A 57,139-nucleotide genomic window follows, 5' to 3' on the forward strand; every position below is an offset into this window, starting at 1 on the left:
CGCACGTCCCGCCGGGTGCGGCTCACTCCGGCGGGAGCGCGGGTACTCGCCGCCGCCCGGGAGACCCTCGCCGCGGCCGCCCGGGTACGGGTGGTGGCGGGCGAGCCGGCGGCCGCGCTGCGCATCGGCGTGGCCTCCTGCGTCACCGGGCGCCTCGATCGCGCGCTCGCCCGTCTCCACGAGGCCGAGCGCCCCGCGGAGCCCGAGCTGGTCGACCTCCCGGTGGCCGCCCGCCTCGACGCGGTGCGCGGCGGCGACCTGGACCTGGCGCTGGTCCGCGGCACGCTCAGCGCTCCGTCGCTGACGGTCGTACGGGCCTGGTCGGAGCCCCTGCACGTGGTGATGGGACGCACGCACCCCGCGGCCGGCCGGGACGCGGTCCCCCTCGCCGATCTCGCCCCTGAGGGATTGCGGCTGCCCGCCCGCGACAGCGAGCCGCCCCTGCACGACGCCATCCTCGCCGCGCTGCCCCTCGCCCCCGTACGACCGCCCGCCGGGGACATGCTGCACGTGCTGTTCGAGGTGGGCCGCGAGCCCGGGGCGTGGACGCTGATGCCGGCGGAGCAGCTCGCCACCACCCGGTCCGAGCGGCTGCTCCAGGTGCCCCTCACCCCGACACTGACCGTCGACGGGCACGTCGTCACCTCGCGCGCGACACCGGAGGCCTGCGTGGCCTCGTACGTGGCCGCGTTCGCGGACTGACCCGCCGGGGCCTGCGCGGCACGCACGGCTTGCCGGCGTCACACGCGTCCGCCCGGGCGTCGGGCGTTCGGCGTTCGGCGTCGGGCGTTCGGCGTCGGGCGTCGGGCGTCGGGCGTCAGGCGTCAGGCGTCAGGCGTCAGGGCACCGAACCCGCCGAGGCACCGAGCCACCGACCGCCAAACCTCCGGGCTACCGGACCACCGATCGACTGGCCCACCGGGCGTCCGGGGCTCCCGGGGGGCTCCGGCCCACCGGCCCACCGGAAGCAGACTCGCGTCGCCGGGATCAGACCCGCGTCGCCGCGGCCTCCCCCGTCCGCTTCCCTGCCAACCCCTCGGGGCTCACTCCCCGGACCGTCAGTTCGAGCAGCCGGCGTGCCTCGACGGCGGCCTCGGGGCGGCCCTCCGTGGCCAGGGCGATACCCGTGACCAGGGCGAGCAGATCTCCGGCGGTGACGTCCCGTGCCACCGCGCCCGCCTCGGCCGCGCGCCGCAGCAGCGGTTCCAGCCCGCGCGTGAGCACCACCGCACAGGCGCTCTCGTGGGACGGATCGTCCAGCCCGTCCTGGGCCAGGGCCTCGGCCATACCGCGCGCGGAGGCGCTGTAGTCGGTGAGCGCGCCCAGCCATTCGAGCAGCGCGGCACGGGGCTCGGGGGCCTCCGTCAACGACTCGGCGTGGGCGCACAGGGACTCGATCCGCTCGCTGAACACGGCCTGCAGCAGCGCGCGCCGGCCGGGAAAGTGCCGGCGCACCGTGGCGGAACCGACCCCCGCGAGACGGGCGATGCGTTCGAGCGAGGCGTCCGCGCCGTGGGCGGCGACCTCCTGCTCGGCGACGGCCAGGATGCGCGCGTAGTTGCGCCGGGCGTCCGCACGCTGACGGTCGGGCATGGCGTCCTCTCGTGGTTGCCAAGTGGCGGGGGCCTCCGTATCGTACCCGGAACGTAAACGGCGGGGCCCGCCACTTACGGCGCACCCCGCGCCGTCCGCCCTTCGCCGCTCCCTTTCACGCCCGGAGAACCGAGGAACGCCATGACCACATCGTCCACCCCCTCCCCCGCTCCCGTCCTGGTCACCGGTGCCACCGGGCACCAGGGCGGCGCCACCGCCCGCGCCCTGCGCGCCTCGGGCGTGCCCGTCCGGGCCCTGGTGCGCGATGCGCGCACCGACCGGGCCCGGGCGGTCGAGGCGCTCGGCGCCGAACTCGTCACCGGAGACCTCTACGACCGCGACTCCCTGATCGCGGCCGCCGAAGGGGCACGCGCGGTCTTCTCGGTCCAGCTCCCCGACATCGGCGGACGCGGCTTCGAGGGTGAACTGGCCCAGGCCGTCAACCTCATCGAGGCCGCGCGGACCGCCGAGGTGCCGCAGTTCGTACAGACCACGACCTCGGGCACGGGGCAGCACGGCACATGGGTGAAGGGCCGCTGGGCCTTCCTGGCGGACTACTACGCCACGAAGGCGGAGATACAGGACCGCGTCCGGGAGGCGGGGTTCGCGCACTGGACGCTGCTCAAGCCGTGCTACTCGATGGAGAACTTCCTGCCCTCGGAACGCGACGTGTTCCCGCGCGGTCTCGAGGGCGGGCTGGTGAGCCTGCTCAGGCCCGCGACGCGGCTGGCGCTGGTCGCACTCGACGACATCGGCAGCGCCGCGGCCGCGGCGATCGCCGAGCCGGAGCGGTTCGACGGCGTCGAGCTGGAACTGGCGGGCGACCGGCGCACGATGGCGGAGATCGCGGACATCCTCTCGCGCGTCTGCGGCACCGAACTGACCGCCCCCGACATGACGGAGGAGGAGGCGGTCACGGCCGGCATGTCCCTCGCGGGCCACGGACAGGCGTCCCTCAACGACCACCCCCAGCCGGCCGATCCGGCGTACGCCCGCGCGCTCGGCCTGCCCACGACCGACTTCGAGACCTGGGCACGTACACGGTTCCCCGTGGCCGCCTGAGCCGGGTCAGCGCCGCAGCCACTCGTCGAGCAGGGCCGCCTCGGCCTGGCTCAGAGTGCCCAGCCGGGGCAGCAGCGTGCGGAAGGCGGCGACGACGGCCGCCGGGTCCCGGGTCGTCACGACGGATTCGCCGACGAGGACGGCGTGGGCGACCGCGTCGAAGGCGGCCTCGGCCAACTGCGGATCCCTCTGCTCCGGCGGCAGGCTCAGCAGGGTGTGGACGGTGCCGATCCCGGCCGCGCGGATGAGGTGGACGGCACGCTCCTCGCTCACCCGAAGCAGCCCTGCGGCGGCGATCCGGTGCACCCGCTCGGCCAGGATCCGTACGCCCTCGGCCTCCGTCGGGGTCAGGCGCGCGCGGGCCGGGTCGAGCAGGAGCATGAACACATGCGGGTTGGACAGCCCGAAGTCGATCTGCGAGCGCCAGCCGGCACGGAGATCCTCGACGGGGTCGCCCGAGGACGCCACGGTCTGCTTGCGGGCCACGTGCTCCGCGAAGACGTGGTCGGCGGCGGCGTCCACCAGGTCGTCCTTGCCCTGGAAGAAGCGGTACAGAGCGGGTGGCTGCAGCCCGGCCTCCTGCGCCACGCGACGCGTGGTCACCGCGGCGGGCCCCTGCTCGCGCAGCAGGTCCGCCGCGACCTTCACGATGCGCTCGCGGGTGGTGTCTCGCCGCTCCGTGTTCGAAACCATGAACACGATGATATCGCCCGGGTGCGACCGATGATGTTTCCAGCGATACTACCGAGCGATGTCACCCGAGTCGACCCAAAGACACAGCTCACAGCCCTTAGAGGCACCCGACGCCCGCCATTGAGAACGTTGGAATTATCAGTGATATCGTTGACTCCGTCGTCATCCGCACAACGAACGGGAGTCCCCCATGCTGATCGTCACCGGAGCCACCGGCCGCCTCGGAGCGCTGATCGTCGACCGCCTGCTCGCGCGGGTCCCGGCCGACCGGATCGGGGTCAGCGTGCGCGACGTGGACAAGGCCGCGGGTCTCGCCGCGCGCGGAGTCCGGGTGCGCGCGGGCGACTTCACCGAGCCCGGCGGGCTGAAGCACGCCTTCGAGGACGCCGAGCGCGTCCTCGTCGTCTCCGCCTCCATCCGGGGCGAGGGCGCGGTCGCCGCGAACACCGCCGCGATCGACGCGGCGAAGGAGGCGGGCGCCCGGCGCATCCTCTACACCAGCCACCAGGCCGCCTCCGCCACGTCCCGCTTCCTGCCGCAGCCGGTCCACGCGGCCGCCGAGGAGCACCTGCGGCGACTGGGCGTTCCCTACACCGCGCTGCGCAACGGCTTCTACACCGCCACCCTGGAGCACTACATCGGTGCGGCGCTCGCGACCGGCACGCTCGCCGTGCCGCAGGACGGCCCGTTCTCCTGGACGGCCCACGAGGATCTCGCGAAGGTCGCGGCCGCCGCCCTGGCCGACGACGCGGGCGGGACGCTCGACGGCGTCACCCCGCCCCTGACGGCACCCGGCACGCTGGACTTCGCCGGGGTCGCGGAGGTCCTCGGCCGCCTCACGGGCCGCACCCTCCGCCATGTCGTCATGGGCGACGAGGAGTGGATCGCGGCGGTGGTCGCCGCCGGCATGCCGCGTCCGCTCGCGGAGTTCACCCTGACGATGTTCACCGCCGCCCGCGCGGGCGAGTTCGACGTCACCGGCCCCACGCTGGAATCCGTCATCGGCCGCCCCGCCCGTACCGTCGAGCAGGTCCTGGCCCCCCTCGTCGGCACCCGGTGAGCCGCCGCGGTCCCGCCTAGTGATCCCGGCGCCCTCGATGGACGCCGACGCTCACGGAGGCCGACGCTCACAAAATCGTGTGCCGCGGCGGCCCCGGCGATGCAGACTCGCCGCATGGTGGACATGGGCGCGTTCCGGGACGCGGTGGGCCGCTGGGCGGCCGGAGGTCCCGCCGGACCGGCGGAGGAACTGGCCGGACGGACGGGGGTGCGGGCGGCCGTCCTCGTGGAGGGGGCCAGTGATCTCGCCGCCGTGGAGGCGCTGGCCGAGCGCCGCGGCCGGGATCTGGCCGCCGAGGGGGTGTGCGTGGTCCCGATGGGCGGAGCGATGAGCGTCGGACGGTACGCCGGGCTCCTCGGCCCGGACGGCCTCGGGCTGCGCCTGTCGGGTCTGTGCGATGTACGCGAGCGGCCCTTCTTCGACCGCGGGCTGCGAAGGGCCGGCGCCCCGGCCGAGGGAGTGTTCGTGTGCGTGCGCGACCTGGAGGAGGAACTCGTCCGGTCGCTGGGGGCCGAGCGGGTCGAGGAGATCGTCCGCGACGAGGGCGAACTGCGCCCCTGGCAGACGTTCCTGCGCCAGCCGGCTCAGCACGGGCGGCCCCGGGAGCAGTTGCTGCGGCGCTTTCTCGGCACGAAGAAGGGCCGCAAGATCCGCTACGGGCGGCTTCTCGTGGAGGCCCTGGACGAGCGGCGGGTACCGGGGCCGCTCGAGGGACTGCTCCGGAGCCTGTGAGCGGCGCGCGGGGCGCGCACTCGCGCGCCCCGTGGACTCTCCCGCTACCTGCCCAGAACCTCCGTCGGAACGAGGGTCCGCAGGGAGGTGACGGGGTGTCCGATCGCCAGGGAACCGAGGAGTCCGCCGACCAGGGGCGCCCCCGGTGCCCCCGCGGACGGGGCGGGCAGCGGGGCGGCGGTCCCGGCGTGGGCCGGGGCGGCCTGCGCGGGGGCGGACGCCAGGAGCGCGGCGGTCAGGACGGGGAGGCAGGAGACGCGGGCGATTTTCTTGATCATGCCGACCTCAACGACCGTCCCCCCGCCGGGAAACGCCCGCCGGTCCCGCGTTGCTCCGGACCGGTTACACCGGGGGGACACCGCTCAGCCCGTCGCCTTCCGGATGCGCCCCAGGAGCGTGCGCAACTGGTCGCGCTCGGCGTCGGTGAGGCCGGCCGTCGCCTCGGCGAGAGCGTCGCGGTCGATCTCCTCGGCCTCGCGGTGGCACCGTCGGCCCTCGTCGGTGAGGCTGAGCAGGAACGCCCGCCGGTCCTCGGGGTGACGCACCCGCTCGACCAGTCCGTCCCGCTCCAGGCTGTCGACGATGGTGGTCGCGGTCCGGGCCGCGATGCCCGCGCGTTCACTCAGGTCCCGCATCCGCAGGGGTCGCTCGGCGTGGGCCAGCATGCGCAGCGCCCGCAGCCGGGCGACCGACGCCCCGCCCGCGCGCAACCGCACCTCCACGAACTGCCGCAGCCCGTGCGTCGTCTCGTAGAGCTCGTCCACCAGGACGTCGCTGCTGCCCTGCACTGCCATGGTGCCCACCTCGTGCCCGTCCGGTTCCTCACGTCGGGACCATTCTATGAGCACGCACATAGTGTGTATGCTCAGCAAGTGCTTTCACGTCGTCCCGGACAGCTCGTTCCGCGCCCGCGCAAGGGGCCGCACAAGAGTCCGCGCCCGAGCTCGCGCGAGACCCCGCGCACCCGTCTGCGCGCCGTCCTGAGCCAACGCTTCGTCGTCCCCGCCATGTGCGTCAGCGTGACCTTCATCGCGATCGTGGACGGCGCCATCACGACCGTGGCGCTGCCCTCGATCGCCCGTCAGTTCCATCTGACGACGGCCGCGCTGGACGGCGTCGTGGTCATCTATCCGGTCTGCCTGGCCATGGCCATCCCCGCCTCCGCCTGGCTGGTCGAGCGGTTCGGCGGCAAGCGGGTGCTGCTGACCGCGCTGGCCGGCTTCCTCCTCTCCTCGCTGCTGTGCGGCATCGCCGCCACGCTCGGTCAACTGGTCGCCTACCGGGCGGTGCAGGGGCTGTCGGCCGGTGTGCTGTTCCCGGCTTCCGCCGCCCTGCTGTTCAGCACGTTCAACACCGAGGAGCAGGTCCGCATCTCGCGGTACATGATCATCCCGCAGCAGATCGCCCCGGCCGCGGCACCCGTGCTCGGCGGACTCCTCGTGGACCGCCTGAGCTGGCGGTGGGTCTTCTACGTCAACATCCCGGTGGGGCTGCCCGCCCTCCTGTTCGGCGCGGTGTTCCTGGCCGCCCACCGGGGCAGCCGGCCGGGCCGCTTCGACCTGCCGGGACTGCTGCTCAGCGCCTCCGCGCTGGGCACCCTGATGTTCGGCGTGTCGGAGGGGCCCAACCGCGGCTGGTCCTCGGCGGCCGTCCTCGTCTCGCTCGTGCTCGGCACGGTACTGCTGGCCGCCACGGCCGTGTTCGAACTGCGCGTGCGGCACCCGCTGCTGAAGCTGCGTCTGTTCGCGAACCGGCTCTTCCGGGACACCAACCTGCTGAACCTGGTCGGTCTGATACCCATCATGGGCGCCATGTACATCGGCCCGCTCTTCCTCCAGCAGGCCCAGCACCGCTCCGCCCTGGAGTCCGGGCTGACCACCTTCCCCGAGGCGTTCGGGGTGCTGCTGACCGTCCAGCTCGTGGGCGTCCTGTACGCGAGGATCGGGCCCCGCCTCATCGTCGGGTGCGGCACCGCCGGGGTGTCCGCGGTGCTGCTGCTCTTCGCGACCTGCGACGCGGGCACCGGCCTGTGGACCTTCCGCGCCTACATGTTCCTCCTCGGTGTCGCCATGGGCTGCTTCTTCGTCCCGACGACGGTGGCCTCGATCGCCACGATCGACCGGCGGGACCTGGCCCACGCCTCCACCCTGAACACCGTCGTCCGCCAGACGGGCGGCGCGCTCGCACCGGCCGCGGTCACCACGGCGCTCGTGCTCGGCACCCCGTCGGCGGCAGCCGCGAACCCTCCCGTCGCCGCCTACCAGCACACCTATCTCGTGCTCGCGGCGATCGCCGCGCTGACCGCGCTGTTCGCCCTCGCCCTTCCCGACGGTCCCGCCCGGGCCGCGGCCCGCGCCACCTCCGGCACCTCCGCCGGCAGCCCCGTGCCCCCGGAGCAGGGCCAGGAACCGTGCGAGGCCCGAGGCGGCGGCGCACCGGACCGGCCGGGGGCGCGTACGGGTGATTGGGTAGGATGACGTGACCCTCGAACACCACCCGGCGGAGGCTCCCGTGACCAGATCGACGCGGTCGTCGGACGCCGTTCGCACCGACCGTGGCGACCAGGCCGACATCCAGGCGGTCAGCCGGGTCAGCCAGATCCTCTCCCTGTTCGACACGGCTCTCGGTGCTCGCCCGCTTCGCCGTCGCCACCGAGCGGGACTGTCTGGACGCCGTCGACGCGGCGGCCGCCGCGCAGGAGTCGTGGGCGGCGAGCGTGCCCCGCGAACGCGGTGAACTGCTGCGCACCGCCTACGACATCCTCACCGCCGAGGTGGAGGAGTTCGCCTCGCTCATGGTGCGCGAGAACGGCAAGTCCTGGGCGGACGCGCTCGGCGAGGCGCACTACGCCAAGGAGTTCTTCCGCTGGTTCGCCGAGGAGGCGGTCCGGGTCCCGGGCGACTACCGCCTCTCCCCCGCCGGCGACAAGCGGATCGTCGTCGACCGGCAGCCGATCGGGGTGTCGCTGCTGATCACCCCCTGGAATTTCCCGGCCGCGATGGCGACGCGCAAGCTGGCACCCGCGCTCGCCGCGGGCTGCGCCACCGTCCTCAAACCCGCCGCGGAGACGCCGCTCACCGCGGCCTACCTGGTGGAGGTGCTGCGCCGTGCCGGGGTGCCGGACGGTGTGGTCAACCTGGTCACCCCGGTGCCGCCGGGCCCGGCCGTGCGCAGGATGCTGGACCGTCCCGAGGTGCGCAAACTGTCCTTCACGGGGTCCACGGAGGTCGGCCGGGAACTGCTGCGCGGCTGCGCGGACACGGTCGTGCACGCCTCCATGGAGCTGGGCGGCAACGCACCCCTGCTGGTGCTGCCGGGCGCCGATCTGGAACTGACGGTCCGCGAGGCACTGCTCGCCAAGCTGCGCAACGGAGGTGCGGCCTGCACGGCGGCGAACCGTTTCTACGTCCACGCCTCCCTGCACGAGGAGTTCGTGGCCCGGATGGACGCCGCGCTCGCCGAGGTGACGGTCGGCCCCGGTACGGACCGGAGGCACACGCTCGGGGCGCTGGTCTCCCTCGCCGAACGGGACAAGGTGGCCGCCCTCGTCGACGCCGCCGTCGCACAGGGGGCGACGCTGGTAAGGGGCGGACACGCCCGCCCGGACGGCGCGTTCTACGAGGCGACGCTGCTCACCGGGGTGACGCACGGTTCCCCGCTCACGCGTACGGAGATCTTCGGCCCGGTGACGGCGGTCGTCCGGTACGAGGACGTCGACGAGGCGGTCCGGATGGCCAACGACACGGTGCACGGGCTGATGGCGTACGTGTTCGGCGAGGAACGGGAGGCGGTGGCCGTGGCCCGCCGTCTGGAGGCCGGGATGGTCGCGGTCAACCGGGGCGTGGTCAGCGATCCGGCCGCGCCCTTCGGCGGCGTCAAGCAGAGCGGTCTGGGCCGGGAGGGCGGTTCGGAGGGCATCCTGGAGTTCCTCGAGGAGAAGTACCTGGCACTGACGGCGTGACCGGCTGAACACCTGAGGGCAGGGCCGGCGGCCCGGCACGGAGCACCCGTGCCGGGCCGCCGTGCTGTGCGCCCACGGAGGCGGTCCGGTGGCCGTTCGAAACCTTTCCCGTCCCGCTCACGCCGCCTGCCCCCGCGTCCACGGACACCTCCTTGTCCACCGTGGCCGTTTCCGCATCGTGTCCGAACGGTGCGAACAGAGGTGCGCACATGCCTTGACCCTGGCGATCCGGCGACCTTACATTCCCCGAGTCATTCGTCATCGTGATGCATGTTCACATATGTAGTCAGCCAGTGGATGAGGTCCTCGTGCTCCAGGGCATCCTGTTCTTCCCGGTCACCCCGTTCGGGGCCGACGGGTCGGTCGACGTCGCGAAACTTTCGGATCATCTCAAGACGGGGATCGAGGCCGGTCCCGGAGGGGTTTTCGTGGCCTGCGGCACCGGCGAGTTCCACGCCCTCGGCGTGGAGGAGTACGCCGAGGTGGTGCGCACCGCGGTGCGGATGGCGGACGGCCGGGTGCCCGTCTTCGCCGGCGCCGGCGGCGCCCTCCCCCTGGCCCGGCAGTACGCGCGGGCTGCCGAGGAGGCCGGCGCGGACGGTCTGCTGCTGATGCCCCCGTACCTGGTCGCGGGTCCGCCGGCCGGACTGGTCGCCTACGTCCGCGAGGTCGTGTCGGCCACCTCCCTCGACGTGATCGTCTACCAGCGGGCCAATGCCCGCCTGGACGTGACTTCCGCCCTGGAGGTGGCCCGCATGCCGCGGGTCGTCGGCCTCAAGGACGGCACCGGCGACCTCGACCTGCTCTCGCGGATCGTGACGGCGGTCCGGGCGGACCCCGCCACCGGCGGCCCCGCCTTCCAGTTCTTCAACGGCATGCCGACCGCCGAGGGCACCCAGCTCGCCTACCGAGGCATCGGCGTGGACCTGTACTCCTCCGCCGTCTTCTGCTTCGCCCCCGAGATCGCCCTCGCCTTCCACCGGGCGGTGACGACCGGGGACGCGGACACGGTCCAGCGGCTGCTGGCCGGCTTCTACCATCCGCTGATCGCCCTGCGCGAGCGTGTGCCCGGCTACTCGGTGTCCCTGGTCAAGGCGGCCGTCCGGCTGCGCGGGCTGGACGTCGGCGGCGTACGGCCGCCCCTCGTCGACCCGGCCCCCGAGGACCTCGCCGAGCTGGAGCGGATCATCGCGCGCGGGGAGGCCCTGCGATGAGCGAGGCACTGCGGATCACCCGCGTCGACATCACCCCCGTGGCGTTCAAGGACCCGGCCCTGCTCAACGCCGTCGGCGTCCACGAGCCCTACGCGCTGCGCGCGGTCCTCGAGGTGCACACGGACCAGGGCCTGACCGGCCTGGGCGAGACCTACGCCGACGAGGGACACCTGCGCCGGCTGCGCACGGCCGCCGACGCGCTGATCGGCATGGACGTGCACGACCTCGGTCCGATGCGCCGGCGCGTCGCCGAGGTGCTCGGCGGTGACAGCGGCAGCGACGGCCACGGCCTCACCGGCATGATCACCACCAGCAGCACGGTCGACCGGGTCTTCTCCCCCTTCGAGGTGGCCTGCCTGGACATCCGGGGGCACGCCACCGGCCGCCCCGTCAGCGACCTGCTCGGCGGCGCCGTGCGCGACCGGGTGCCCTTCAGCGCCTACCTCTTCTACAAGTGGGCCGCTCACCCCGGGCACGAGCCCGACGGCTGGGGTCCCGCGCTGGACCCGGAGGGCATCGTCGCGCAGGCCCGGCGCATGGTGACGGAGTACGGCTTCACGGCCATCAAGCTCAAGGGCGGCGTGTTCCGTCCCGAGCAGGAGGTGGAGGCGGTCCTCGCCCTGCGCGAGGCGTTCCCCGGACTGCCGCTGCGCCTGGACCCCAACGCCGCCTGGACGGTGGAGACCTCGCTGAAGGTGGCCCGGGACCTGGACGGCGTCCTGGAGTACCTGGAGGACCCGACGCCCGGCCAGGAGGGCATGGCACGGGTGGCCCGCGAGGCCTCGATGCCGCTGGCCACCAACATGTGCGTGGTCGCCTTCGACGAGCTGCCCGCCGCGGTGTGCGGCGAGGCCGTGCAGGTGGTGCTCTCCGACCACCACTACTGGGGCGGCCTGCAGCGCTCCAAGCTGCTCGCGGGGATCTGCGACACCTTCGGTCTCGGGCTGTCCATGCACTCCAACTCCCATCTCGGCATCAGCCTCGCGGCCATGACGCACCTGGGGGCCGCCACCGAGAACCTCACCTACGCGTGCGACACCCACTGGCCGTGGAAGGACCCCGCGGAGGACGTGATCGCGCCCGGCGCGCTCGGCTTCCGCGACGGTTCCGTCGCCGTGCCCCGCGCCCCGGGCCTCGGCGTGGAGCTGGACCGCGACGCGCTGGCCGTGCTGCACGAGCAGTACCTGCGCTGCGGGCTGCGCAACCGCGACGACACCGGATACATGCGCCGGCTCGACCCGACGTACGAGAAGAAGTCGCCGCGCTGGTGACACCGGGCGGCAGCCGCCCTCAAGGACCCACCCCCCTCAGGCATTTCGCACCCTGCCCCTCTCCCCGCTCCCTCACGACAAGAAGGTCCTCTTATGCATTGGCTGGACTGGGCCACCCTCGGCGCCTACTTCGTGGTGATGCTCCTCATCGGTGTGTGGTCGCACCGGCGCGTCAGCGACGTCTCCGACTACTTCACCGGCGGCGGCCGGATGCCCTGGTGGCTGACCGGCATCTCGCACCACATGTCCGGTTACAGCGCCGCCGTGTTCGTCGCCTACGCCGCGGTCGCCTACAACTACGGCATCACCGTCTACGTCTGGGCCTTCCTGCCGCTCGCCCTCGGCACCGGCGTCGGCGCCTTCCTCTTCGCACCCCGCTGGAACCGGCTGCAGAAGCGCTTCAAGGTGGCCTCGCCGCTTGAGTACCTCAAGCGCCGCTACAACGTGCCCACCCAGCAGGCGCTGGCCTGGAGCGGTGCCGCGCTCAAGGTGTTCGACGTGGCCGCCAAGTGGGCCTCGGTGGCGGTGCTGCTGAAGGTCTTCACCGGTATGTCCATGACCAACGGCATCCTGCTGACCGGCATCATCACGCTGCTGTACTGCACGGTCGGCGGGTTGTGGGCCGACGCCCTCACCGAGTTCGGCCAGTTCATCATCCAGGGTGTGGCCGCGCTGTCCATGATGTGGGTGGTCCTCGACCGGCTCGGCGGCATCTCGGGGCTCGGCACCCTGTGGCACCGGCTGCCCGAGGGGCACACCGACCCGCTCGTCGGCCCCTACACGGCCGGCTTCCTCACCGCGTACGTCGTCGTGAAGCTCTTCGAGTACAACGGCGGCATGTGGAACCTGGCCCAGCGGTACATGGCCACCGACTCGCCCAGGTCCGCCCGGCGTTCGGCCGGTCTCTCGGCGGCGCTGTACCTGGTCTGGCCGGCGATCCTGCTGCTGCCCGCGGTGGCCGCGCCGGTGCTCATGCCGCACGTCGCCGACCCGCAGCAGACCTACGCGCTGATGGCGCAGTCCTACCTTCCGATGGGCCTGGTGGGTCTGACTCTGGCCGGCATGTTCTCGCACACCATGGCCATGGCCTCCTCCGACGCCAACGCCGTCTCCGCGGTGGTCACCCGGGACATCCTGCCCGCCCTCTTCCCGAGCTTCCGCAACGCGAGCGGCGAGCGCGGCCTGCTCGCGGGCCGGGTGTTCACGGTGGTCTTCATCGCCGGTTCCATGATCGTGGCCATCGAGGCCGACCACTTCGGCGGCGTCCTCGGCATCATCGTGGGCATGGTCGCGGCCGTCATGGGCCCGATCTCCATCCCGATGCTGCTCGGTCTGCTGCCCGCCTTCCGCCGCTGCGGACCGCGCGCGGCCCTCGCGTCCTGGGCACTCGGGCTCGGCGGGTACTTCTTCGTCAAGTACGGCCTGGACGGGGCCTCGCAGACCACGGTCGTCGTCACCCCCCTGGTGACCTCGCTCCTCGTCTACACGGTGCTCGGCCTGATCATGCCGGAGCCCAACGCCGAGGCGGACGCCGTCGTCGCCGCGGTCTCCGGTCCGGACGACGACCTCGCACCGAGCCCGGCCGTCGCACAGCAGCCGGTGGTGGAGCAGGCCTGACACACGGTTCCGCCGAAGGCCGTAGTCCCTTCTGGGGCCGCGGGCGGTGCAACGGGGGGTACGCGGGAGTGAGACGCCCGCGTACCCGGTCCGGTGCGCCGCCCGCGGCCCGCTGCCCGTCGAGGGCACGGTCACCGCGCGCGGGCACGGTCACCGCGCGCGGGCCGCGATGTTCAAAGGGCGGGTGAGGGTGCTCAGGGGGCGCAGGTGCGGGTGACGGTGTCGCCGCGCGCGAGGCGTTCCACCGTCACCCGCACCCGCGGCAGCGGGGTGCCGTCCGCGGTGCCCGCCGCGTCGGCGGCTGTGCACACCAGTTGGCGCAGCGCGCCGCGCGACTCCCAGCCCCCAAAGGCGCGCAGTCGCACGGTGCCGGTCCCCTCGGGGGCGCCGACGGGGGCGGGCGGCGGCCCGGTGTGGCCGACGAGACCGCGGGCCCGTTCGGCGGCGTCGGGTCCCTCGGCCAGGTCGCGCAGGGCGGTGCCGAGCGGGTCGGGGCCGCGGGAGGCGCGGGAGACGCGTTCGAGGCCCCGCGCGGAGTAGAAGTAGACGTGCACGGCGGCCGCGGGGCCGAAGGCCCGCGCGGGCGGGCCCGCGGCGGGGGATCCGGCCGGTACGGGGGCGGTGTCCCCGATGCCGCACCCGGCCGGCGCCAGCAGGAGGGGGAGGAGGAGCGGCAGTGCGCGGCGCCGGCTCATGCGGGCTCGCGCGGCAGGGTGAGGGTGAACACCGCTCCTCCCTCGGGTGAGTTGGCGGCGGCGAGGGTACCTCCGTGCAGCCGGGCGTTCTCGGCGGCGATGGCCAGGCCCAGGCCGCTGCCCTCGCTGCGGGTGCGGGCGGTGTCCCCCTTGGTGAAGCGGTCGAAGACGTGCGGGAGCATGTCCTCGGCGATGCCGGGCCCGTTGTCGTGCACGGTGAGGACGAGCCGTTCGGCCTCTGTGCGGGCCCGGATGCGTACCCGAGCCCCCGGTCCGCCGTGGCGCAGGGCGTTGCCGGTGAGGTTGGCCAGGACGACGTCGATGCGGCGCGGGTCGAGGCGGGCGCGCAGACCGCCGGGCACCTCGACCGTGACCCGGTCCTGCCAGTGGCGCAACGCGAGTGTCTTGTGCAGGAGTTCGCCGAGGTCGATCTCGTCGAGGTCGAGCCGGGCGGCGCCGGCGTCGAACCGTGAGATCTCCATCAGGTCCTCCACGAGGTGGGCGAGTTTGCGGGTCTCGTCGGCGACGAGGGTGATGGCCTCGGAGGTCTCGGGGCCGAGGTGGCCCGCCGCCGCGTCGTCGTCGAGGAGTCCGGTGACGGCGGTCATCGCGGCGAGCGGGGTGCGCAGTTCGTGGGAGACGTCGGCGGCGAACCGGCGCGCTCTGGCCTCCATGGCGCGCAGGGTGGCGGCGTCCTCCTGGAGGGTGGCGGCCATGGTGTTGAACGCGCCCCCGAGATCCGCGAGTTCGTCGTGCCCGGTGACCTCGATACGGGTGTCGAGGTCACCGGTGGCCATGGACTCGGCGGCGGACCGCAGCCGTCGTACCGGGCGCAGCACCCGGCGGGCGGCGAGCAGCGCGGGGATCAGCGAGGCGAGCACGACGGGCAGTGCCCCGGCGCGGGCGGCGCGGACCAGGGAGGTGACGTCCTGTTCCTGGGCGGTGAGGGAGAAGGTCGCGTAGACGACGAGTCCGGAGGGCCGGCCGGGGTGGTCGGCGGGGACGACGGGCAGGGCCACGGCGAGCCGGGGCCGCCCGTCCCGGTGGTAGCGCTGCACCAGGGCAGTGGTGGCCCGGGCGGCGCGGTCCTCCAGTCCGGCGGGGAGGCCGGGTCCGGGGCCGCGCGCGGAGACGGGGGTGCCGTGGCGGTAGGCGGCGGCGACCCGCCAGTCGCGTGCCCCGCCGGCGCGGTCGAGTTGCAGGGCCAGGCCGCGCAGGTCCGCCTCGGTGGGGCGAGCGGGCAGATCGGGGGCGAGGGAGGCGACCTGGGCGCGCAGGTCGCGCACCGCGTTGTCCTGGGCGCGCGCGAGGATCGCGGTGCGCGCCTGCTGGAAGGTGAGCGCGGCGGTGGTGAGCGCGCTGAGCGCGGCGACCAGGACGAAGGTGACGACGAGCCGGGTGCGCAGGCCGCTGGGGAGAAGGCGGCGCCGCATCGCGGGCCGCCCGGCCACGGGTGACCCGGCCGCGGGTGACCCGGCCGCGGGTGACCCGGCCGCGGCCCGGCGCCTCACAGCGGGCCGAACCGGTAGCCGAAGCCGCGCACGGTCTGGATGTGGCGGGGGTGACGGGGGTCCTCCTCGATCTTGGACCGCACCCGCATCACACACGCGTCCACCAGCCGCGCGTCGCCGTAGTAGCTGTGCTCCCACACCTGCTCCAGCAACTGTTGGCGGCTGAAGGTCCGTTCCGGCCACGCGGAGAGGAACAGCAGCAGCTTGAGCTCCGAGGGCGCGAGCGTCACCTCCGTGCCGCTCCGGCACACCCGCAGGGCGAGCCGGTCGATCTCCAGGTCCCCGTGCACGGTGGGCTCGGCGCCCGCCGCGGGGCCCGGCTGGGAGGGGGCGAGGCGGCGCATCACCGCGCGCATCCGCGCCTCGATCACCTCGTCGCTGGAGGGCTTGACGATGTAGTCGTCGGCGCCCGCCTCCAGGCCCACGACCACGTCGATGTCGTCGCCGCGGGCGGAGAGGATGACGACGGGCACCTGGCTGGTCTCCCGGATGCGCCGGCACACCTCGAGACCGCTCATGCCGGGCAGCATGAGATCCAGCAGGACGAGATCCGGAGGGGAGGCGGCCAGCGCCTCCAGACCGTCCTCGCCGGTGGCGACCGCCTCGGTCTCGTGGCCGCGGCGCCGCAGGCCCAGGGTGACCCCGCGCCGCACGGCCGGGTCGTCCTCGATGAGCAGGACTCGTGTCATGGGCCGCGCCTCTCCGTTCGCCTCGGCATCGTGCCGTCTTCGTGTCGTCCGTCGTGCCGTCGTGCCGTCGTGTGGTCGTACCGTCGTGTGGTCGCGTGGCAGTGCCGTCGCACTCGCCCCGGGACCGGCGCGGTGGTCAGCCGGCGCCGTCCGCCGTCTCGGCGGGAGCCGCCGCGCCGTTCTCGTCGCACCGGACGGACCAGGCCTCGCCGCTGATCCCCGACTCGTGGACACGCACGGTCACGTCCGCCGGTTCCCGTCCGCCCGGGACGCCCGGCGCGGCGGCGGCCGTGCACACCAGCTGGTTCACCGCCGCCCGGTCCAGCTCCGCGACCACCCACGGCAGGTTCAGGTCCACGGTTCCGGCCGAGGCCCGCGCGCGGACCACGTGCGCGCCCCGCGGCACGGCGGTGCGCAGCCCGCGCCCGCGCTCGGCACGGGTGGGGCCGTCCAGCAGGGCGTCGAGCGCGGCCTGCGGCCCGGCCGTCCCCTTCGGCGCCGGGCGGGTGACGGGCCAACTGCCGTGCCGGGTGAGGAAGTACACCCGGAGCCGCCCCTCCCCGTCGGTCGTCCGCCGGCCCTTGGCGGGTGCGCCCGCCGCGAGCGGACCGGTGTCCCCGACACCGCATCCGGTGAGCAGGGCCGCCGCCAGCAGCAGTCCGGCCGCGGCGCGCCCACGAGGGCCCGGCCGGTACCGCGCCCGTGGGCGCCCGTCCCCGAGTGTCCGCTCGCTCCGCATCGCCGCGTCTCCCTCCCCGCATCCGTCCCTCGTGTCCCGTCCCCGTGTCCCGGGGGCGCCTACGGTGCCACCGGGAGGTACAGGCGGTCCACGTCCACCGTCCCGGCGCCCGGGTGCGGGCGGGGGATCGCCGCCCACACACCGGCCGCGAGGACGGCCGCGACCGCGAGCACCACCACGCCACGGCGCCCGGTGGCCCAGCGGGCCCGGAACCGTACCGGATCCTCCACGAGGTGTTTCGACAGGACGGCCGCCGCCAGCGACAGGCCGATCAGCACGGCGGTGCGGGACCAGCCGTCGAAGCCGAGCACACTCGCGGGCAGCAGCAGGTACACCGGCCAGTGCCACAGGTACAGACTGTAGGAGAGTTCGCCGAGCCGGACCGGTGCCGTGCCGCCCACCAGCCGCCCGGTGCGGCCGCCCGGCGCGGCGGCGAGCAGCGCGAGGAGGAGTGCCGCGCCGAGCGAGTGCAGGAACATGCCGCCCCGGAAGAGCGCGGGGGCCTGCTGCCCGTCGGTCAGCGCCCAGGAGGCCACCAGCCCGCACAGCAGCAGCGCGGACAGCGCGTCCGGCACCGCCGACGGGAGGCGGTCGACCAGCGAGGACACCGGCAGGGCGGCGGCCGCGGCGCCCAGCAGCAGGGCGAACGCCCGGGTGTCGGTGCCCTCGTAGGCGCGTGTGGTGTCCACCGCCTGCCCGAGGTGGAACATCAGGACGAGGGAGAGGAGGGCCCCCGCGAGCGCCGTGCCCGCCACCCGCCACCGTCCCGCCCGGCCGCGTCCGGCGATCGCGACCACGAGCGGCCAGACGAGGTAGAACTGCCACTCCACTGCGATGCTCCACAAATGGGAGTAGAGCCGGGTGTCGGAGGCGTCCCAGTAGCCGACCTGCTCGGTGATGAAGTGCCAGTTCACCGCCTGGGCCGCCGCCCAGGGCGCGTCGTCGAGGGCGAGGGCGAGCTGGGCGGGCGTACCGAAGGCGTCGGCCAGCAGCAGCACGGCCACGCCCATGACCAGCAGCGCGGGCAGCAGACGCCGTGCCCGCCGCCCCCAGAAGGCGAGCAGCCGGACGCGGCCGTGCCGTCCGGTCTCCTCCAGCAGCAGCCCGGTGATCAGGAAGCCGGAGAGGACGAAGAACAGGTCGACACCGAGGAATCCGCCGCGCAGCCGTCCGGCGTGGAAGAGCAGGACGGCCGCGACCGCCAGCCCCCGCAGACCGTCGAGGGGGGCGAGGTGCGCACGGGGGCCGGGGGCGCCGCCCTCCGGGCCGGGGAGGCGGGCGGGGCGGTCGGCCAGACGCTGGTGAGCCATCGGGTTCCTTCATCGGGAGCGTCGGGAGGGAGCGGTGGGCGAGGCGGGGCGAACCCGGCGAGAGGGGGCGGCCCGGCGGGAGGGGCCCGGGCGCGAGGGGGCGGCCCGGGCGCGAGGGGGCGGCCCGGGCGCGAGGGGTGCCGGGTTCAGCCGCAGCCGAGCTTGGCGTAGCGCCGGTCCCCGGTCCATCCGCCCTCGGCCCACCGCTTCGGGGCGGCGGGAGTGAAGTCGTAGAGCTCGCCGAGCCGTTCGGTGAACCACTTGGCGAAGCCGGCCGAGCCCTGCTGGCAGGAGTGGATGCCGTCGGAGGCGCGCTGGGCCCGGTCGGCGGTGGCGTCGGTGCCCCACAGTTTCGAGGCGTCGAGGAAGTGCACGTGGTCCGCCTCGGCCTTGGCCACGGCCCGGGCGGCCTCGGGTGCGCTCTTGATGGCGTCGGTGTGCCCTGCGTAGAAATCGTCGATCTTGTACGGCGGCGCGGACACGAGGACGAGGTCCGCCCCGGCGTCCTTCGCGGCCCCGGCGAGCTTCTCGTAGGAGGCGCGCTGCTGGGCGGGGGTGCCCCAGTCGTAGGTGGTGATCTGGTAGGCGAGCACGTCGGGGCGGAACGAGGCGAGGTCCGCGCGCAGTTGCTTCCAGGTCGTCCGGGCCAGTGTCGTGCTCATCCGGTCGCCCTCGACGACGGTGCCGCCGCCGTCGGAGGAGTCGTTCTTGAACGAGGCGCCACTGGCTTTCAGCGCGGCCCCCAGGGGCGGGGCCTCGACGCCCGCGATGGAGTCGCCCACCCACAGCACCTTCTTGTCCGTCCGGGCGGCCGTGTCCCGGGCGGGGGCGGACTTCGACGCGGTGGTCCTCGTCCCGTCCGCCCCGTCGTCCCCGCATCCGGCGAGGGCGCCGAGGATGCCCACGGCTGCCAGCAGCGCGGCGGCCGACCGGACGGAACGGCGGTGGCGGGCGCGGGAGTCGGTGGGGGTTGGGGTGGTGCGGGTCCGGGTCTTCGTCTGGTTTCGCATGGCGGGTAGCTCACCAGGCGCGAAGACCCTTCGGCCGTGTTGTCATCCGTTGCTCACACGACGGGAGAGCGGCCGTCACACGCACGCGGTGGCACGTGTCGGTGCCGTGCGACCCGGGCAGTGTGTCCCAACGCCCTGTCCGGGCGGCCCCGTTGCGCCCCGGCGACACGGTGTGCGCATACCCGCCGGTTCGTCTTCCGGGCCCCCTGCCGTGGCCTATCATGACGCTGCCTCCATCAGGGTGGGCCGTGGGGCCCGCGAGCTGCTCGAAGCCGCGTTCGGCGTGCACGGCCGAACGGATGGAGAACGTTGTCCACGCGTAGCCGAGCCGACACCACACGTGCCCCGCCGGCTTCGGGACATGCCCAGAGGGAAGGCGAAGTCGGTGCAACCAGGCCATGAGACGGATCCGGCGCAGATAGGCCGCTACCGCGTGATACGCCGGCTCGGTCAAGGCGGCATGGGGCGGGTGTACCTGGCGCGTTCTCCGGGTGGGCGCCCCGCCGCCGTGAAGGTCATCAACGACCATCTGCAGCACGACGAGCAGGTGATGAGCAGGTTCCGCCGCGAGGTGGAGACACTGGCCACCGTGCGCAGCGCGTTCACCGCCGCCCTGATCGACTCCGAGCTGGACGCGCCCCCGTTCTGGCTGGCCACCGAGTACGTGCCGGGGCCGACGCTGCACTCGGCGATCGTGGACGGGGGGCCGTTCCCGCCGGAGCTGGGGCGGGCCGTGCTGGCGGCCCTGGCCGAGGGGCTGGCCGACCTCCAGGGGCACGGGGTGTGGCACCGCGACCTGAAGCCGCACAACGTCATCCTGTCCGCCACCGGACCCCAGCTCATCGACTTCGGTATCGCCCGGACCATGGGTGCGGCCGAACTCACCCAGGTGGGGAGCTGGTTGGGCACGCCCGGCTACATGGCGCCGGAGAGCATCACCGACGGCGACACCGGTGCCGCCTCCGACGTCTTCGCCCTCGGCGCCACTCTCGTGTTCGCCATGACGGGCCGTCCGCCCTTCGGCGAGGGCTCGATGGCGACGGTCTCGTACCGGACGGTGCACGAGGACGTCGATCTGAGCGGGGTGGATCCGGACATCGCCGAGCTGATCGCGGCGTGCATGCACCGCGACCCGGAGCAGCGGCCCACACCGCAGCAGATCATCGACCGGTGCGCCTCGGACATCGACCTCGTGCAGCACCCCGCCTACCAGAAGGCGCTGGGCGCGCACGGGGCGGCGACGCCGGTGGAGAACGCGACGGTTCCGGCGGGTGTGCGGCAGGAGCTCGCCGGGGGTGCCGCCGCCTCCCCCACGGTCGTGGCCACCCGCTTCGAGGCCGCGCCCGGTGCCGGTGCGGGCACGCCCGTGCCCCCCGGCTTCGGCCCCGCCCCGGCCGTGCCCGGGGGTCCCCCCGTGCCGCCGCGCCGGAACAGGACCCGTCTCCTCGTGGCCGGTGCCGTCGCGGCGGTCCTGGTGATGGCCGCGGCGGCCGGGACCCTCGTCTACCGGGCCGCGCAGGACGACTCCCCCGGTGACCGCAAGCCCCCGGTCGCCGGCCGGGCTTCCGACCGGCCGGCCGGCGCGACCAAGGCACCGGCGGGCGGCGAGCCCGCCGGGCGGACGTCCCCGGACGCCAGCAGGCCGGCGCCCGAGGCGCCCAGGAACGTGTCCGTCAACGCGCCGCACACGCTGGCCGTCGGCGAGTTCGTGGAGAGCGCGAACCGGAAGCTGGTCATGCAGCCGGACGGCAACCTCGTGGTGTACGACGAGAACGCGCGCGCCCGCTGGGCGAGTCAGACCTTCGGGGAGAACTACACCGCCGTGTTCCAGGAGGACGGGAACCTGGTGGTGTACGCCCCCGGACACAAGGCCGTGTGGGCCAGCAACACCAACGGCAACGAGGGCTCGGTCCTGCTGCTCCTGGAGAACGGCAACGTGGTCGTCCAGCACGGTTCCGACGTGCTGTGGGAGGCCGGCAGCGACCGCTGAACCGTCCGCCGTCCCGCCCTCACCCGCGCCTCCGGGGCCAAGTGCCCACGGGGGCGCGGGGGTTGACGGGGCGGGCGGGAGGGGAAGGGTACTCGCGGAACCAGACAGGACAACGATGTCAGTCTCTGGACGGAGGCCTCGGTGCGCAGAGCATCGCCCGGTTCGCGTCATCCCTTCCTGCCCGCCTGGACCGTTCTCGTTCTCGGCTTCCTGCTCGCTCTCGGACCGCTCGCCCCACCGGGCCACGCGGCCGACGGCGGCGAGGGGGCCGGGGGCGGCTGGACCGTGCGGCAGCCGGGGAAGGCGCACGACGGTGTCTCGGCCGTCGTGCGCCTCGACCCCGCCGACGGAACGGTCACCCTGGCCGCCCGCAGGGGCGCCACGACCGTGCTCGAACCCGCTCCCGTCGGCCTCGTCACCCGGACCGCCGACCTCACCTCCGGGCTGCGGCTGCTGAGCCGCGGCACCCGGCGGGTGACCGAGCACTACACCATGACCACCGGCAAGCGGCTGCGGCGTACCGTGCGGGCCACCGAGGCCCGGTTCTCCTTCACGGGCGCCGGGGGCACCCGCCTCGACCTCCTCGTCCGGGTCTCCCACGACGGCGTCGCCCACCGGTACGTGCTGCCCGCCCGGGGCGAGGTCACCGTGGTGCGGGAGGCCTCCGCGTTCCGCCCGCCCGCCGCCGCGCGGGCCTGGCTGTCGTCCTACACCCCCAACTACGAGCGCACCTTCGCCCCGGCCGACGCGGCGAACGCCCCGGACGGCTCCTACGCCTACCCCGCGCTCTTCCGGGTGGGCGGCACCTACGCGCTGCTCACCGAGTCCGATGTGGACGGCCGCTACGACGGCAGCCACCTCGTCCACCGGCAGGGCACCGCGGAGTACACCGTGGCCCTGGCCGACGCCTCGGTCACCTCCACCGGGCCCCTCGCCACGCCCTGGCGCACGGCGGTGATCGGGGACCTGGCCACGGTCACGGAGTCCACCCTGGTCGACGACCTGGCGCCGCCCTCCCGTGTCGCCGACACCTCCTGGATCCGGCCCGGCAAGGTGGCCTGGTCCTGGCTGGCCGGCTTCGGCGCCGCCCAGCGCAGCCTGGCGACACAGGAGCGGTTCGTCGACTACAGCGCGGCCCACGGCTGGCCGTACACGCTGGTGGACGACGGCTGGAAGACCACCGACTGGATGCCGCGGCTCATCGACTACGCCCGGGCCCGGGGGGTCGGTGTCCTGCTGTGGGTGCACTACACCGACCTGGACACGGCCGCCGAACGCGCGGAGTTGCTGCCCCGGGTGAAGAAGTGGGGCGCGGCCGGACTGAAGATCGACTTCATGGACTCCGACTCCCAGGAGCGCTTCGCCTGGTACGACGACATCCTGCGGGACACCGCCCGGGAGGAACTGCTGGTCAACTTCCACGGCGCCACCCTGCCCAAGGGCATCCAGCGGACCTGGCCGCAGGTGATGACGATGGAGGCGGTCTACGGCGCCGAGCAGGGCGACGTCCCGGCCGCCGACCTGGCGACGCTGCCGTACACCCGCAATGCCGTGGGGTCGATGGACTACACCCCGATGGGCTTCCAGTTCGGCACGCGCACCGTCTCCGACGCCGCCGAGCTGGCGCTGTCGGTGGTGTACGAGTCCGGGTTCCAGAACTTCGCCGGTTCGGTGGCCGCGTACCGGGACCGTCCGGAACTGGAACGGTTCCTGGAGCAGGTGCCGACCGTGTGGGACGCGTCACGGCTGCTGTCCGGGGAGCCCGGGCAGGAGGCGACGTTCGCCCGGCGGCGGGACGGCCGGTGGTTCCTCGGCAGCGTCGGCGCCGGGCCCGCCGGACAGCGGCGGGTGCCGCTGTCCTTCCTGGGCGGCGGCAAGTGGCTGCTGGAGGTGGTGCGGGACGGCGACGACGGGCTGGTCCGCGAGCGGCACGTCCTCACCCGGCACGACACCCTGCGCGTGCCCGTGCACGAGCACGGCGGCTTCGCCGCGCTGGTGTGCCGCGCCGCCCCGGGCCGGGACACCTGCGACCGGCCGGTCTCCCGGCTCCCGCTGACCACGCTCACCGTGTCGCCGGGGAGGGCGGACGTCGACGCCGGCGCCTCGATCGGCGTGGACGCCCGCTTCGCGGTGGAGGACGCCGGATCGGCGCAGGACGTCACCGTCACCCTCCGCACCCCGGACGGCTGGTCCGTCGCGGGGGACCCGGCCCGCGCCGACCGGGTCGGCACCGGCGGGGAACTGGCCGGGCACTGGACCGTCAGGGTCCCGCCGGACGCCGCGGAGGGCGGCCGCGATCTGGTGGTCACCACGAAGTACCGGGCGGGGGCCCAGGTACTGACGGTGGAGCGCACCGTCCGCGCGTACGTCTCCCCGCCGGGCGTCGACCACGTCGGCGACCTGCCGTTCGTGTCGGAGAGCAACGGCTGGGGTCCCGTCGAGCGTGACATGTCCAACGGAGAGACGGCGGCGGGCGACGGCGGGCCGCTCACCCTCCGGGGCACCGTCCACGACAAGGGGCTCGGGGTGCACGCCGAGAGCGAGGTCGTGGTCGATCTGGACGGCGCCTACCGGCGGTTCACCGCGGCCGTGGGCGTGGACGACGAGGTGGCCGGCAAGGGCAGCGTCGTCTTCGAGGTGCTCGGCGACGGACGGACGCTGGCCACCACACCGGTACTGACCTCGGCCGACGCGGCCCGGGCCCTCGATGTCGACGTGAGCGGGGTGCGGCGGCTGACGCTGCGGGTCACCGACGGCGGGGACGGCGTCGACTCCGACCACGCCGACTGGGGGGAAGCGCGGCTGCTCTCGTGAGGCGGGGGGCCGGTGGCGGTGTGTGAAGCACCGCCACCGGCCCCGTGTGTCATGCCTGAGGACGGTGTGCGGGGCGCGGAGGTACTCGTTCCTCAGTAGCCGGATTGCCGTAACGGTGACGACGACGGAAGGGGGTCCGCCCGGAAAGCCTTGAGGGGTTCCCGAGAGAGATACGGAGACCCTTTCCATGGCGACCTTCTTGTACCGGCTGGGCCGTGGCGCCTTCCGACGACGCCGGTGGGTGACGCTGGTGTGGGTGGCGGTGCTGGCCGTCGTCGGCCTCGGCGCCCTCAACGCGTCCGAGGCGTCCGACGACTCCTCCGGGATGCCGGGGATCGAGTCGCAGAAGGCGTTCGACCTCATCAACGAACGGTTCCCCGGCGCCGAGGCCGACGGGGCGAGCGCCCGGATCGTCTTCGTCGCACCCGACGGGCAGAGGATCACCGCGGCCCCGAACCGTGCGGCCGTCGACGCGCTGGTGACCTCGGTGTCCGACGGACTCCAGGTGGCGGACGTGGTGAGCCCCTTCGACGCAGGGGCCGTGAGCAAGGACGGGTCCACGGCGTACGCCACGGTCACGTACAAGGTGAAGGACGACGACGTCAGCCGGGCGAGCAGGGACGACCTCCTCGACGCCGTCGGCGAGGCCCGCCGGACGGGACTGACCGTCGAGGCCGGCGGCGGCGCGGTGGCGAGCGAGCCCTCGAGCGGGGTGGGGGAGATCCTCGGCCTCGTCGTCGCCGCCGTGGTGCTGCTGCTCACCTTCGGTTCCCTGGCCGCGGCCGGACTGCCGCTGATCACCGCGGTGGTCGGCGTGGGCGTCAGCATCGCCTCGATCATGGCACTGGGCAGCGCGCTCGGCCTGTCCTCGAACAACGTCGAGCTGGCCATGATGATCGGCATCGCCATCGGGATCGACTACGCCCTGTTCGTGGTCTCCCGCTACCGGGAGGAGCGGGCACACGGGCACGCCCCCGAGGAGGCGACCGGGCGGGCCGTGGGCACCGCGGGTTCCGCCGTGGTCTTCGCCGGGCTCACGGTGTTCATCGCGCTGGCGGGGCTGTCGGTGGTGGGGGTGCCGGAGCTCACGAAGATGGGTCTGACGGCGGCGGGCACGGTGGTGGTCGGCGTCCTGGTCGCGCTGACGCTGGTTCCGTCCCTCCTCGGCTTCTGGCCGAACGCGGTCCTCTCCCGCCGGGGCGCGAAGGGTGCCGAGGGCGCCCGGCGCGCGGGCCGGATCCGCGGGCTCGTCCGCCGGTCCCGCGGGAGCGAGGCGCACGCCGGCTCCACGAGCGGCGTGACGGTCGTCGGCGGGGCGGCCGCGGTGGCCCACGCGCACGGCACCCACGAGGGCGGCAGAACGGGCGCGTGGAGCGCTCGTTGGGGCCGGTTCGTCGTACGGCGTCCCGTGCTGGTGCTGGTCGCCTCGGTCGCCTTCCTGGGCGCGCTGGCCGTGCCCGCGATGGACCTCCGGCTGGGCATGCCGGGCGACGAGGCCAAGCCCACGACGACCACGGAGCGCCGCGCCTACGACGCCCTCGCCGAGGGCTTCGGCCCCGGTTTCAACGGTCCGCTGACCATCGTCGTGGACGCCCGGCACGCCGACGACGCCGAGGGCGCGGTGGCGGCGGTCGGCAAGCGGATCGCCGGTACCGACGGCGTCGTCTCGGTGACGCCGCCGCGGTTCAACGAGGCGAAGGACACCGCGGTGCTGCGGGCCACCCCGGCCACCGCGCCCACCAGCGAACGCACGAAGGACCTCGTCGAGACCATCCGCCACGAGCGCCCCGCGACCGAGTCGGCCACCGGCGCGACCTTCGAGGTCACCGGCACCACCGCCCTCAACATCGACGTCGCCGACAAGATGATGAGCGCGCTGATCCCCTATCTGGTGATCGTGGTGGGACTGGCCTTCCTGCTGCTGATGCTCGTCTTCCGCTCGGTGCTGGTGCCGCTCAAGGCGGCGCTCGGCTTCCTGCTGTCGGTGCTCGCCTCGTTCGGCGCGCTCGTCACGGTCTTCCAGAACGGTCATGGCGCCTCGCTCCTCGGCGTCGAGCAGACCGGGCCGATCATGAGCACGATGCCGATCTTCCTGGTGGGCATCGTCTTCGGTCTCGCCATGGACTACCAGGTCTTCCTGGTCTCCCGGATGCGTGAGGCATACCTCCACGGGGAACGGCCCGCACAGGCCGTGGTCAGCGGGTTCCGGCACAGCGGCCGGGTCGTGGTGGCGGCCGGGATCATCATGATGGCGGTGTTCGCCGGGTTCATGACCGGCGGCGAGACCCTGGTCAAGATGGTCGGCTTCGGTCTGGCCATCGCCGTCCTGTTCGACGCGTTCGTGGTGCGCATGGCGTTCGTGCCGGCGGTGCTCGCGCTGCTCGGGAAGGCGGCCTGGTGGCTGCCGCGCCCGCTGGCCCGGCTGCTGCCGCGCGTCGACGTGGAGGGCGAGGCCCTGGCCCGCCGGCCCGCCGCTCCCCCGACCGCGGAGGACGGCGCGCGGGACACCGTACGCGTCTGACCGGGTCGCGATCCGCCGCACGCCCCGGGCGCAGGGCCGTCCGTGCCGCAGCACGGACGGCCCGCTCCTGTGTCGGGCGGCCGCGTCGGCCGGGGTCGCGGCTGGCGCGCGGGTCGCCGGGTGACTCACCATGGCCCCACCTCACCCCTTCCGGAGAGAACCATGCTCACCAGCTGGCGACGGTTCGCCGACCGCCACCCCCGCCTCGTCGAGTCGGCCTTCCTGCTGCTGCTGTTCGTCGTCACCGCGGCCCAGGGCGTCGGGTCCGGTCACGACCGGTGGCCCGGGGCGGTCGCCGCGAGCACCGCCGCGTGCTGCGCCCTGCTGTGGCGCCGCAGGCATCCGCGGCCGGTCGTGCTCGTCGCCGCGTTCTGCACCGGCGTGGCGGCCGCTACGAGCACGGAAGTCTCCGCGCTCCTGCTGATCCCCGTCATCGTCGCCCTGTACGAACTGGCCGTGCGCAGCCCCGAACGGCTCGCCCGCGTGTACTGGCTGGCCACCTTCGCGCTGATCGTGCCGCCGACGCTGCCGCCGGGCCCCGACGACCAGCCATGGGCCCAGACGGCGGTCCTCACCGCCTTCTGGACCGTGCTGCCGGTCGTCCAGGGCTCCGCGGTCCGGGCGCGGCGGGCCTATCTGGAGGCGGTGCGCACCCGCGCCGAGCACGCGGAGCGCACCCGGGAGGAGGAGGCGCGCCGCCGGGTCGCCGAGGAGCGCCTGCGCATCGCCCGGGAGCTGCACGACGTCGTCGCCCACCACATGGCCCTGGCCAACGCGCAGGCCGGAACCGCCGCCCATGTGCTGCGCTCGCGTCCCGGGCAGGCCGAGCGGATCCTGGCCGAGCTGGGCACCACGACCTCCTCGGCCCTGCGCGAACTCCAGGCCACCGTGGGCCTGCTGCGCGCCTCCGACGAGGCCGAGGCCCCCCTGGAGCCGACGCCCGGGCTCGCCCGGCTGCCGGAGCTGGCGGCCGCGTTCTCCTCCGCCGGGCTTGACGTCGGCATCGACGTCGACGGGGAGCAGCGGCCGCTGCCGCCGGGGGTGGACCTGACCGCCTTCCGGATCGTGCAGGAGGCCCTCACCAATGTCACCAAGCACACCGCCGCCGGCACCGCCCGCGTCCTCCTCACCTATTCCGGGGACCGGCTGACCCTCACGGTGAGCGACGACGGCGGTGCCCTCCCCCGCCCGCCCGCGCCCGGTGGCGGGTTCGGCCTCATCGGCATGCGCGAGCGTGCCCGGACGGCCGGCGGCAGCCTCCGGGCGGGGCACCGGCCCGGGGGCGGTTTCGCCGTCACCGCCGAACTGCCGCTGCGTACCTGACCCCCACGAGCCCCTGGAAGTGCGTCCATGACGATCCGCGTGCTGCTCGCCGACGACCAGACCCTGCTGCGGGCCACCTTCCGCATCCTGATCGACTCCTGCTCCGACATGGAGGTGGTCGACGAGGCCGCCGACGGTGCCCGGGCGGTCGAACTGACCCGCGCGCACCGCCCCGACGTGGTGCTGATGGACATCCGCATGCCCGGCACCGACGGTCTCGCCGCGACCTCGGAGATCTGCGCCGATCCCGCGCTGGCGGCCACCCGGATCCTGGTCCTGACCACGTTCCAGACGGACGAGTACGTGGCCCGGGCGCTGCGGGTGGGGGCGAGCGGCTTCCTCGGCAAGGACGTCTCCGCCGAGGCCCTCCTGGAGGGCATCCGCACCGTGGCCGCAGGGGACGCGCTGCTCTCCCCGGCGGCCACCCGGGCCCTGATCACCCGTTTCCTCGCCACGCCGGAGGCCGAGGCCGTGACGGGCCCGGACGCGGGCGTGCTGACGGCCCGGGAGCGCGAGGTGACGGAGCTGGTCGCCGAGGGCAAGTCCGACGCCGAGATCGCCGAACAGCTGTTCCTCAGTCCGCTGACCGTCCGGACGCACGTCCAGCGGGCCAAGACGAAGCTGGACGCCCGCAGCCGCGCCCAACTGGTGGCCATCGCCTACCGGTCGGGACTGGCCCGACCACCGCGCTGAGGACGGCCGACCGGGGCCGAATGGGAGCACCCCGGGCAGGAGGGCGTGTCGCCGGTCGGATAAACGCGGCGCCGAAGGGTAAAAAAGCTCAGGGCTCCTGCCGTCGCAGAAGCCGGGACGCGCCCACGTCGGGTCAGTCCCAGGACACCAACGAAGGACCAAACGTATGGCCAGCGGTACCGTGAAGTGGTTCAACTCCGAGAAGGGCTTCGGCTTCATCTCCCAGAACGACGGGGGCCCGGACGTCTTCGCGCACTACTCCGAGATCAACGGCAGCGGCTACCGCGAGCTGACCGAGGGAGAGCAGGTCACCTTCGACATCGGGCAGGGGCAGAAGGGGCCGCAGGCGCAGAACATCACGCGGGGCGCCTGACCGCCGCGCTTCCACCGGTACGACCCTGACCGTCCGTCGGGTCCGTCACTGAGCACCGTCGCGGTGCCCGGTCCACGCAGATGCGCGGGCCGGGCACCGCGGTCGTCTCCGGCCGGCGCCGAAGACCGGTTGGGCGGCGGCTCCCCGGCATCTTCCCGGAAGCGAATACACTTGGTCTAGTCCAATCTATTGACGTGCCCCCAACAGGCTCAGCAAGCTGGGACTTCTCCCCACAGCCCCATCTGGAGGCACACAGTGAGACGTCTTCGCGCATGTCTGGGCGCGGTCGCCGCCCTCGGAATCGCCGCCGCCGGCTCGACCGCACTGCTCGCGGGCAACGCCTCGGGCGCGACGAACGCGCTGAGCGACCGCTGGTACGCGGCCGCCCCCTACCTCATGCCGCTGGACAACGACCCGCCGGACGCGGCGGCCATCATGGACGCCACCGGACTCAAGGCATTCCAGCTCGCGTTCGTCCTCGCGCCCAACGGCGGCGGCTGCTCCCCCACCTGGGGCGGCACCTCCCCCGTCTCCTCGGACACCGCCGTACAGGCCGTGATCGACAGGATCCGCTCCAAGGGCGGCGACGTCTCCGTCTCCATCGGCGGCTACGGCGGCACCAAACTCGGCCAGACCTGTTCCGACGCGGCCTCCACCGCCGCCGCGTACCAGCAGGTCATCACCAAGTACGGGCTGCACGCCATCGACTTCGACCTGGAGGAACCGGAGTACGAGAACGCGGCCGCGATCAGGAACGAGATCGGCGCGGCCAAGATCCTGCAGCGGAACAACCCCGGCCTCTACGTCTCCGTCACCACGGCGGGCACCACCGCGGAGGGCACCGGCTGGTTCGGCAAGCAGATGCTGCTGGAGGCGAAGTCGCAGGGCTTCACCCCGAACAACTTCTCCATCATGCCCTTCGACGGCGGCTTCAACGGCGCCGCCGCCCAGACCGACGCGCTGACCAAGTTCAACCGGATCCTGCAGTCGACCTTCGGCTGGAACGAGGCCACCGCCTACGCCCACGAGGGCTTCTCCGGCATGAACGGCCGCAGCGACACCGGCGAGTACTTCCCCCAGGCCGACTTCCAGACGGTCCTCGACTACGCCACCTCGCACCACATGGACCGCTTCACCTTCTGGTCCCTCAACCGCGACCGGCAGTGCAGCCCGCCGGACAACGGCGGCCGCACCTCCGGCACCTGCTCCAGCGTGGCGCAGAACGCGTGGGACTTCGCCAAGTACGCGGTGAGGTTCGCGGGGGTGACCCCGCCCACGACCACACCCACCCCGACGCCCTCCTCGCCCGGCACCGCGTGCAAGGCCGCGTGGAGCTCCTCTGCGGTCTACGTCAAGGGCGACGAGGTCTCGTACGGCAAGCACAACTGGAAGGCCAAGTGGTGGACCCAGAACGAGACCCCCGGCGCGGAGTGGGGTCCCTGGGAGGACGAGGGTTCCTGCTGACGCCCCGCCCGCCCCGCCGCACCCCGGCCCCCACGGGGTGACGGCACGCCGCCGTCCTCCGGCCCTGTCGACCGGGCCGGAGGACGGCGGCGCACGCGTGACCGCGGGGAGCGGGTCGGAGCCGGGCGCTAGATGTTGTCGGCGAAGTTCTTGAACGCGGCCTGGGTCCCGGAACCGGGGTCGCCGTCGATGGCGCCGGTGTAGCCCCAGTTCTGCAGCAGCCGCTGCAGGGCCTTGACCGTGTTGACGCCGGGGTCGCCGTCGATGGCGCCCGTGTAGCCCCAGTACTGCTTCAGGCAGCGCTGGAACGCCTTCCAGCTGTTGGTGCCGAGCTGGCCGTCGATGGAGTCGGTGTAGCCCCAGTAGGTCTGCAGCCAGCGCTGGACGTTCTTCGCCTGGGCGCTGGAGAGGCCGAAGTTGTGCGTCGCGAGCACACCGCTCTGCAGGCTCACCACCGGGTGCGCGGCCGGTGCGGAGGCCGCCTGGCTGGTGCCCGCGGTGGCCAGGCCGCCGGCCGCGATGCCGACTGCGGCGGCGAGACTGACGAGTGTCCTGGCCATGACGTTCGATCGCATGTAATGCCTCTTTCGTCCTTCGGGATCGGTCCTGAACGGGTCGTGATCGGTCCTTGGGCCGCCACCCGGCGCTCTCGGCGGGAAGGTGGCGGGAGCAAGAGTGCGGGGCGGCCCGGGACGCCGCCACCACTGCCGCCCACCTGACGACGACATGGGACGTCCCGCCCGCCGGCCTGCGGGAACGGTGTGCGCGGGGACGGTGCGGCGGGACGGATACGAGTCGCCGGGGACCGGATCCGCGTGTGGACGGAGGGCCGTATACCGGTGCGGAGCGGTGCGCGCTGAGGAAGAATGTGCCGCAGCGGCGGACCACTGACCACGGTCCGGCCACGCGAACGGGGGAAGCATGTCGCGTTGGAAGCCCTTGCCCACCGAACTGGAACCCACCGCACGGCAGTTGGTGATCCGATTACGCCGGCTGAAGGACCGTACGGGTCTGAGCCTGGCCCGGCTGGCGGAGCGGACCGGATACAGCGCCAAGTCCTGGGAACGGTACCTGGGCGGCAGGTCCCTGCCGCCCCCGGAGGCCGTGCGGGCCCTGGCCCGCCTCACCGGCACGGACCCGGTCCCCCTGCTGGCCCTTCACGAGGTCGCCGCGGCGAGCCGCCCGGCACCCGCCGGCCGGCGGCCGAAACGGGCCGGCGCCCCGTCCGGGCGGGTGCCGCCGCAGGCAGCCGGAAGCGGACCGGAGGACGGCCGACGGGAAGCCGGCGTACCGGAGTTACGGGTGTGGATGGGGGCGGGCACGGACGCGCCACCGGATCCGCGCGGGCGGGACCGGGCCCCGAGCGGGGCGCTGCGGGTCGCACTGGTGGCGAGCGCCGTCGCCGCCGTGCTCGCCCTCTCGGCGGCGGCCCTGCTCGCGGTACGGCTGCGAGGCGGTGACATCGGGCCCGCAGCCGCGCCCCCGGCGCCCGTCACCGCCGCCGCGACGGCACCCGACCGTCCGTACGGCTGCCATCTGCACCGCGTCCACGGCCACTGGTACGCCGGCAACAGCCGGACCCGGCACACCGAGGTGGTGTACGGCAGCACCGGGCCGGAGGTGGCCGAGGCGCAGTGCCTGCTGCGCCGGGCGGGCATCTCGCCCGGCGGCATCGACGGCATCTTCGGCCCGCTGACCCGGCGGGCCGTCAGGGCCATGCAGCAGCGGTCGGGTCTGGCGGTGGACGGCCGTGTCGGGCCGCACACCTGGAAGGCGCTGCGCGGATGAGCGGGACGGCACGGCCGACACCGCCCGCGACGGACTCCCCGGGACTGGTCCGACTCGCCCTGACGCTGCGGGAGTTGCGGGGGCGCACCGGACTGAGCCTGGCGGCGCTCGCGGCGAGGACGACGTACAGCAAGTCGTCCTGGGAGCGCTATCTCAACGCCCGGGCCCTGCCGCCGCGCTCGGCGGTACGGGCACTGTGCCGACTGGCCGGCGAGCCCGAGGGGCGCTGTCTGACGCTGCGGGAGATCGCGGAGTCGGAGTGGGCCGGCCACGCGAGCGGGACACCGGCGGGCGCGGGCACGCGCGTCCCGGCCCCGAGAGCGGGACCCGGACCGGCGGGGGCCGCCGCACCGGCGCAGCCGGAGTCACCGACGTCACCGACGTCACCGACGTCACCGACGTCACCGACGTCACCGACGTCACCGACGTCACCGACGTCACCGACGTCACCGACGGGACGGTCTCCGGCGGCTCCACCGATCCGTCCCTCGCCGGCCCCTCCCCTCTCCCCCGGCTCTCCCTTCTCTCCCCCCGTGGCGGACAGGCCGGCCGGTCATCGCGGCGTCGCCGTGCTGGCGGTGCTCGCGTCCCTGTGCGCCGTCGTGTCCTGCGCCGTGGTGATCGCCCTCCTGCTGCTCCCCCGTGCGGGGAAGGGGGCGTCCGCGCCCTCCTCGCAGGCCGCCACCGGGCCGTTGTGCCGGGGCGAGGGCTGCGAGGGGAAGAGCCCGATGCGCCAGCACTGCGCCTCCTCCCCCGACACCCTCGCCTCCCGCCACCTGTCCACCGGGGCCTGGATGGAGCTGCGTCACAGCACGGTGTGCGGGACCAGTTGGGCCCGTATGTGGGGGACGGACGTGGGCGACCGGCTCGAGATGACCGCGGGCGCGGAGGGCAGGCCCGCGCGCGAGGCCCGGGTGCGCGACCGCGCCGATGCCGACACCTATGTGTACACGCTCATGACCGTGAGCGGTCGGGGAACCGTCGTCCGTGCCTGCTACCGGCCGGTCGGCGGCGGTCCCCGTGAGTGCGCCGAGGGCCGCGTCCGCTAGGCGCGCACCGCCCGGCCGGCCGACCGGTCCGCGGGGACGCCCGCGGACCGGTCAGTATTCGAGAAGCGTCCACCGCCCCTGTCCGCCTAGTGTGCTGCGCGGGGGCCGGGAGGGGGTGGCCCCCGGACCGGTGAACGGCAACAGGGAGAGACATTGAGCATCGTCACGAGCGCGGAGAACCGGGTGCCCACACCGCACGTCGCCGACAGCCACGGTCTGATCCGCGTGCACGGAGCGCGCGAGAACAACCTCAAGGACCTCGCCGTCGAGATCCCGAAGCGCCGGCTGACGGTCTTCACGGGTGTCTCCGGCTCGGGCAAGAGCTCGCTGGTGTTCGACACGATCGCCGCGGAGTCGCAGCGGCTGATCAACGAGACGTACAGCGCCTTCGTCCAGGGGTTCATGCCGGCCCTCGCCCGCCCCGACGTCGACGTGCTGGACGGGCTGACCACCGCGATCATCGTCGACCAGCAGCGGATGGGCGCGGACCCGCGCTCCACCGTCGGCACCGCGACCGACGCCAACGCGATGCTGCGCATCCTCTTCAGCCGGCTCGCCCGGCCGCACATCGGCTCGCCCAAGGCGTACTCCTTCAACGTCGCCTCCATCAGCGGGGCGGGCGCGGTGACCGTCGAGCGCGGCGGGCAGAAGGTCAAGGAGCGCCGCAGCTTCAGCATCACCGGCGGCATGTGCCCGCGCTGCGAGGGCCGGGGCACGGTCCAGGACTTCGATCTGACACAGCTCTACGACGACACCAAGTCGCTCAACGAGGGCGCGCTGGAGGTGCCCGGCTACAAGTCGGGCGGCTGGAACCACCGGCTGTACAGCGAGTCGGGACTGGTCGACCCGGACAAGCCGATCCGCGCGTACACCAAGCGGGAGCTGACCGACTTCCTGCACCGCGAACCGACCCGGATGAAGATCGCGGGCATCAACATGACCTACGAGGGCCTGCTCCCGCGCCTGCGCAAGTCGATGCTGGCCAAGGACCGGGAAGGCATGCAGCCCCACATCCGGGCCTTCGTGGACCGGGCGGTCACCTTCGCCACCTGTCCCGACTGCGAGGGCACCCGGCTCAGCGCCCAGGCCCGCTCGTCGACGATCGGCGGGGTGAGCATCGCGGACGCCTGCGCGATGCAGATCAGCGATCTCGCCGCCTGGGTGGGCTCCCTCGACGCGCCCTCGGTCACCCCGCTGCTCGATGCGCTGCGGCACACGCTCGACTCCTTCGTCGAGATCGGCCTCGGCTACCTGTCCCTGGACCGGCCGGCGGGCACCCTGTCGGGCGGCGAGGCGCAGCGCACCAAGATGATCCGCCACCTCGGCTCCTCGCTCACCGATGTCACCTACGTCTTCGACGAACCCACCACCGGGCTGCACCCGCACGACATCGAGCGGATGAACAGGCTGCTGCTGCGGCTGCGGGACAAGGGGAACACGGTGCTCGTGGTGGAGCACAAGCCGGAGGTCGTGGCGATCGCCGACCACGTGGTCGACCTCGGTCCCGGGGCCGGCGCCGCGGGCGGCACGGTGTGCTTCGAGGGCACCGTCGAGGGGCTGCGGGCGAGCGGCACCCTCACCGGGCGGCATCTCGGTGACCGGGCGGCGCTGAAGAAGTCGGTGCGCGAGCCGACCGGCACGCTGGAGATCCGCGGGGCGAAGGCGCACAACCTGCGGGACGTGGACGTCGACATTCCACTCGGTGTGCTCACCGTCGTCACCGGCGTCGCGGGCTCCGGCAAGAGCTCCCTCGTCCACGGGTCGATCCCGGCCGGCGCGGACGTGGTGTCGGTGGACCAGGGGGCGATCCGCGGCTCGCGGCGCAGCAACCCGGCGACGTACACGGGGTTGCTCGAACCGGTCCGCAAGGCGTTCGCCAAGGCCAACGGCGTGAAGCCGGCGCTGTTCAGCGCCAATTCGGAGGGCGCCTGCCCGACCTGCAACGGTGCGGGCGTCGTCTACACGGACCTGGCGATGATGGCCGGGGTCGCGACGACCTGCGAGGACTGCGAGGGGAAGCGGTTCGACGCCTCGGTGCTCGAGTACCGGCTCGGCGGCCGTGACATCAGCGAGGTGCTCGCGATGCCGGTGACCGAGGCGCGGGAGTTCTTCGCGGCGGGCGAGGCCCGCACCCCGGCGGCCCACCGGATCCTGGAGCGCCTGTCGGACGTGGGGCTCGGGTATCTCACCCTGGGGCAGCCGCTGACCACGCTGTCGGGCGGCGAGCGGCAGCGGCTGAAGCTCGCCACGCACATGGGCGAGAAGGGCGGGGTGTACGTCCTGGACGAGCCGACGGCGGGGCTGCACCTCGCCGATGTCGAGCAGTTGCTGGGGCTGCTGGACCGGCTGGTCGACTCGGGCAAGTCGGTGATCGTCGTGGAGCACCACCAGGCGGTGATGGCGCACGCGGACTGGATCATCGACCTGGGCCCCGGGGCCGGGCACGACGGCGGGCGGATCGTGTTCGAGGGCACCCCGGCCGATCTGGTGGCCACGCGCTCCACCCTCACCGGCGAGCACCTCGCCGCGTACGTCGGCGACTGACCCGTACGCCACCGCTCACGACCGGCCGCCCTGCCGTACACCGCCGACCGCACCACCGCACCACCGTCCACGACCGGCCGTCCCCGTCACGGGGGCGGCCGGTCCGGCGTTCCCGGGCGGGTCCGGGGTACGAGCGTGCGGTGCCCGGCGTCGAGGGGGACACATCTATTTGCACGCGGATGGGCAATAAACTAATCTGCACATCCGTGGGCAACTAACTGTCCGACGCTCAACTCCTCCTTCTGGAGCCCTCGATGCCGCTCATGGCGAACACCCCGGTAGAGAAGATGACCGGGCCCTATCCACGGCGCTGGTGGGCGCTGCTCGTGCTGTGCCTCAGCCTGCTGCTCGTGGTCATGGCCAACACGTCCCTGATCGTCGCCGCCCCGGACATGACCGCCGACCTGCACCTCAGCAGCAGCGACCTGCAGTGGGTCATCGACGGCTACACCGTCCCGTACGCCGCGCTGATGCTGGTGCTCGGCGCGATCGGCGACAAGTACAGCCGCCGGGGCGCCCTCGTCACCGGTCTGCTGATCTTCGCGGGCGGCTCGGTGATGGGCAGCCTGGTGGACGAGACGGCGCTGGTCGTCGCCGCCCGCGCGGTCATGGGCGTGGGCGCCGCCGTCGTGATGCCGGCCACCCTCTCCCTGCTGGTCGCGGTCTTCCCCCGGCCGGAGCGGGCACGGGCGATCACCGCCTGGACGGCCACCTCCGGGCTGGCCATCGCGGTCGGCCCGCTGGTCGCGGGCCGGCTCCTCGAATCCCACGCCTGGGGTTCGACGTTCCTGGTCAACGTGCCCGTCGCGGTCCTCGCCGTCATCGGCGCGCTCCTCCTCGTCCCGCCCTCCCGGGCGCGGGACATGGGCCGGATCGACTTCGTGGGCGGCCTGCTGTCCATCGTCTCCGTCGGCTCCCTGGTGTACGCCCTCATCGAGGGCCCGCACTTCGGCTGGAGCGCCGGACCGGTCCTCGCGGCCGTGGTGGCCGGCGTCGGGCTCCTCGTCTTCGCCCTCTGGGAACTGCGGCACCCGCGCCCGATGCTGGACGTCCGCCGGTTCGCACAGCGCCCCTTCGCGGGTTCGATGATCGCGGTGCTGTTCTTCTTCTTCGGCGCCTACGGCTCGATCTACTACCTCACGCAGTACGTGCAGTTCGTCCTCGGCTACGGGCCGCTGGAGACGGGCGTCCGGCTGCTGCCGCTGGCCGGCGCGGTGTTCGCCGGTGCCGCCGTCACCGGCAGGCTCACTCCGCGGCTCGGCGTACGGGCCACGGTCGTGCCCGGCATGGTCATCGGCACGGTGAGCGTGTTCCTGCTCACCGGGATCGGCGCGGACGCCGGTTACGCCGACTTCGTGCCCTCGCTGCTGCTGCTCGGCTTCGCGATCGGCCTGAGCGTCTCCCCCGCGACCGACACGATCATGGGGTCCTTCCCGGAGTCGGAGCTGGGCGTGGGCGGCGGTGCCAACGACACCTCGCTGGAGCTCGGCGGCTCGCTCGGCATCGCCCTCCTGGGTTCGCTGCTGGGCACCGCCTACCAGGACCGGCTGGGCGACCTGATCGGCGGGCGGCTCCCGGCCGCCGCGCTGGACGCCGCCGGGGAGTCGGTGGGCGGCGGGCTCGCGGTGGCCGAGCAGGTCGCGAGGTCCCCCGAGGGCGGACCCGAACAAGCGCGGGCGCTGGTCGAGGCCGTGCACGAGGCCTTCGCCCACGGAGTGGCGCACACCAGCCTCGTCGGCGGGATCATCATGGCCGCCGGTGCGCTGATCGTCCTCGCGGTGCTGCCGGGCCGGAAGGCCGGCCGGGCCGAGCCCGCCGCGGACACCGCCGGCCGGGAGCACGCCGAGGTCGGCTGACCACCACACCGGGCCGGGCCGTGCCCCGAGCGGCGCACGGCCCCGGACGGTGCCGGGCGCCCGTGCGCACGGCACCGTCCCTTTCGCGTCCCTTCCGCGTCCCTTTCGCGTCCCCTCCGCGTCCTTTCCCGTGACGGCGGTGGGGTGTAAGCCGTGGTCACGGGATACCCGTCGCGCGATGTGGAGTGCGGCCCACCGGCCGCGGGACACGGGTGCCCCGGCCGGGGCGTCCCGGCGGCGGAAGGGAGTTCGGGTGGGCGGGCGCGCACAGGCGGAGGAACGGGGCGGGAACCCCGCGGACACGAGCGAGGCGGACCCCAGGCGCTGGAAGGCGCTCTCGGTGACCCTGGTGGCCGGCTTCATGAGCCTCCTGGACGTCACCGTCGTCGCCGTCGCACTGCCCTCCATGCAGCGGGAACTGCACACCTCGGCGCCGGCCATCCAGTGGGTGGTCTCCGGGTACGCCCTCACCTTCGCACTGGTCCTGGTCACCGCGGGCCGGCTCGGGGACGCCCTCGGCAGGCGCCGCATCTTCCTGATGGCCCTCACCGCCTTCGTGCTGTGCAGCGCGGCCGCGGGCGCGGCGCCCAATGTGACGCTGCTGGTGGTGGCCCGCCTCGCGCAGGGCGTCGCCGCCGGCTGTCTCGCCCCGCAGAACTCGGCGCTCATCCAGCAGATGTTCCGGGGCGCCGAACGCGGCCGGGCCTTCGGCCTGTTCGGGGCGACGGTCGGCGTCTCCAGCGCGGTGGGCCCCGTGGTCGGCGGCCTCGTCCTCACCCTCGCCGGCGGGGAGGACGGCTGGCGCTGGCTGTTCTACCTCAATGTGCCCGTGGGCGCCCTCGCCCTGATCCTGGGCGTGCGGCTGCTGCCCCGGGTGGAGCCCGGCCGGCGCGAACGCCTGGACCTGCCCGGCGTCGCGCTGCTCGGCACCGGGGTGCTGGCCGTCATGCTGCCTCTGGTCCTGGCGGAGTCCGGCGGGGTGCGGCGGTTGTGGTGGCTGTTCCTGGTCGGCGCGGCCCTGCTGGTGGCGTTCGCCCGCTGGGAGCGGCGGGTCGGCGCCCGGGACGGGCAGCCGCTCCTCGATCCCCGGCTGGTCACCTCGACCCGCGGGTACGCGGCGGGCGCGGCCATCGCCACGCTGTACTTCGTGGGCTTCAGCGGGGTGTGGCTGGTGTTCGCGCTGTTCTTCCAGAACGGCCAGGGCTATTCGCCGCTGCGTTCCGGGCTCGCGGTGACCCCCTTCGCCCTCGGCTCGGCGGCGGGCGCGGTGGTGTCGGGGCGGCTCGTGGAACGGCTGGGCCGGCTGCTGACCGTGTGCGGCTTGGCGGGTGTGCTGGTGGGGCTGGGGACGGCGGGCGCCGTGCTGCGGCTGGTGCCCGGCGGGGCCGCCGTGTGGTGGGCGGCTCCCGCGCTCCTCCTCGGCGGGCTGGGCAGCGGCTGCGTCATCTCGCCCAACATCACGATGACGCTGCGGGACGTGCCGGTGCGGATGGCGGGTGCCGCCGGAGGCGCGCTGCAGACCGGGCAGCGGCTCGGCGGTGCCGTCGGGACGGCGGCCCTGCCGGGCCTGTTCTACATGGTCCTGGGGCACGGCGGTCACCACTACCGCACGGCGCTCGCGGTCGCGATCGGTTCGGGGCTGGTGCCGATGCTGTGCGCGTGGGGCCTGGCCGTGTACGACTGGATGCGCGACCGGCGGGCGGAGAGGCGGGACCCCTGCGCGCCCGAGGTGTCCCACAGCCACACCCACGCCGGTCACGGCTGAGCCGGCCCGCCGCCCCGGGGACCCGGACCGGCGGTGGTACACAAAAGGAGGCCCGTCCCGGTGACTTCCGGGACGGGCCTCTTCGGAGCGCTGGGCAGGCCTTGCACCTGCATCTCCCCGCAGGAAGCGGGGCGTCTTTCCTTGGACGACCAACGCGTGGGATTCGCCTGCCCGTTGGCGGCGTTTCCAAGATCTACTGTACCCCAGGAGGAGCGCCCGGCGCACGTCCGTGCGAGTTGCGTGCGTCCCGGGGCGGGCGATCACCGCCCGGCGTCCTTCCCGTCCGGCGACGTACCCTGCCTTGCATGGACACAGCCGTCACCCCGGATCCCCCGCTCGGCACCGGGCACGCCGAGGGACTCGCGGTGGTGGAGCGGATGCTCGCCGGCGGGAACGTCCTCGTGCTGAGCGGGGCCGGGCTCTCCACCGAGTCCGGCATCCCCGACTACCGCGGCCCCTCGGGCAGCCGACGCCGGCACACGCCGATGACCTACCAGGACTTCACCGGCAGCGAGGAGAACCGCCGCCGCTACTGGGCACGCAGCCACCTCGGCTGGGAGTCGATCGGGCTGGCCCGGCCGAACGCGGGGCACCGGGCGGTGACCCGTCTCGTCACGGCCGGTCTCGTGCACGCCGTCATCACCCAGAACGTGGACGGACTGCACGCCGCGGCGGGCACGCCCCAGGCGGTCGAACTGCACGGCAGCCTGCACCGGGTGATCTGTCTGACCTGTGAGAACACCGTCTCGCGCAGGCAACTGCACGAACGTCTCGACCAGGCCAACCCCGAGTTCCGCGCGCTCGCCGCCCGGGTGAACCCCGACGGCGACGCGGAGTTGGCCCGCGAGTGGGAGGCGGCGTTCCGCACGGTGTCCTGCCAGGTGTGCGGCACGGGCACGCTCAAGCCGGACGTGGTGTTCTTCGGCGAGAACGTGCCCAAGCCGCGCGTGGCCCACTGCTTCGACCTGGTCGACGCGGCCTCGGCCCTCCTGGTCACCGGCTCCTCCCTGACGGTGATGTCCGGGCTGCGCTTCGTGCGGCACGCCGCGAAGCAGGGCAAGCCGGTGGCGGTGGTCAACCAGGGCCCGACCCGCGGCGACGACCTCGCCGCCGTGCACCTGGACCTCCCCCTGGGCGAGACCCTCACCGGCCTCGCCGACCGGCTCGGAGCGTGAGCGGGCGGCTCAGGCCCCGCTCACGTCCATGCGCTGGGTACCCACGACCGACAGCAGCCGCAGGGCCTCCTCCGAGGAGGAACCGGGGACGGCGGTGTTGAGCACGACCCGCTGGTCCCGGTCGGTGAGGTCCAGGACGTCGCAGTCCACGGTGACCGTGCCGACCAGCGGGTGCAGGAACGTCTTGCGCAGGGTGTGCCCGGCCCGCACGTCGTGGGAGGACCACAGCCGGGCGAACTGCTCACTGCCCGCGCGCAGTTCGGCGACCAGCCCGCGCACCTCCGGGTCCTCCGGGTAGCGGGCGGCGGTGGCCCGGAGCCGCTGGGCGCAGTCGCGGGCGAACTCGTCCGCGTCGGACACCCCGTACAGCCGCTTCCCGGGCTCCTGCGGGCCGAGGAAGACCCTGCGCGCCAGGTTCCGCTCGTGGCGCGGCAGGGCGGAGAAGTCCTCCATCAGGGCGGCCGCGAGCGGATTCCAGGCGAGCACCTCGTACGTCGCGGAGGTCACGAACCCGGCGGTGCCCGGGAGCCGGTTCAGCATCTCCAGGATGCTCGGGGGCACCTCGCGGCAGGGCCCGGGGGGTGGTCCCGGGGGTGCGCCGGCGAGGTGGTGCAGGTGCTCGCGCTCGACGTCGGACAGGCGCAGGGCCCGGGCCAGCCCGGACAGCACCTCCCGCGAGGGGCGGGGGGCGCGGGCCTGTTCCAGACGCGTGTAGTACTCGGTGGAGATGTACGCGAGCTGCGCCACCTCCTCGCGGCGCAGCCCCGGTGTGCGGCGCCGCCGCCCCGCGGGCAGGCCCACGTCGGCGGGGGTGATGCGCGCACGCCGGCTGCGCAGGAACTCGGCCAGTTCTCGTCGGTCCATTCCCCCAGTGTGCGCGGGTGCCGGCCGCGCAGCCAGGTACCGCCGATGCCTGGTTGCGCCCCGGTGCGGGGCGCAGGCTCGAAGACATGAATCACAGGAACGACAACGAGACCAGCACCGGCACCGGCACCGGCACCGGCACCGGCACCGGCACCGGCACCGGCGGCATGCCCGGCGCCGGCGGCACTACGCGTGCGGAGGCCGCTCCCGTGGCGGGTTCCGGGCTGCTGGCCGGCAAGGTGGCCTTCATCACCGGCGCGGGCCGGGGCATCGGCGCCGCCGCGGCCCGGCTGTTCGCCCGCGAGGGTGCCCGGGTGCTGCTGGCCGCCCGTACGGAGGCACAGCTCAAGACAGTGACGGAGGAGATCCGGGCGGCGGGCGGTACCGCCGCGTACGTGGTGTGCGACCTGGCCGAGGCGGACAGCGTGCGCGCCGCCGTGAACCGGGCCGTGGAGCTGTACGGCAGGCTCGACGTGGCCTTCAACAACGGTGCGACCTTCGTGCCGCCCGGCCCGCTGGACGAGGTCAGCGAGGCCGATTTCGACCACGTCTACACCGTGAACCTCAAGGGTGTCTGGCTCGCGATGGCCGCCGAGGTCGCCGCGATCCGGGCCACCGCGAAGGTGGGCGCGCTGGTCAACAACTCCAGCGTCGGCAGCCTCATGGCCAACCCCGAGCTGCCCGCCTACGGGGCGATGAAGCGGGCGGTGAACAGCCTGACGGAGTCGGCGGCCGTGACGTACGGGCCCGAGGGCATCCGCGTCAACGCCATCGCGCCCGGCAACACGCTCACCGAGATGATCGACACCTGGGAGACGCACTCGCCCGGCCTCCAGGACCGGCTGACGGCGCACCTTCCGCTGCGGCGTGCGGCGGCTCCCGAGGAGATCGCCGAGTCCGCCGCCTGGCTGCTCAGCGACCGCGCCTCGTACGTGACCGGCACGGTCCTGCGCGTCGACGGAGGCGCCCGCGCCTGAGCCCCGCCCGCGCCGTGTGGCGGGCTCCGCCGGTCATCGAGGTCGGCGCCCGAACCGCGGCGGCTCCCGCCCGGCGAGACCGCCCGGCCCTTCCCCGCGGCCGCGCGCCAGGTCGGCTTCGGCACCTGCGACCCGGCGAGCCGGCGCCGGGGAGCGGCCGGTAGGCGGCGCACGCTCAGGCCTGGTGCCCTCGCGCCCAGGTCGCGGCCGTGACCTCGCCGTGCAGGGGCCGGCCGGAGCTCCAGCGTTCGAGTTCGTCGAGGGCGTGGTCGGTGAGGCGGCCGATCTCGGTGCCGAGGGAACCCGCGAGGTGCGGGGTGAGCATGACCTGGGGAAGCGTGCGCAGCCGGGAGCCGGCGGGGAGGGGTTCGGGGTCGGTGACGTCGAGGACGGCGAAGAGACGGCCGCGCGCGCACTCCTCGGCGAGTGCCTCGGAATCGACGAGACTGCCCCGCGCGGTGTTGACGACGGTCGCGAAGTCGGGCAGCCGGCGCAGTCGGGCGGCGTCGAGGAGGTGGCGGGTCTCCGGGAGAGCGGGGGCGTGCAGACTCAGGACGTGCACCCGGGGCAGCAGGTCGTCCAGCTCCACCAGCGTGGCACCGGCCCGGGCGACCTCCTCGGGGTCGGCGTACGGGTCGGCTACGAGGACGGTGGTGCCCTCGAGCACCCTCAGCAGTTCGGCGACCCTGCGGCCGACGCGGGAGAACCCCACGAGGCCCACGGTGCGCCGGTGGTTGGACAGGTCCCCGAGGCCCTAGGCGAGCCGCCGGTGCTCGTTCCCGTGCCGTGCCTCGGCCGCGAGGAACGGGGCCTTCTTCCCGGCGAGGATGATCGCGGCGAGGGTGTACTCGGCCACCGGTACGGCGTTGACGTCGGCGGCGCTCGTGACGCGGATGCCGCGGCGCCACACCTCCTCGCTCACCAGGGTGCGGACGCTGCCGGCGCAGTGCAGCACGGCCCGGAGCGCGGGTGCCGCGTCGAGCCGATCCGGGGTCAGTTCCGGAGCTCCCCAGGAGGTGAGCAGTACCTCGGCGGCGGCGAGCCGGCGGCGTGCGGCCGGGCTGTCGAGTTCCTCCGTCCAGCACGGCTCGTCCAGGGTCGCGAGTCCGGCCAGCCGGGCGAGCCGGTCGGGGTCGAAGTGGGCACGGAAGCTGGACGCGTTCATGACGACCAGGGTGTGCGGCTTGGCGGGCATGGAACGGCGGGCTCCTTCCGGTCGGGGGCCGACGGCGGACGCGGCCGGGCCGAACTCCACGGTGTCACGGCCGAGGCACGCGGGACAGGGCTTCCCTCCCCGGCGCCTCCGCACGTGTGCCAGGGCGATGAGAGCGCTCTCACACCTCTGTGCCCACGCCTTGAGGGAGCGCTCCCCGTCGCGGCACACTGCCTGGCATGGACCCAGAGCCCGGGGTGCGCCCCTACCGCCCGTCGGATCATGACGACGTCGCCGACGTGTGTGTGCGCACGGCCGACCTGGGCGGCGACTCACGGCACCTCTACCCCGACCCCGGCCTGATGCCGGCCCTGTTCGCCCATCCGTACTGTCATCTCGAGCCGGGGCTGGCCTTCGTCCTCGACGACGGGCACGGCCGGGCCGTCGGCTACATCGTGGGCGCCGCGAACACCGCGCGGTTCGCGAGCGACTTCCGCGACCGCTGGCTGCCGCTGGTGGCCGACCGTTTCCCCGAACCGCGTGAAACCCCCGCCACGCGCGCCGAGGAGATGACGTCGCTCCTGCACCGCCCGGAGCGGATGGTGCTCCCCGTCCTCCGGGACTACCCGGCACATCTGCACATCGACCTGCTCCCCGCCTGGCAACGGCGCGGTTTCGGCAGGGAGTTGATGCGCACGTTCCTGACCGCGCTGCACCGTCGCGGCGTGCCGGCGGTGCACCTGGGGATGGTCACCGCCAACACCCCGGCCCGCGCCTTCTACGACCGGCTCGGCTTCCACGTGCTCCCCGTGCCGGACCCGGGCGACCTCACCTACCTGGGCAGGAGCACCGGCCTCGCGGGGTGAGACACACGGGTGTGCCCCGGGCGGCGTCCGCTCCGCCCGGGGCACACCTGGTGCGTCCGGTCACGCTCCCCTCGCACTCGGGGAACGGTGTCCGGGGAACGGCGTCAGGGGAACGACGTCACCTTCGAGGGGATGGTGTCCGATCCCGAGGTGGGCGCCCCGGTGTCGTTGACGACGTGGGCGTACTGCCCCTTGCCGCCGAGGGAGATGACCATGATGTCGTGCAGCTTCACCCCGGACCGCACCGGCACCTGGAAGCCGTGGTGCTGGACGATCGACGGATCGGAGGTGAAGTTGCAGTAGCTTCCCATGCCCCACGCCTCGTGCTGGGTCACGGAGTCGGCGACCTTGTAGGCCGCGTAGCCGACGATCCCGTCGTGGGTGACGGCGGCGGCGTTCGGGACGTCGTACGCCTTCTCGTTCTGGAAGAAGATCGTGCGCCCCCGCTCACCGCTCCAGAGCACGTCGTACCTGTTGAAGTGCTCCACGAACAGGCCGGTGGCCAGGACGTCGTCACCGTTGACGCGCAGGCCGTAGTCGGCGCGGTTGGTGTCCCAGCCGACGCCGTCGCCGTGGTCCGCGCGCCACAACCAGGTGTGGTCGATGATGACGTCGTCGCTGTTGACGACGACCGAGTTGGTGGCCAGGCCGGGTCCCGCGCCGCCGATGCGGACGAACACGTCCTGCATGGTGGTCGGGTCGGCGGCGTGGTCCGCGCTCGAGCCGGCCGGGCCGATCCGCAGCAGTGTGTCGGAGTTCGTGGCCCCGGCGTCGATCAGGAAGCCGGCGAGGCGCACCCCGTCGACGTCCGCCACGTGCATCGCGTCCACCCCGTGGTCGGGGATGAGGGTGGCGAGGCCGAGCCCGAGGACGACGGTGCCGGCGCGGGTCACGTCGAGGGTCTGGTCGAGGTGGTAGACCCCCGGGGTGAACAGCAGGTTGAGGCCCTGGTCGAGGGCCTGGTTGATGGTGGCGGCGGTGGCGCCGGGCTTGACCACGTAGAAACGGTCGAGCGGGAGCGAGGTGCCCGCGTCGGCCGGCCAGGACACGCCCCGGGCTCCTGTGCGCTTGGCGGGCACGAACACCTTGTAGGCGCCGCCGGACTGGTAGAGGAAGGGCTTCTCACGGGAGACGGGGGTGGTGTCGAGCGTGGTGTACGGGCCGCTGTCGAAGTTCGTCGCGGGCGCGCCCTGGACCCCGGTGAACGTCATGTTCCACACGCCGTTGGTCCAGCCGCCCACCGAGCTGTCGCGGGTGTACCACTGCTGCTGGGAGTACGGGCCCACGGTGCCGTCGATCTTCGAGTCGGCGATGTAGCCGCCGGAGGCCCAGCCGTAGCCGTTGGGGGCCAGGTTGAGGCCGCCCTTGACGTGGATGCGGCGGAACGGCGCGGCCTGGGCGACGGCCCAGCGGTCGGTGCCGTTGGACGGCGTGAGGGCGAGGTTCTCCGCCGAACGCCAGAAGTTCTGGGTGGCGTTGCCGTCGAACCAGCCGGCGTCGACCGTGATGTCCCCGTTGATCTGCGTGTCGTCGGGGTCGAGGCCCAGACCGGAGATCGAGGTGTAGAAGCCGAGTTGGGCGTTGATGCCGTTGTACGTGCCCGGCTTGAGCAGGAACTGGTAGCGGCCGGTGCCGAACTGCGCCCGCTCCTGCTGGGCGAAGACCTGGTCGAACTTCTGCTGCAGGTTCGGGGTCGAGGGGTCGACCACGATCACGTTCGGGCCGAGGTCGCCGCCGCCCTCGACGGGTGGGGTGCCGGTGGTGCCGGTGTGGACGGCGACCTCCCACAGGGAGTAGCCGTAGGCGGTGCCGCGGGCCGTGCCGTTGATCCGGACGTAGCGGCCCGAGCCGCTGACGTCGTAGGAGGCCTTGCCACCGGTGGCGCCGGTGACGGCGCGCAGGGTGCTCCAGTTCGTGCCGTCGGTCGAGGACTGGATCTGGAAGTCCTTGCCGTAGGCGGCCTCCCAGTCGAGGTCCACCTTGCACAGGTCACGGACGGCGCCGAGGTCGACCTGGATCCACTGCGGGTCGGCGAACTGGCTGGACCAGCGGGTGGTGGTGTCGCCGTCGAAGGCGGCGGAGGCGGGACCGGCCGCGTTCTCCGTGGTGGAGGCGGAGGCGGGACGGCCCTTGGCGGCGTTGGCCGTGTCGCAGCCGGCCGAGGAGCCGCCGGTGGTGCCGAAGACCTGGAACTCCCAGAGGGAGTAGCCCCATTGGGTCGCGCGGTGGACGCCGAGCATCCGGACGTAGCGCCCCTGCCCGGAGACGTCGAGGGTGTCGGTGCCGCCGTCGCCGCCGGTGACGGACTTCAGGTCGCTCCAGGAACTTCCGTCGGCGGAGATCTGGACCTTGTAGTCCTTGCCGTAGGCGGCCTCCCAGTCGAGGACGACCTTGCTGACGGTGGCGGTGGCGCCGAGGTCGACGCGCAGCCACTGGCTGTCGGTGGCGGCGGAGGACCAGCGGGTGGCGGTGTCGCCGTCGACCGCGTTGCCGGCGCTGAGGGTGCCGGTCTCCTCGGAGGAGGAGGTGGCCGTTCTGCCCTGGGAGAGCGGGGTCTCGGCCGCGGCGGCCGAGGCGTGTGCGGGAAGGGTGACGAGCGCCGCCGCGGCGGCGAGCACGACACCCAGGACTCTGAGTCTCATCGATGTCCCTGCGGTGGGGTGGGTGGGGTCGTCCGCGGATCGGGGCACCCGCGGACCGTTGCGCGAAAGGGCACGCCAAAGGCGCGCGGACGCTGCCCCGTTCGCTTAGTTCACGTCTTGATTTAACTGATGACCGGAGCGCGGGGGAAGCCTCGCGACACGGGAACTTTTTCCGCCACCGCGCCGGCCGTCCCTGGCCAACTCCTCCTGCGGACGGCGCCGTTCGTGCGTTTCCCGCGCGGCGCTCCCCTCACCCGGTGGCTACCGGCCCGCCCCGATCAGCCGGTCGGCCCCGGAGGCTGCCAGTCCAGGCGGAGGACGGCGATGTCGTCGGTGTGCCGGTCGGCGTTGAGCGTGCGCACGGTGCTGATCAGGCGGTCCAGGTGGGAGCCGGGATCGGACTCGGAGGTCCGGGCGAGGATGCGCAGCAGCCCCTCCGTGCCCAGCCGCTCCGCCGCGTGCCCCGCTTCGTCGGTGCCGTCCGCCTCCACGGCGCCGCCGTCGGCGTAGCCCTCGATGAGGCCGTCGGTGTAGACGAGCAGGGCGCCGGCGGGGGGCAGGGTGACGGTGGTGGCGGGCCAGTGCTCGGTGCCGGGGAGGATGCCGAGGGCAAGGCCGTGGGCGGCCTTCACCACCTGGGGGCCGTCCCGGTCGAGCAGCAGGGGCTCGTGGTGACCCGCCAGGTGGATGGTGGCGGTGCCCGCGACCAGGTCGGCGGTGAGGAGGGTGCAGGTGGTGAACAGGTCGTTGTGGGTGCGTTCGGCCAGGTGGATCTGCTCCAGCAGGTGCAGCAGTCCGTGCCCGCGGTGACCGCCGAGGGTCAGCGCGCGCCAGGCGATGCGCAGACAGACGCCGAGGGCCGCCGCGTCGGGTCCATGGCCGCTGACGTCGCCGACGACGGCGTGCACGAGGCCGTCCTCGGTCTGTACGACGTCCAGGAAGTCGCCGCCGAGGAGGGCCTGTTCACGGCCGGGGAAGTACCGGGTGGTGGTGGTCACGCGGGGTGATCTGAGCAACGGCAGGGGCAGCAGACCGCGTTCCAGGCGCGCGTTCTCCTGGGCGCGCAGCCGGCCCTCGTGCAGGGCGACCCCGGCGAGTTCGGACTGCTTGCGCTGGACGGCGTAGCGGACCGCGCGCTGCAGCAGTTCGGGATCGACCTTGCCCTTGACGAGGTAGTCCTGCGCGCCCGCGGCGAGTGCCTCGACCCCGGCGTGGGACTCGGCCAGGCCGGTCAGGACGATGACCGCCGCCTCCGTGCCGGTGCCCCGGACCGCGTCGATGGTCTCGAGGCCGGAGACGTCGGGCAGGTGCAGATCCAGCAGCACGCAGTCGGCCGGGCGGGCGGTGAGTTCGGCCCGCGCCTCGGCCATGCTGCGGCACTGCACGAGGGTGTGCGCGAGGTCGGTGTCGAAGAGCAGTTCCTCGACCAGCAGCGCGTCGCCCGCGTCGTCCTCGACCAGCAGGATGCGCAGTTCCCCGACGTCGCGGACACCGGGCGGGAGCGGAGTCACGCGCTCGGCTCCTCGGTCGTGTCCGGCTCCGCGGCCCGCAGCGCGGGGAGCGTGAAGACGACCCGGGTGCCGGGGCCGTGCTCGGGGTCGATGCCGATGGTGCCGCCGTGGAACTCCACGACCTTCTTGCACATGGCCAGGCCGATCCCGGTGCCGGGATAGGCGTCCTTGGTGTGCAGGCGCTGGAAGATGACGAAGACCTTGTCGCGGAACTCGGGGGCGATGCCGATGCCGTTGTCGCGCACGGCGAAGTGCCACGTGTCGCCGTCCTGGCAGGCCTCGATGTGGATGCGCGGGGGGCGCTCGGGGCTGTGGAACTTCAGGGCGTTGGAGAGCAGGTTCTGCCAGAGCATGCCGAGCTGGGTGGTGTCGCCGAGCACGGTGGGCAGCGGGTCGTGGGTGATCTCCGCGCCCGTCTCCTCCGCCGCCATGCTGAGGGTGCCCAGGGTGCGCTCGACGAGTGCCTCGAGGTCGACCTCGCGGCTCTCGTTGTGCACCCGGCCCACACGGGAGAAGGCCAGCAGGTCGTTGATGAGCACCTGCATGCGGTTGGCGCCGTCGACGGCGAAGGCGATGTACTGGTCGGCGCGCTCGTCGAGCTGCTCGCCGTAGCGCCGCTGGAGGAGCTGGGTGAAGCTGGAGACCTTGCGCAGGGGCTCCTGGAGGTCGTGCGAGGCGACGTAGGCGAACTGCTCCAGTTCGGCGTTGGACCGCCTGAGGTCGGCCGCCTGCTCGTCGAGCTGCTGCCGGGAGCGTTCGGTGTGGGCGAGCTCCGCCACCAGGCGCCGGCGCATCTCCTCCACGTCCATGCCGAGGCGGCGCAGGTCGGCGGGACCCTCGGCGGCGATCGGCCGGTCGAAGCCGCCCTTGGCGACCTCCCGGGCCGAGGTGGCGATCCGGGTCAGCGGAGCGGTCACGCCCCGGCGCAGTCCCTCGAAGATCAGCGCGGCGACGACGAGGATGCTCAACGCGATCGCCGTGAACACCCAGTTGCGCAGGGTGATCGCCCGGGCGAGGTCCTCGCTCGCGGCCTCACGGCTGTCCTGGAGGTGGGTCTGCTGCCGGTCCAGGGCGCTGCGAAGCGAGTCGAAGGTCCGCTTCCCCTCGTCCGCGCGCTCCGTGGCCAGGGGCACCGCGGACCCGGCGGGCGCGGCGGCCACCGGGTGGGCGATCCGCCGCTGCCACTGATCGGCGAGCCGCTCGACGTCGGCGAGGTCCTTGCGGGCCGTCTCGTCGTCCCGGATCAGCGGCCTGAGCCGGCTCAGCGCGGCCTTCTCGTCGGCGACGCCCTGGTTGTAGGGGGCGAGGAAGTCCCGCTGGCCCGCGAGGCCGTAGCCGCGGACGCCGGTCTCCTGGTTGACCAGGGCGGCCTCCAGCCGCACCGCGGAGATCAGCGCCGGGGAGTTGGTGTCCACGACCTGGCTGGTGAGGTCCGAGGCACGGGCCATGCTCCAGGTGCCGAGTCCGCCGAGGACGGCCAGCACCGCCAGGGTCGCCCCGACTCCGACCCGCAGCCAGCGCCGGGTCGTCCATCCGGACACCGTGACACCGGCCCGTGCCGCCCGCTCGTCCCTCACGCCTACCGCTCCCTCAGCCGAACACCGTCACTCACATGCCGTGTCGAATGTACGGCAGGGCAACTGTACCGGTCGGACGACAACGCTTGTTGTCGAAGGGCACCCCGGCCGCTTACAGTGACGTCATGACCGGCACCCCCTTCTCCCCCCGCATGAGTCAGGCGGAGACCTCAGCTCTGGTCACCGATGCCGCGGACCGCCTCGTCCACACCCTCGCCGACCGGGTGCTGCGTCCCCAGCCCGGTCCGGAGGACGAGGCGGGCGCCGACCGCGCACGGGCCCTGGCGCGCCTGCACGTACTGGCCAATCTCGAACAGGCCGTGCACCATCTCCAGTACGGCGCGGCACGGGCGGCCGCCGCGGCCGGGGCCGGTTACCCCCAGATCGGCGATGCCTCCAACATGAGCCGCCAGGGCGCGCGCCGCCGTTGGCCGGGGCTTGTGACCAACGCCATGCCCCATTCCCCCACCCGCACCATCACCCGGAGCTCGTAACCATGATTGCGCCCGCCTCGACCCACCCGTACGACGTGCTGCTGGTCGAGGACGACCTCGCCGACGCGATGCTCATCCAGGACGCCCTGGCCGAGCGTGGTGCCCGCCACCTCACCCAGGTCGAGGACGGCATGGCGGCCCTCGACCACCTGCGCGACCCCGCCAACCCGCGGCCGGACCTCATCGTGCTGGACCTCAACATGCCGCGCATGAACGGACGCGAGTTCCTCTCCATCGTCAAGGAGGACCCCGAGCTGCGCACCATCCCCATCGTGGTGCTCACCACCTCCTCGGCCCCGGACGACGTGGCGGGCGCCTACCGCCAGCACGCCAACGCGTATGTCACCAAGCCGGTGAACCTCGCGGAGTTCGAGGAGGCCGTGCGCAGCATCGACGCCTTCTACCTGGACGTGGCGGCGAAGCCGCCGCGGCACTGATCGCGGGGGACGTCCGTCCCCCTCACCCCCGCGCGGCTCCCGCGCACAAGGCCCGCACACCCTCCGGGGCACCTCCCCGGACATGTGTGCGGGCCTTTCTCGGACATGGGGAAAAGCGCGCCACACATCCCACTTCCGTAGTATCACTGCCACACTGCTGTGCAGCAGTAATCGGTGTCGCCCCCGGCACACCGGGGGTAAGAGCACCGGCATTTGATATCGCACAGTGCGCACACCATGCCCGCCCGAGGTGCGCACGCGCAGGGAAGTCGGAGGAATACATGTCTGAAAGCACCACTACGGCGCCCGGGTTGACCTCGCAGTACACGGCTCAGGTGGCCGAGGATCTGGAGCGCAACGCCAAGGAACAGGAACGCATCGGAGCGGAAATCGCCGCTTTGCAGGAGCAGTTGACCGCGCTGCGGCAGGACCACGCGGTGCTGGTGAACCTCCGCGAGGCCCTCGGCCTCACACCCGCGGCCACCGCGCCCGCGCCCGCGGTCACCCCCGGCGCACCGGTGCCCGCGCCGCGCAAGAAGTCCGGTGCGGCCTCGGGGAAGCCGGCCAAGGCCCCGGCCAGGAAGGCGGAGAAGTCCGCAGCGAAGCCGACCGACAAGCCCGCCGCCCGCACGAGCACCTCCAGGAGCGCCGCGAAGAAGGCACCGTCCAAGGCGCGCGCCAAGACGCCGGCGAAGAACACCGGTGCCCAGAAGGCGGAGAAGTCCGCCCCCACGCTCGTCACCCTGGTCCGGGACCACCTGACCGGGCAGACCGAGCCGCGTTCCGCCGCCGAGATCGCCGCGGCGCTGGACAAGCTCCACCCCGAGCGGGCCGTCAAGACGACCGTCGTGCGCAACACCCTGGAGGCGCTGGTGGCCAAGGACCGGGCGCACCGCTCCAAGCAGGGTTCCTCCGTCTTCTACACCGCCGTCACCGCCGAGTCGGGCGCCCCGGAGCAGGAGAAGCAGCCCGCTCAGTGACTGCGCCGCCGGCCGCGGCCCATCCCACGGCAGGCCGGCCGCGCCGGGCCCCGGCGGGCCACCCCCTCGCAGAGACCGCCGGCCCGGCGCCACACCCGCCCCTTCGCCGACTCCGGCCGCCCACGGGGCACGGAGGGACCGGAGACCGGGCACACGATCGTCACGCGGGCAGCACACGGCGGTCCTGCGGCACCAACCGGACGTTCCCATCCTCACGACTCGACCCGGCGGGCGCCTGGAAGGGCTGCGGACCATGGAGCGGCATGCGACTCGGCCGCGGGAGGTACGGAAGCCCTTCGGGCACACGGCCGCGGTGGCCGGGGTCGACCTGGGGATCGGGGACGGCGAGTTCTTCTCCCTGCTCGGGCCGTCCGGCTCGGGCGAGACCACGCTGCTGCGGCTGATCGCGGGGTTCGAACAGCCCGACGAGGGCCGGATCGAACTCGCCGGGCGGGACGTCACCGACCTGGCGCCCTTCGCGCGCGAGGTGCACACCGTCTTCCAGGACTACGCCCTGTTTCCGCACATGACGGTGGAGCAGAGCGTCGCCTACGGGCTCAGGGTGCGCGAGGCGGCCCGCGCCGATCGGGTGCGCCGCACCGGGGAGGCGCTCGCCGCGGTGCGGCTCGCTGACCACGGGCGGCGGCGCCCCGCGCAGCTGGCCGGCGGTCAGCGCAGCACGTCGCGCTCGCCCGCGCCCTCGTCGGCCGACCGCGGGTGCTGCTCCTGGACGAACCGCTCGGCGTTCGGGACGGTCCTTCAGCCGCTCGGGGTGGGGCTCGGGTTGTTCACCGTCGTCGGTCACGCCACGTTCTGCGTCGTCGTGGTCTTCGACAACGTCGCCGCCCGGCTGCGCCGTACCACCGCCTCCCAGGAGGCGGCGGCCATGGACCTCGGGGCGCACACCTTCCGCGCCTTCCTGGACGTCACCTTTCCGCAGCTGCGCCCGGCGCTGCCGGCGGGCGCACTGCTCGCGTTCGCCCTCTCCTTCGACGAGATCGTGGTCACCACGTTCACCGCGGGGCCGGGCGTGCAGACCCTGCCCCTGTGGATCTACGACAACATGACCCGCCCCCAGCAGGCCCCCGTGGTCAGCGTGGTGGCCGCCGTCCTGGTCCTGCTGTCGGTGCTCCCCGGCCACGCCGCCCGGCGGCTGTCCGCCGGCACGTCGACGGCGAGCAGGATCTGAGGGGCCCGCGCGGTGCCGAGTCCCTCACCCCCGTACGCCGCACGGCGGCCCGCTCCGGGAGGGAGCGGGCCGCCGTGCGGTGCGGGCGGGGAGGATCAGTGGCCGTGTCCCGACGGGTCGGGGGTCACCGCGGTCCGCTCCTCACCGGCCGCCGCGGTGGCGGTGTCCGGCTCGGCCTCACTCCGGTCGCCGTGGCCCGGCCACCATGCGGCGTGGCCGATGAGCGCGGTGAGGCTCGGGGTGAAGAACATCGACATCACGAACGCGGCGATCGCGATGCCGAAGGACACCGCGAAGCCCATCTCCGTGAGCAGCGCGTTGCCCGCGAGCATCATCGTGGCGAAGGTGGCCGCCAGGATGAATCCGGCCGCGGCCACGGTCGGCCCGGCGTACCGCAGTGCCATGCCCGCGGCCTCGCGCGGATCGCGGCCCTCGCGGGCCTCCTCGCGCAGCCGGGCGATCATGAGGATGTTGTAGTCGGTGCCGATGGCAACGACGAAGAGGTACATGATCACCGGGAGCATGAACATCAGCCCCGAGTGGCCCTGGCCGTTCTGGAAGATCAACACGGTGGCGCCGAGCGTGGCGCCGAAGCCCAGCCCCACGGAGGCCATCAGGTACCAGGGCGCGACGACACTGCGCAGCAGCAGTCCGAGGATCACCATGATGAGCAGCGCCGCGACCGGGAACACCGTCCGGTAGTCGTGGTTGACCGCGGTGTCGATGTCCTTGTAGATCGAGGACATGCCGCCGACGAGCGCGCTGGTGCCCTCGGGGGCGGCCGAGTGCGCTACGTCGCGCACGTCGCCGACGGTGTCGATCGCCTTGTCCGCGGCGGCGTCGTACTTGAGGGTGACGGTGAAGTCGGCGGTGGCGCCGTCCTCGCTGACCTGGGTCATGCGGGCACTGTTGACGCCGTCCACGGCGCCGAGCTTCTTCGCGTACGCGTCGAAGGAGGCCTTGTCCAGCGGCTTGCCGTCCTCGCGGGAGAGGTAGACGTCGGTGGGCGCGGCCGCACCCGCCGAGTACGCCTTCTGCATCTCGTCCTGGACGACCATGGACTCCTTGGTCTTGGGCATGGAGCCCGAGGCCAGGTCGAACGTGGCGTTGAAGCCGAGCGTGCCGAGGGACAGCACGACCAGGACCAGGCCGGAGAGTGCGGCGGTCAGCCCGGGACGGCGGCGCACCCCGCGGCCGAGCGCGGCGAAGCGGGCGTTCTCCGGCTCGCGTTGCCAGGACTTGGACGGCCAGAAGACCTTCGGCCCGATGAGGGAGACGACGGCCGGGATCAGCGTCAGCCCCGCGACCAGGGTGACCGCGACCGCGATGGCGAGCGCCGGGCCCATCTGCTTGAGGAAGCCGAGGGTGGAGAGCACCAGGGCGAGGAAGGCGATGATGACCGCCCCGGCGGCCGAGGCGATGGCCTCGCCGACCCGGGCGACGGCGTTGACCATGGCCTGCTTGGGTTCGTCACCGGCACGCAGGCGCTCGCGGTAGCGGAACATCAGGAACAGGAAGTAGTCGGTGCCGACGCCGAACAGCACGACGATGAGGATCGAGGAGACGGAGCTGTTGGCCTGCAGGTCGAACAGTTTGGTGGCGTACGCGATGAGCCCGTTGGCGATCGCGGACACCACGCCTATCAGGATCAGTGGCAGCACGGCGAGGATCGGCGCCCGGAAGATGATCAGCAGGGTCACCAGGATGATGACGAAGGTGCCGATGCCGATCAGCGCCTCGCCCCGCTTGGAGGAGTCCTGCTGGTCGAGGGCCTGCGCGGCGGAGCCGCCCAGTCTGGCCTCGAGGTCGGTGCCCTTGGTCAGGGCCTTGACCGCGTCGCGGAGCTCCTTGGCGGCGTCGGCCTGCTCGGGCTGTCCGGCCTTCTTGCTGTCCATCTGGACCAGGGTCATGGTGTATTTGCCGTCCTTGGACGGCTGGCCGGGGACGACCTTCTGGACCTGGTCGATGTGCTTCTTGCCCAGCTCGGAGGTGATGCGGCCGACGTCCTTGCGGTCGTCCGCGGTCAGCTTGCCTCCGTCCGTGCGCTGGTAGAGCGCGATCGCGGACGGGGTGAAGGCGCTGGGGAACGCCCTCTCCTGGAGCTCGGCGGCCTTGATCGACTCGTAGCTCTTGGGCAGGAAGCTGCTCTCGTCGCTGTTCGAGGGCAGGCTCGGCGCGGTGGCCACGATCGCCACCGCCGCGATCAGCCATGCCACGATCGTCCAGACGGGATGTCGGACGACGGTGTTCCCAATGCTTCGGAACATGCGGAAGGTCCTCCCAGCGGCAGGAAGATCACCGCAGCCCGGGGAGCGGTCCCTGGCATCGGCGACCCCGACCGGCACGTACGGCACTCACCCCGTTGCCGGTCGATCGGTTGACTTGAGCCACCGATCCTAGTCACCGCACCCCGTCGGCATACCGCCGGGTACCCGCCGGTACAGCGAGGGATGCCGGGCGGTCAGGCCAGGGGGTCGTGTCCCCAGTTCATCAGCGAGTGTCTCCAGCGGGTGTCCCGCACATCGCCCTCGGGCCGCTGCGCGAGGTGGCGGCGGATGTAGCCGACGACCTTGCGCATGTGCTGGTAGTCCCCGTCGGACAGCTCGCCCTTCTTGGCGCGCAGCAGTTCCACGATCCGGCGGCCGGAGGCGTGCCCGGTGGACTCGCCGCCGTCCTCGTGCCGGCCCGCGCTGCGCGAGGCCTCGGAGGAGAGCCACTTCTCCAGCTCGGCCGGCTTCATGTTCACCAGCTCGTGGAACTCCTTGCCGCTCTCCTCACGCTCCGTGTCGTCCACGGCCGCTTCACTTCTTCTTCTTGAGCGCGGACGGCTTGTGCACCGCGGATCCGCCGGACTTCTCGCTGCGCACCTGGTACTGCGGCTCCTCGGAGGAGGCGTCGACCGTGCGTCCGGCCGCCTCGGTGCGCTCGGTGATCTTCTTCTCCACCGTGCCCTCGGCCTCGCCGCCGTGGCTCTTCCAGGTGACCTCGTCACCCTTCTTCAGCTTCTTGTCCTGGTCGCCGCTCTTCGCCATGTCCTTGCTCCCTTGCTCGGTGCCGGTCCCGCCCGGCCCCGCCCTCCAGGCTGAGGGCGTTCGGGCCCGCGCGCACCCGCGGCGTCCCGGGCAGAAATCGGGGGACCCGGGGGTTGCGGAAGTGAAGGGGCGGGCGTGCCGCCCCTTCGGCCGCGACGCCGGCGGGGCGGTGGCGCGGCACACGGACGGCCCCCGACACGAAGAGAGCCCCATGGCACAGCGTGACGGCATCGGCAGGATCGGCGTGTGGAGCGGTGCGTGGAGCAGCGCGCTCGGGGGCGACGGCTCGGCGTACACGGGCGCCTACGACGAGGCCGCCGCCGAGCTCGACGAACTGGGCTTCGGCACGCTCTGGCTGGGCGCGAACCCGTCCGTCGGGTACGCGGCGCGGGTCCTCGCGGCGACCCGCCGCCTCACCGTGGCGACCGGCATCCTGAGCATCTGGGAGCACACGGCGGCCGATGTGGCCGCGCAGCGCGCCGAGGTCGAGCGCGCGCATCCCGGGCGCTTCCTCCTCGGGCTCGGGGTGAGCCACAGCGCGATCGCCCCGCGGTACGCGCGGCCGTACTCGGCGATGCGGGACTTCCTGACGGGGCTGGACGGGGCCGCCGAGCCGGTTCCGGCCGACCGGCGCGTGCTCGCGGCGCTGGGCCCGCGGATGCTGGAGCTGGCCCGCGACCGGGCCGCCGGGGCGCACCCGTACCTGGTCACCGCCGAGCACACGGCGCACGCGCGGGAGGCGCTGGGTCCCGGGCCGCTCCTCGCGCCGGAGCTGAAGGTCGTCCTGGACACGGATCTCGACCGTGCCCGCGCCACCGCCCGCGCGTACCTGGGCCGTTATCTGGCGCTGCCCAACTACACGGGCAACCTGCTGCGTTCGGGCTTCACCGAGGACGACGTGCGCG

47 protein-coding genes and 2 pseudogenes (2 of these 49 running past the window's edge) are annotated in these 57,139 nt (G+C 73.3%); 30 read left to right on the forward strand and 19 right to left on the reverse strand.

Annotated features, from left to right (window positions below; translation table 11 throughout):
* Positions 1–702, forward strand: partial view of a LysR family transcriptional regulator gene (locus OHB09_RS01005; RefSeq protein ID WP_006137167.1) — the 3' portion only. 147 nt of this gene lie to the left of the window's left edge; only the last 702 of its 849 coding nucleotides appear in the window; its start codon lies beyond the left edge, outside the window; its stop codon occupies positions 700–702.
* Between the two features lie 285 nt (positions 703–987).
* Here the strand turns inward: OHB09_RS01005 and OHB09_RS01010 are convergent, their stop codons facing one another.
* On the reverse strand, positions 988–1,593 hold the full coding sequence (locus OHB09_RS01010; protein ID WP_191854246.1) for a TetR/AcrR family transcriptional regulator: 606 nt from the start codon (positions 1,591–1,593) through the stop codon (positions 988–990).
* Between the two features lie 141 nt (positions 1,594–1,734).
* Here OHB09_RS01010 and OHB09_RS01015 point away from each other — a divergent pair, with 141 nt between their 5' ends.
* The gene (locus OHB09_RS01015; RefSeq protein WP_328921449.1) at positions 1,735–2,655 is read left to right on the forward strand and encodes an NmrA family NAD(P)-binding protein; all 921 of its coding nucleotides are present in this window, start codon (positions 1,735–1,737) and stop codon (positions 2,653–2,655) included.
* Positions 2,656–2,661: 6 nt separating this feature from the next.
* On the opposite strand, the gene OHB09_RS01020 is transcribed toward OHB09_RS01015, so the two are convergent.
* The gene (locus OHB09_RS01020) at positions 2,662–3,348 is read right to left on the reverse strand and encodes a TetR/AcrR family transcriptional regulator (RefSeq protein WP_040893363.1); all 687 of its coding nucleotides are present in this window, start codon (positions 3,346–3,348) and stop codon (positions 2,662–2,664) included.
* Between the two features lie 190 nt (positions 3,349–3,538).
* On the opposite strand from OHB09_RS01020, the gene OHB09_RS01025 reads away from it, so the two are divergent.
* Both OHB09_RS01025 and OHB09_RS01030 read left to right on the forward strand, forming a co-directional pair.
* Positions 3,539–4,408 (forward strand): NmrA family NAD(P)-binding protein, encoded by an 870-nt coding sequence (locus tag OHB09_RS01025; protein ID WP_328730205.1) that lies wholly within the window; start codon positions 3,539–3,541, stop codon positions 4,406–4,408.
* 114 nt (positions 4,409–4,522) lie between these two features.
* Complete coding sequence (locus OHB09_RS01030) at positions 4,523–5,140, forward strand: TOPRIM nucleotidyl transferase/hydrolase domain-containing protein (protein ID WP_006137157.1); 618 nt, start codon at positions 4,523–4,525, stop codon at positions 5,138–5,140.
* 44 nt (positions 5,141–5,184) lie between these two features.
* Here OHB09_RS01030 and OHB09_RS01035 read toward each other — a convergent pair whose 3' ends face one another.
* Together OHB09_RS01035 and OHB09_RS01040 are read right to left on the reverse strand one after the other, a co-directional pair.
* On the reverse strand, positions 5,185–5,418 hold the full coding sequence (locus OHB09_RS01035; protein ID WP_167795918.1) for a hypothetical protein: 234 nt from the start codon (positions 5,416–5,418) through the stop codon (positions 5,185–5,187).
* An 84-nt stretch (positions 5,419–5,502) separates the two neighbouring features.
* Entirely contained in the window at positions 5,503–5,934 is a 432-nt protein-coding gene (locus OHB09_RS01040) for a MarR family winged helix-turn-helix transcriptional regulator (RefSeq protein WP_040893361.1), read from the reverse strand.
* Between the two features lie 213 nt (positions 5,935–6,147).
* Between OHB09_RS01040 and OHB09_RS01045 the strand changes: the two genes are divergently transcribed.
* The 5 genes from OHB09_RS01045 (at position 6,148) to OHB09_RS01065 (ending at position 13,203) form a co-directional block, all read left to right on the forward strand.
* Positions 6,148–7,617, forward strand: coding sequence for a DHA2 family efflux MFS transporter permease subunit (locus tag OHB09_RS01045; RefSeq protein ID WP_328919556.1), 1,470 nt, complete (start codon positions 6,148–6,150; stop codon positions 7,615–7,617).
* A 149-nt stretch (positions 7,618–7,766) separates the two neighbouring features.
* Entirely contained in the window at positions 7,767–9,101 is a 1,335-nt protein-coding gene (locus OHB09_RS01050) for an aldehyde dehydrogenase family protein (protein WP_309486445.1), read from the forward strand.
* A gap of 266 nt (positions 9,102–9,367) precedes the next feature.
* Positions 9,368–10,315, forward strand: a complete 948-nt coding sequence (locus tag OHB09_RS01055; protein WP_328921450.1) for a 5-dehydro-4-deoxyglucarate dehydratase — start codon at positions 9,368–9,370, stop codon at positions 10,313–10,315.
* Positions 10,312–11,586 carry a glucarate dehydratase family protein gene (locus OHB09_RS01060; protein WP_328921451.1) on the forward strand — a complete coding sequence of 425 codons (1,275 nt, stop codon included), beginning with the start codon at positions 10,312–10,314 and terminating at the stop codon, positions 11,584–11,586. The genes OHB09_RS01055 and OHB09_RS01060 overlap by 4 nt, the downstream gene beginning before the upstream one ends.
* 93 nt (positions 11,587–11,679) lie before the next feature.
* Positions 11,680–13,203 carry a sodium:solute symporter family protein gene (locus tag OHB09_RS01065; protein ID WP_093596229.1) on the forward strand — a complete coding sequence of 508 codons (1,524 nt, stop codon included), beginning with the start codon at positions 11,680–11,682 and terminating at the stop codon, positions 13,201–13,203.
* 194 nt (positions 13,204–13,397) lie between these two features.
* Here OHB09_RS01065 and OHB09_RS01070 read toward each other — a convergent pair whose 3' ends face one another.
* From OHB09_RS01070 to OHB09_RS01095, 6 genes are all read right to left on the reverse strand, one after another.
* Positions 13,398–13,898 (reverse strand): hypothetical protein, encoded by a 501-nt coding sequence (locus OHB09_RS01070; protein WP_328921452.1) that lies wholly within the window; start codon positions 13,896–13,898, stop codon positions 13,398–13,400.
* Positions 13,895–15,331, reverse strand: coding sequence for a sensor histidine kinase (locus tag OHB09_RS01075; RefSeq protein ID WP_328921453.1), 1,437 nt, complete (start codon positions 15,329–15,331; stop codon positions 13,895–13,897). The genes OHB09_RS01070 and OHB09_RS01075 overlap by 4 nt, the downstream gene beginning before the upstream one ends.
* Positions 15,332–15,405: 74 nt before the next feature.
* On the reverse strand, positions 15,406–16,098 hold the full coding sequence (locus OHB09_RS01080; protein WP_006137129.1) for a response regulator transcription factor: 693 nt from the start codon (positions 16,096–16,098) through the stop codon (positions 15,406–15,408).
* A gap of 136 nt (positions 16,099–16,234) precedes the next feature.
* On the reverse strand, positions 16,235–16,837 hold the full coding sequence (locus tag OHB09_RS01085; RefSeq protein WP_319350204.1) for a GerMN domain-containing protein: 603 nt from the start codon (positions 16,835–16,837) through the stop codon (positions 16,235–16,237).
* Positions 16,838–16,896: 59 nt separating this feature from the next.
* Complete coding sequence (locus OHB09_RS01090) at positions 16,897–18,147, reverse strand: acyltransferase family protein (protein WP_191891866.1); 1,251 nt, start codon at positions 18,145–18,147, stop codon at positions 16,897–16,899.
* A 146-nt stretch (positions 18,148–18,293) separates the two neighbouring features.
* Positions 18,294–19,157, reverse strand: coding sequence for an SGNH/GDSL hydrolase family protein (locus OHB09_RS01095; protein ID WP_328730196.1), 864 nt, complete (start codon positions 19,155–19,157; stop codon positions 18,294–18,296).
* Between the two features lie 361 nt (positions 19,158–19,518).
* Between OHB09_RS01095 and OHB09_RS01100 the strand changes: the two genes are divergently transcribed.
* From OHB09_RS01100 to OHB09_RS01130, 7 genes are all read left to right on the forward strand, one after another.
* Complete coding sequence (locus tag OHB09_RS01100; RefSeq protein ID WP_286676793.1) at positions 19,519–21,147, forward strand: protein kinase domain-containing protein; 1,629 nt, start codon at positions 19,519–19,521, stop codon at positions 21,145–21,147.
* 141 nt (positions 21,148–21,288) lie between these two features.
* On the forward strand, positions 21,289–23,961 hold the full coding sequence (locus tag OHB09_RS01105; RefSeq protein ID WP_328921454.1) for a glycoside hydrolase family 97 catalytic domain-containing protein: 2,673 nt from the start codon (positions 21,289–21,291) through the stop codon (positions 23,959–23,961).
* Between the two features lie 187 nt (positions 23,962–24,148).
* Entirely contained in the window at positions 24,149–26,482 is a 2,334-nt protein-coding gene (locus OHB09_RS01110) for an MMPL family transporter (protein WP_328921455.1), read from the forward strand.
* Between the two features lie 162 nt (positions 26,483–26,644).
* Entirely contained in the window at positions 26,645–27,805 is a 1,161-nt protein-coding gene (locus OHB09_RS01115) for a sensor histidine kinase (protein WP_328921456.1), read from the forward strand.
* A 27-nt stretch (positions 27,806–27,832) separates the two neighbouring features.
* Complete coding sequence (locus OHB09_RS01120; RefSeq protein ID WP_006137115.1) at positions 27,833–28,498, forward strand: response regulator transcription factor; 666 nt, start codon at positions 27,833–27,835, stop codon at positions 28,496–28,498.
* 166 nt (positions 28,499–28,664) lie between these two features.
* Positions 28,665–28,871: a cold-shock protein gene (locus OHB09_RS01125; protein WP_006137108.1), complete on the forward strand. Its 207-nt coding sequence runs from the start codon at positions 28,665–28,667 to the stop codon at positions 28,869–28,871.
* A 255-nt stretch (positions 28,872–29,126) separates the two neighbouring features.
* A complete protein-coding gene (locus OHB09_RS01130; RefSeq protein ID WP_006137107.1) occupies positions 29,127–30,335 on the forward strand; it encodes a carbohydrate-binding protein in 1,209 nt (402 codons plus the stop codon).
* 128 nt (positions 30,336–30,463) lie between these two features.
* On the opposite strand, the gene OHB09_RS01135 is transcribed toward OHB09_RS01130, so the two are convergent.
* Positions 30,464–30,910, reverse strand: coding sequence for a peptidoglycan-binding domain-containing protein (locus OHB09_RS01135; protein WP_006137106.1), 447 nt, complete (start codon positions 30,908–30,910; stop codon positions 30,464–30,466).
* Positions 30,911–31,256: 346 nt separating this feature from the next.
* Between OHB09_RS01135 and OHB09_RS01140 the strand changes: the two genes are divergently transcribed.
* The 7 genes and pseudogenes from OHB09_RS01140 (at position 31,257) to OHB09_RS01170 (ending at position 40,512) form a co-directional block, all read left to right on the forward strand.
* Complete coding sequence (locus OHB09_RS01140; RefSeq protein ID WP_040893257.1) at positions 31,257–32,123, forward strand: peptidoglycan-binding protein; 867 nt, start codon at positions 31,257–31,259, stop codon at positions 32,121–32,123.
* Positions 32,120–32,329, forward strand: a pseudogene (locus OHB09_RS01145) (helix-turn-helix domain-containing protein); the annotation flags it as partial. The gene OHB09_RS01140 and the pseudogene OHB09_RS01145, both read left to right, overlap by 4 nt.
* Positions 32,330–32,656: 327 nt before the next feature.
* Positions 32,657–33,172 carry a YjfA family protein gene (locus OHB09_RS01150; protein WP_259297109.1) on the forward strand — a complete coding sequence of 172 codons (516 nt, stop codon included), beginning with the start codon at positions 32,657–32,659 and terminating at the stop codon, positions 33,170–33,172.
* 183 nt (positions 33,173–33,355) lie between these two features.
* Positions 33,356–35,716 (forward strand): excinuclease ABC subunit UvrA, encoded by a 2,361-nt coding sequence (locus tag OHB09_RS01155; RefSeq protein WP_319350344.1) that lies wholly within the window; start codon positions 33,356–33,358, stop codon positions 35,714–35,716.
* 254 nt (positions 35,717–35,970) lie between these two features.
* Positions 35,971–37,572, forward strand: a complete 1,602-nt coding sequence (locus OHB09_RS01160; protein ID WP_328919403.1) for an MFS transporter — start codon at positions 35,971–35,973, stop codon at positions 37,570–37,572.
* Between the two features lie 253 nt (positions 37,573–37,825).
* Positions 37,826–39,337 carry an MFS transporter gene (locus tag OHB09_RS01165; RefSeq protein ID WP_191854226.1) on the forward strand — a complete coding sequence of 504 codons (1,512 nt, stop codon included), beginning with the start codon at positions 37,826–37,828 and terminating at the stop codon, positions 39,335–39,337.
* Positions 39,338–39,642: 305 nt separating this feature from the next.
* Positions 39,643–40,512, forward strand: coding sequence for an NAD-dependent protein deacetylase (locus OHB09_RS01170; protein ID WP_006137099.1), 870 nt, complete (start codon positions 39,643–39,645; stop codon positions 40,510–40,512).
* A gap of 9 nt (positions 40,513–40,521) precedes the next feature.
* On the opposite strand, the gene OHB09_RS01175 is transcribed toward OHB09_RS01170, so the two are convergent.
* A complete protein-coding gene (locus tag OHB09_RS01175; protein ID WP_191890553.1) occupies positions 40,522–41,376 on the reverse strand; it encodes a helix-turn-helix transcriptional regulator in 855 nt (284 codons plus the stop codon).
* A 167-nt stretch (positions 41,377–41,543) separates the two neighbouring features.
* On the opposite strand from OHB09_RS01175, the gene OHB09_RS01180 reads away from it, so the two are divergent.
* Positions 41,544–42,353: an SDR family NAD(P)-dependent oxidoreductase gene (locus OHB09_RS01180; RefSeq protein WP_191890565.1), complete on the forward strand. Its 810-nt coding sequence runs from the start codon at positions 41,544–41,546 to the stop codon at positions 42,351–42,353.
* Between the two features lie 175 nt (positions 42,354–42,528).
* On the opposite strand, the pseudogene OHB09_RS33265 reads toward OHB09_RS01180, so the two are convergent.
* Positions 42,529–43,548, reverse strand: a pseudogene (locus OHB09_RS33265) (hydroxyacid dehydrogenase).
* Positions 43,549–43,745: 197 nt separating this feature from the next.
* On the opposite strand from OHB09_RS33265, the gene OHB09_RS01195 reads away from it, so the two are divergent.
* The gene (locus OHB09_RS01195) at positions 43,746–44,372 is read left to right on the forward strand and encodes a GNAT family N-acetyltransferase (RefSeq protein WP_328921459.1); all 627 of its coding nucleotides are present in this window, start codon (positions 43,746–43,748) and stop codon (positions 44,370–44,372) included.
* A gap of 104 nt (positions 44,373–44,476) precedes the next feature.
* Here OHB09_RS01195 and OHB09_RS01200 read toward each other — a convergent pair whose 3' ends face one another.
* The 3 genes from OHB09_RS01200 to OHB09_RS01210 all read right to left on the reverse strand — a co-directional run bounded on the left by OHB09_RS01200 (position 44,477) and on the right by OHB09_RS01210 (position 50,102).
* The gene (locus OHB09_RS01200) at positions 44,477–47,014 is read right to left on the reverse strand and encodes a discoidin domain-containing protein (RefSeq protein WP_328921460.1); all 2,538 of its coding nucleotides are present in this window, start codon (positions 47,012–47,014) and stop codon (positions 44,477–44,479) included.
* Positions 47,015–47,292: 278 nt separating this feature from the next.
* A complete protein-coding gene (locus OHB09_RS01205; RefSeq protein ID WP_191854221.1) occupies positions 47,293–48,525 on the reverse strand; it encodes a SpoIIE family protein phosphatase in 1,233 nt (410 codons plus the stop codon).
* Positions 48,522–50,102: a sensor histidine kinase gene (locus OHB09_RS01210; RefSeq protein WP_319117437.1), complete on the reverse strand. Its 1,581-nt coding sequence runs from the start codon at positions 50,100–50,102 to the stop codon at positions 48,522–48,524. The genes OHB09_RS01205 and OHB09_RS01210 overlap by 4 nt, the downstream gene beginning before the upstream one ends.
* 125 nt (positions 50,103–50,227) lie before the next feature.
* On the opposite strand from OHB09_RS01210, the gene OHB09_RS01215 reads away from it, so the two are divergent.
* From OHB09_RS01215 to OHB09_RS01230, 4 genes are all read left to right on the forward strand, one after another.
* Positions 50,228–50,596: a hypothetical protein gene (locus tag OHB09_RS01215; RefSeq protein ID WP_050811023.1), complete on the forward strand. Its 369-nt coding sequence runs from the start codon at positions 50,228–50,230 to the stop codon at positions 50,594–50,596.
* A gap of 2 nt (positions 50,597–50,598) precedes the next feature.
* Positions 50,599–51,033, forward strand: a complete 435-nt coding sequence (locus OHB09_RS01220; RefSeq protein ID WP_006137080.1) for a response regulator — start codon at positions 50,599–50,601, stop codon at positions 51,031–51,033.
* Positions 51,034–51,314: 281 nt separating this feature from the next.
* Positions 51,315–52,013 (forward strand): hypothetical protein, encoded by a 699-nt coding sequence (locus OHB09_RS01225; protein ID WP_213088541.1) that lies wholly within the window; start codon positions 51,315–51,317, stop codon positions 52,011–52,013.
* A gap of 313 nt (positions 52,014–52,326) precedes the next feature.
* A complete protein-coding gene (locus tag OHB09_RS01230; RefSeq protein ID WP_328921461.1) occupies positions 52,327–53,202 on the forward strand; it encodes an ATP-binding cassette domain-containing protein in 876 nt (291 codons plus the stop codon).
* Between the two features lie 95 nt (positions 53,203–53,297).
* Here OHB09_RS01230 and OHB09_RS01235 read toward each other — a convergent pair whose 3' ends face one another.
* The 3 genes from OHB09_RS01235 to OHB09_RS01245 all read right to left on the reverse strand — a co-directional run bounded on the left by OHB09_RS01235 (position 53,298) and on the right by OHB09_RS01245 (position 56,234).
* Complete coding sequence (locus OHB09_RS01235; RefSeq protein WP_191854219.1) at positions 53,298–55,469, reverse strand: MMPL family transporter; 2,172 nt, start codon at positions 55,467–55,469, stop codon at positions 53,298–53,300.
* A gap of 194 nt (positions 55,470–55,663) precedes the next feature.
* The gene (locus OHB09_RS01240) at positions 55,664–55,996 is read right to left on the reverse strand and encodes a DUF3140 domain-containing protein (RefSeq protein WP_006137072.1); all 333 of its coding nucleotides are present in this window, start codon (positions 55,994–55,996) and stop codon (positions 55,664–55,666) included.
* Positions 55,997–56,003: 7 nt separating this feature from the next.
* Complete coding sequence (locus OHB09_RS01245) at positions 56,004–56,234, reverse strand: hypervirulence associated TUDOR domain-containing protein (RefSeq protein WP_006137071.1); 231 nt, start codon at positions 56,232–56,234, stop codon at positions 56,004–56,006.
* A 211-nt stretch (positions 56,235–56,445) separates the two neighbouring features.
* Between OHB09_RS01245 and OHB09_RS01250 the strand changes: the two genes are divergently transcribed.
* Positions 56,446–57,139: the 5' portion of an LLM class F420-dependent oxidoreductase gene (locus tag OHB09_RS01250; RefSeq protein WP_191854218.1), read on the forward strand. The gene runs 188 nt beyond the window's last position; 694 of the gene's 882 nt are visible here — the first part of the coding sequence; the start codon lies at positions 56,446–56,448; the stop codon falls past the right edge of the window.

It is taken from the genome of Streptomyces griseoaurantiacus (assembly GCF_036189845.1).
GTDB classification, from domain to species: Bacteria; Actinomycetota; Actinomycetes; order Streptomycetales; family Streptomycetaceae; genus Streptomyces; species Streptomyces griseoaurantiacus.

Bases quoted from the DNA above. Each gene is read 5' to 3' on its own strand.
- OHB09_RS01010 (WP_191854246.1), bottom strand. From the start codon at position 1,593: ATGCCCGACCGTCAGCGTGCGGACGCCCGGCGCAACTACGCGCGCATC.
- OHB09_RS01015 (WP_328921449.1), top strand. From the start codon at position 1,735: ATGACCACATCGTCCACCCCCTCCCCCGCTCCCGTCCTGGTCACCGGT.
- OHB09_RS01020 (WP_040893363.1), bottom strand. From the start codon at position 3,348: ATGGTTTCGAACACGGAGCGGCGAGACACCACCCGCGAGCGCATCGTG.
- OHB09_RS01025 (WP_328730205.1), top strand. From the start codon at position 3,539: ATGCTGATCGTCACCGGAGCCACCGGCCGCCTCGGAGCGCTGATCGTC.
- OHB09_RS01030 (WP_006137157.1), top strand. From the start codon at position 4,523: ATGGTGGACATGGGCGCGTTCCGGGACGCGGTGGGCCGCTGGGCGGCC.
- OHB09_RS01035 (WP_167795918.1), bottom strand. From the start codon at position 5,418: ATGATCAAGAAAATCGCCCGCGTCTCCTGCCTCCCCGTCCTGACCGCC.
- OHB09_RS01040 (WP_040893361.1), bottom strand. From the start codon at position 5,934: ATGGCAGTGCAGGGCAGCAGCGACGTCCTGGTGGACGAGCTCTACGAG.
- OHB09_RS01045 (WP_328919556.1), top strand. From the start codon at position 6,148: ATGTGCGTCAGCGTGACCTTCATCGCGATCGTGGACGGCGCCATCACG.
- OHB09_RS01055 (WP_328921450.1), top strand. From the start codon at position 9,368: ATGCATGTTCACATATGTAGTCAGCCAGTGGATGAGGTCCTCGTGCTC.
- OHB09_RS01060 (WP_328921451.1), top strand. From the start codon at position 10,312: ATGAGCGAGGCACTGCGGATCACCCGCGTCGACATCACCCCCGTGGCG.
- OHB09_RS01065 (WP_093596229.1), top strand. From the start codon at position 11,680: ATGCATTGGCTGGACTGGGCCACCCTCGGCGCCTACTTCGTGGTGATG.
- OHB09_RS01070 (WP_328921452.1), bottom strand. From the start codon at position 13,898: ATGAGCCGGCGCCGCGCACTGCCGCTCCTCCTCCCCCTCCTGCTGGCG.
- OHB09_RS01075 (WP_328921453.1), bottom strand. From the start codon at position 15,331: ATGCGGCGCCGCCTTCTCCCCAGCGGCCTGCGCACCCGGCTCGTCGTC.
- OHB09_RS01080 (WP_006137129.1), bottom strand. From the start codon at position 16,098: ATGACACGAGTCCTGCTCATCGAGGACGACCCGGCCGTGCGGCGCGGG.
- OHB09_RS01085 (WP_319350204.1), bottom strand. From the start codon at position 16,837: ATGCGGAGCGAGCGGACACTCGGGGACGGGCGCCCACGGGCGCGGTAC.
- OHB09_RS01090 (WP_191891866.1), bottom strand. From the start codon at position 18,147: ATGGCTCACCAGCGTCTGGCCGACCGCCCCGCCCGCCTCCCCGGCCCG.
- OHB09_RS01095 (WP_328730196.1), bottom strand. From the start codon at position 19,157: ATGCGAAACCAGACGAAGACCCGGACCCGCACCACCCCAACCCCCACC.
- OHB09_RS01100 (WP_286676793.1), top strand. From the start codon at position 19,519: ATGCCCAGAGGGAAGGCGAAGTCGGTGCAACCAGGCCATGAGACGGAT.
- OHB09_RS01110 (WP_328921455.1), top strand. From the start codon at position 24,149: ATGGCGACCTTCTTGTACCGGCTGGGCCGTGGCGCCTTCCGACGACGC.
- OHB09_RS01115 (WP_328921456.1), top strand. From the start codon at position 26,645: ATGCTCACCAGCTGGCGACGGTTCGCCGACCGCCACCCCCGCCTCGTC.
- OHB09_RS01120 (WP_006137115.1), top strand. From the start codon at position 27,833: ATGACGATCCGCGTGCTGCTCGCCGACGACCAGACCCTGCTGCGGGCC.
- OHB09_RS01125 (WP_006137108.1), top strand. From the start codon at position 28,665: ATGGCCAGCGGTACCGTGAAGTGGTTCAACTCCGAGAAGGGCTTCGGC.
- OHB09_RS01135 (WP_006137106.1), bottom strand. From the start codon at position 30,910: ATGCGATCGAACGTCATGGCCAGGACACTCGTCAGTCTCGCCGCCGCA.
- OHB09_RS01140 (WP_040893257.1), top strand. From the start codon at position 31,257: ATGTCGCGTTGGAAGCCCTTGCCCACCGAACTGGAACCCACCGCACGG.
- OHB09_RS01160 (WP_328919403.1), top strand. From the start codon at position 35,971: ATGCCGCTCATGGCGAACACCCCGGTAGAGAAGATGACCGGGCCCTAT.
- OHB09_RS01170 (WP_006137099.1), top strand. From the start codon at position 39,643: ATGGACACAGCCGTCACCCCGGATCCCCCGCTCGGCACCGGGCACGCC.
- OHB09_RS01175 (WP_191890553.1), bottom strand. From the start codon at position 41,376: ATGGACCGACGAGAACTGGCCGAGTTCCTGCGCAGCCGGCGTGCGCGC.
- OHB09_RS01180 (WP_191890565.1), top strand. From the start codon at position 41,544: ATGCCCGGCGCCGGCGGCACTACGCGTGCGGAGGCCGCTCCCGTGGCG.
- OHB09_RS01195 (WP_328921459.1), top strand. From the start codon at position 43,746: ATGGACCCAGAGCCCGGGGTGCGCCCCTACCGCCCGTCGGATCATGAC.
- OHB09_RS01200 (WP_328921460.1), bottom strand. From the start codon at position 47,014: ATGAGACTCAGAGTCCTGGGTGTCGTGCTCGCCGCCGCGGCGGCGCTC.
- OHB09_RS01215 (WP_050811023.1), top strand. From the start codon at position 50,228: ATGACCGGCACCCCCTTCTCCCCCCGCATGAGTCAGGCGGAGACCTCA.
- OHB09_RS01220 (WP_006137080.1), top strand. From the start codon at position 50,599: ATGATTGCGCCCGCCTCGACCCACCCGTACGACGTGCTGCTGGTCGAG.
- OHB09_RS01225 (WP_213088541.1), top strand. From the start codon at position 51,315: ATGTCTGAAAGCACCACTACGGCGCCCGGGTTGACCTCGCAGTACACG.
- OHB09_RS01235 (WP_191854219.1), bottom strand. From the start codon at position 55,469: ATGTTCCGAAGCATTGGGAACACCGTCGTCCGACATCCCGTCTGGACG.
- OHB09_RS01245 (WP_006137071.1), bottom strand. From the start codon at position 56,234: ATGGCGAAGAGCGGCGACCAGGACAAGAAGCTGAAGAAGGGTGACGAG.